Annotated in this window: 52 protein-coding genes (1 of these 52 cut by a window edge); 29 read left to right on the top strand and 23 right to left on the bottom strand. The window is 61.3% G+C overall.

All coding sequences use genetic code 11. From position 1 onward, the window contains the following. Positions 1-124, top strand: partial view of an RluA family pseudouridine synthase gene (locus VWZ81_RS09675; RefSeq protein WP_416542604.1) — the 3' portion only. The gene continues 530 nt to the left of window position 1, outside the view; the window shows 124 of its 654 coding nt (coding positions 531-654); the start codon falls outside the window, past its left edge; the stop codon is at positions 122-124. Positions 125-136: 12 nt separating this feature from the next. On the opposite strand, the gene VWZ81_RS09670 is transcribed toward VWZ81_RS09675, so the two are convergent. Both VWZ81_RS09670 and VWZ81_RS09665 read right to left on the bottom strand, forming a co-directional pair. Further along, on the bottom strand, positions 137-994 hold the full coding sequence (locus VWZ81_RS09670; protein ID WP_416542603.1) for an alpha-1,2-fucosyltransferase: 858 nt from the start codon (positions 992-994) through the stop codon (positions 137-139). A gap of 71 nt (positions 995-1,065) precedes the next feature. Continuing rightward, positions 1,066-1,569 (bottom strand): VOC family protein, encoded by a 504-nt coding sequence (locus VWZ81_RS09665; RefSeq protein WP_416542602.1) that lies wholly within the window; start codon positions 1,567-1,569, stop codon positions 1,066-1,068. Positions 1,570-1,928: 359 nt separating this feature from the next. Here VWZ81_RS09665 and VWZ81_RS09660 point away from each other — a divergent pair, with 359 nt between their 5' ends. Further along, positions 1,929-2,387, top strand: a complete 459-nt coding sequence (locus VWZ81_RS09660; protein ID WP_416534485.1) for a glyoxalase superfamily protein — start codon at positions 1,929-1,931, stop codon at positions 2,385-2,387. 123 nt (positions 2,388-2,510) lie between these two features. On the opposite strand, the gene VWZ81_RS09655 is transcribed toward VWZ81_RS09660, so the two are convergent. Continuing rightward, positions 2,511-3,950 (bottom strand): aldehyde dehydrogenase family protein, encoded by a 1,440-nt coding sequence (locus VWZ81_RS09655; RefSeq protein ID WP_416542601.1) that lies wholly within the window; start codon positions 3,948-3,950, stop codon positions 2,511-2,513. A gap of 320 nt (positions 3,951-4,270) precedes the next feature. Between VWZ81_RS09655 and VWZ81_RS09650 the strand changes: the two genes are divergently transcribed. After that, positions 4,271-4,921 (top strand): peroxiredoxin, encoded by a 651-nt coding sequence (locus VWZ81_RS09650; protein ID WP_340546903.1) that lies wholly within the window; start codon positions 4,271-4,273, stop codon positions 4,919-4,921. Positions 4,922-5,010: 89 nt separating this feature from the next. Here the strand turns inward: VWZ81_RS09650 and VWZ81_RS09645 are convergent, their stop codons facing one another. Together VWZ81_RS09645 and pnp are read right to left on the bottom strand one after the other, a co-directional pair. Next, entirely contained in the window at positions 5,011-5,727 is a 717-nt protein-coding gene (locus tag VWZ81_RS09645; protein WP_416542600.1) for a glycosyltransferase family 25 protein, read from the bottom strand. 122 nt (positions 5,728-5,849) lie between these two features. Then, positions 5,850-7,988: a polyribonucleotide nucleotidyltransferase gene (pnp, locus tag VWZ81_RS09640; protein ID WP_340546901.1), complete on the bottom strand. Its 2,139-nt coding sequence runs from the start codon at positions 7,986-7,988 to the stop codon at positions 5,850-5,852. A 353-nt stretch (positions 7,989-8,341) separates the two neighbouring features. Between pnp and VWZ81_RS09635 the strand changes: the two genes are divergently transcribed. After that, positions 8,342-9,958, top strand: coding sequence for a class I SAM-dependent methyltransferase (locus tag VWZ81_RS09635; protein WP_416542599.1), 1,617 nt, complete (start codon positions 8,342-8,344; stop codon positions 9,956-9,958). A gap of 98 nt (positions 9,959-10,056) precedes the next feature. Here VWZ81_RS09635 and rpsO read toward each other — a convergent pair whose 3' ends face one another. From rpsO to rbfA, 6 genes are all read right to left on the bottom strand, one after another. Next, positions 10,057-10,326, bottom strand: a complete 270-nt coding sequence (rpsO, locus tag VWZ81_RS09630) for a 30S ribosomal protein S15 (RefSeq protein WP_340546899.1) — start codon at positions 10,324-10,326, stop codon at positions 10,057-10,059. Between the two features lie 213 nt (positions 10,327-10,539). Then, positions 10,540-11,580: a calcium-binding protein gene (locus tag VWZ81_RS09625; RefSeq protein WP_416542598.1), complete on the bottom strand. Its 1,041-nt coding sequence runs from the start codon at positions 11,578-11,580 to the stop codon at positions 10,540-10,542. A 109-nt stretch (positions 11,581-11,689) separates the two neighbouring features. After that, positions 11,690-12,208, bottom strand: coding sequence for a DUF1643 domain-containing protein (locus VWZ81_RS09620; protein ID WP_416542756.1), 519 nt, complete (start codon positions 12,206-12,208; stop codon positions 11,690-11,692). 43 nt (positions 12,209-12,251) lie between these two features. Next, positions 12,252-13,157: a tRNA pseudouridine(55) synthase TruB gene (gene truB, locus VWZ81_RS09615; protein ID WP_416537645.1), complete on the bottom strand. Its 906-nt coding sequence runs from the start codon at positions 13,155-13,157 to the stop codon at positions 12,252-12,254. Positions 13,158-13,286: 129 nt separating this feature from the next. Beyond that, the gene (locus tag VWZ81_RS09610) at positions 13,287-14,030 is read right to left on the bottom strand and encodes a phosphodiester glycosidase family protein (protein WP_416542755.1); all 744 of its coding nucleotides are present in this window, start codon (positions 14,028-14,030) and stop codon (positions 13,287-13,289) included. An 11-nt stretch (positions 14,031-14,041) separates the two neighbouring features. Beyond that, complete coding sequence (rbfA, locus tag VWZ81_RS09605) at positions 14,042-14,437, bottom strand: 30S ribosome-binding factor RbfA (RefSeq protein WP_340546895.1); 396 nt, start codon at positions 14,435-14,437, stop codon at positions 14,042-14,044. 113 nt (positions 14,438-14,550) lie between these two features. On the opposite strand from rbfA, the gene dapB reads away from it, so the two are divergent. Next, positions 14,551-15,372: a 4-hydroxy-tetrahydrodipicolinate reductase gene (gene dapB, locus VWZ81_RS09600; protein ID WP_416542597.1), complete on the top strand. Its 822-nt coding sequence runs from the start codon at positions 14,551-14,553 to the stop codon at positions 15,370-15,372. A gap of 60 nt (positions 15,373-15,432) precedes the next feature. Here the strand turns inward: dapB and VWZ81_RS09595 are convergent, their stop codons facing one another. Next, positions 15,433-15,639, bottom strand: a complete 207-nt coding sequence (locus VWZ81_RS09595; RefSeq protein ID WP_416542596.1) for a DUF1674 domain-containing protein — start codon at positions 15,637-15,639, stop codon at positions 15,433-15,435. A gap of 91 nt (positions 15,640-15,730) precedes the next feature. On the opposite strand from VWZ81_RS09595, the gene VWZ81_RS09590 reads away from it, so the two are divergent. From VWZ81_RS09590 to VWZ81_RS09560, 7 genes are all read left to right on the top strand, one after another. Next, on the top strand, positions 15,731-16,993 hold the full coding sequence (locus VWZ81_RS09590) for an RsmB/NOP family class I SAM-dependent RNA methyltransferase (RefSeq protein ID WP_416537642.1): 1,263 nt from the start codon (positions 15,731-15,733) through the stop codon (positions 16,991-16,993). A 126-nt stretch (positions 16,994-17,119) separates the two neighbouring features. Continuing rightward, entirely contained in the window at positions 17,120-18,862 is a 1,743-nt protein-coding gene (locus VWZ81_RS09585) for a heparinase II/III family protein (protein WP_416542595.1), read from the top strand. Between the two features lie 22 nt (positions 18,863-18,884). Then, the gene (gene purH / locus VWZ81_RS09580) at positions 18,885-20,474 is read left to right on the top strand and encodes a bifunctional phosphoribosylaminoimidazolecarboxamide formyltransferase/IMP cyclohydrolase (RefSeq protein ID WP_416537640.1); all 1,590 of its coding nucleotides are present in this window, start codon (positions 18,885-18,887) and stop codon (positions 20,472-20,474) included. A gap of 71 nt (positions 20,475-20,545) precedes the next feature. Continuing rightward, positions 20,546-21,028, top strand: a complete 483-nt coding sequence (gene lspA / locus VWZ81_RS09575) for a signal peptidase II (RefSeq protein WP_416542594.1) — start codon at positions 20,546-20,548, stop codon at positions 21,026-21,028. A gap of 53 nt (positions 21,029-21,081) precedes the next feature. After that, the gene (locus VWZ81_RS09570) at positions 21,082-21,597 is read left to right on the top strand and encodes a DUF3035 domain-containing protein (RefSeq protein ID WP_416537638.1); all 516 of its coding nucleotides are present in this window, start codon (positions 21,082-21,084) and stop codon (positions 21,595-21,597) included. Positions 21,598-21,890: 293 nt separating this feature from the next. Continuing rightward, entirely contained in the window at positions 21,891-23,315 is a 1,425-nt protein-coding gene (locus VWZ81_RS09565; protein ID WP_416534492.1) for a M16 family metallopeptidase, read from the top strand. After that, positions 23,312-24,631: a M16 family metallopeptidase gene (locus VWZ81_RS09560; RefSeq protein ID WP_416542593.1), complete on the top strand. Its 1,320-nt coding sequence runs from the start codon at positions 23,312-23,314 to the stop codon at positions 24,629-24,631. The genes VWZ81_RS09565 and VWZ81_RS09560 overlap by 4 nt, the downstream gene beginning before the upstream one ends. A 106-nt stretch (positions 24,632-24,737) precedes the next feature. On the opposite strand, the gene VWZ81_RS09555 is transcribed toward VWZ81_RS09560, so the two are convergent. Together VWZ81_RS09555 and deoC are read right to left on the bottom strand one after the other, a co-directional pair. After that, entirely contained in the window at positions 24,738-27,074 is a 2,337-nt protein-coding gene (locus tag VWZ81_RS09555; RefSeq protein ID WP_416534494.1) for an aldehyde dehydrogenase family protein, read from the bottom strand. A gap of 86 nt (positions 27,075-27,160) precedes the next feature. Then, positions 27,161-28,150: a deoxyribose-phosphate aldolase gene (gene deoC / locus VWZ81_RS09550; protein ID WP_416542592.1), complete on the bottom strand. Its 990-nt coding sequence runs from the start codon at positions 28,148-28,150 to the stop codon at positions 27,161-27,163. Positions 28,151-28,431: 281 nt separating this feature from the next. Here deoC and VWZ81_RS09545 point away from each other — a divergent pair, with 281 nt between their 5' ends. From VWZ81_RS09545 to VWZ81_RS09510, 8 genes are all read left to right on the top strand, one after another. Next, complete coding sequence (locus tag VWZ81_RS09545; protein ID WP_416534508.1) at positions 28,432-29,385, top strand: metal ABC transporter solute-binding protein, Zn/Mn family; 954 nt, start codon at positions 28,432-28,434, stop codon at positions 29,383-29,385. A gap of 14 nt (positions 29,386-29,399) precedes the next feature. Beyond that, the gene (locus VWZ81_RS09540; RefSeq protein WP_416542591.1) at positions 29,400-30,248 is read left to right on the top strand and encodes a metal ABC transporter ATP-binding protein; all 849 of its coding nucleotides are present in this window, start codon (positions 29,400-29,402) and stop codon (positions 30,246-30,248) included. Continuing rightward, positions 30,248-31,453 (top strand): metal ABC transporter permease, encoded by a 1,206-nt coding sequence (locus VWZ81_RS09535; RefSeq protein ID WP_340546881.1) that lies wholly within the window; start codon positions 30,248-30,250, stop codon positions 31,451-31,453. Before VWZ81_RS09540 ends, VWZ81_RS09535 begins: the two co-directional genes overlap by 1 nt. Further along, complete coding sequence (locus tag VWZ81_RS09530; protein WP_340546880.1) at positions 31,450-32,379, top strand: metal ABC transporter permease; 930 nt, start codon at positions 31,450-31,452, stop codon at positions 32,377-32,379. Before VWZ81_RS09535 ends, VWZ81_RS09530 begins: the two co-directional genes overlap by 4 nt. A gap of 78 nt (positions 32,380-32,457) precedes the next feature. Further along, positions 32,458-34,407, top strand: a complete 1,950-nt coding sequence (gene mutL, locus VWZ81_RS09525) for a DNA mismatch repair endonuclease MutL (protein ID WP_416542590.1) — start codon at positions 32,458-32,460, stop codon at positions 34,405-34,407. Further along, the gene (locus VWZ81_RS09520) at positions 34,407-35,636 is read left to right on the top strand and encodes a DNA recombination protein RmuC (RefSeq protein ID WP_416542589.1); all 1,230 of its coding nucleotides are present in this window, start codon (positions 34,407-34,409) and stop codon (positions 35,634-35,636) included. Before mutL ends, VWZ81_RS09520 begins: the two co-directional genes overlap by 1 nt. Beyond that, a complete protein-coding gene (locus VWZ81_RS09515) occupies positions 35,636-36,937 on the top strand; it encodes an adenylate/guanylate cyclase domain-containing protein (RefSeq protein ID WP_416537633.1) in 1,302 nt (433 codons plus the stop codon). Before VWZ81_RS09520 ends, VWZ81_RS09515 begins: the two co-directional genes overlap by 1 nt. A 129-nt stretch (positions 36,938-37,066) precedes the next feature. Beyond that, positions 37,067-37,390, top strand: a complete 324-nt coding sequence (locus tag VWZ81_RS09510; protein WP_340546876.1) for a DUF3775 domain-containing protein — start codon at positions 37,067-37,069, stop codon at positions 37,388-37,390. A 159-nt stretch (positions 37,391-37,549) separates the two neighbouring features. Here the strand turns inward: VWZ81_RS09510 and VWZ81_RS09505 are convergent, their stop codons facing one another. The 7 genes from VWZ81_RS09505 to VWZ81_RS09475 form a co-directional block, all read right to left on the bottom strand. Beyond that, the gene (locus tag VWZ81_RS09505) at positions 37,550-38,692 is read right to left on the bottom strand and encodes a saccharopine dehydrogenase family protein (protein ID WP_416542586.1); all 1,143 of its coding nucleotides are present in this window, start codon (positions 38,690-38,692) and stop codon (positions 37,550-37,552) included. Positions 38,693-38,724: 32 nt separating this feature from the next. Further along, positions 38,725-39,777: a saccharopine dehydrogenase gene (locus tag VWZ81_RS09500; RefSeq protein WP_416542585.1), complete on the bottom strand. Its 1,053-nt coding sequence runs from the start codon at positions 39,775-39,777 to the stop codon at positions 38,725-38,727. Positions 39,778-39,787: 10 nt separating this feature from the next. Further along, the gene (locus tag VWZ81_RS09495; RefSeq protein WP_416542587.1) at positions 39,788-40,402 is read right to left on the bottom strand and encodes a glutathione S-transferase family protein; all 615 of its coding nucleotides are present in this window, start codon (positions 40,400-40,402) and stop codon (positions 39,788-39,790) included. Positions 40,403-40,450: 48 nt separating this feature from the next. Continuing rightward, positions 40,451-41,101 (bottom strand): histidine phosphatase family protein, encoded by a 651-nt coding sequence (locus VWZ81_RS09490; protein WP_416542584.1) that lies wholly within the window; start codon positions 41,099-41,101, stop codon positions 40,451-40,453. Positions 41,102-41,414: 313 nt separating this feature from the next. Further along, on the bottom strand, positions 41,415-41,642 hold the full coding sequence (locus tag VWZ81_RS09485; RefSeq protein WP_340546872.1) for a WGR domain-containing protein: 228 nt from the start codon (positions 41,640-41,642) through the stop codon (positions 41,415-41,417). 101 nt (positions 41,643-41,743) lie between these two features. Further along, positions 41,744-42,448, bottom strand: coding sequence for a response regulator transcription factor (locus tag VWZ81_RS09480; RefSeq protein ID WP_340546871.1), 705 nt, complete (start codon positions 42,446-42,448; stop codon positions 41,744-41,746). Continuing rightward, positions 42,445-44,346 carry a PAS-domain containing protein gene (locus tag VWZ81_RS09475; RefSeq protein WP_340546870.1) on the bottom strand — a complete coding sequence of 634 codons (1,902 nt, stop codon included), beginning with the start codon at positions 44,344-44,346 and terminating at the stop codon, positions 42,445-42,447. Before VWZ81_RS09475 ends, VWZ81_RS09480 begins: the two co-directional genes overlap by 4 nt. Before the next feature lie 270 nt (positions 44,347-44,616). Between VWZ81_RS09475 and VWZ81_RS09470 the strand changes: the two genes are divergently transcribed. The 3 genes from VWZ81_RS09470 to VWZ81_RS09460 all read left to right on the top strand — a co-directional run bounded on the left by VWZ81_RS09470 (position 44,617) and on the right by VWZ81_RS09460 (position 48,528). Next, positions 44,617-46,560, top strand: a complete 1,944-nt coding sequence (locus tag VWZ81_RS09470; protein ID WP_340547245.1) for an AMP-binding protein — start codon at positions 44,617-44,619, stop codon at positions 46,558-46,560. Positions 46,561-46,657: 97 nt separating this feature from the next. After that, entirely contained in the window at positions 46,658-47,467 is an 810-nt protein-coding gene (locus VWZ81_RS09465; RefSeq protein ID WP_340547244.1) for an ABC transporter ATP-binding protein, read from the top strand. A gap of 74 nt (positions 47,468-47,541) precedes the next feature. After that, positions 47,542-48,528, top strand: coding sequence for a branched-chain amino acid ABC transporter permease (locus VWZ81_RS09460; protein ID WP_416536730.1), 987 nt, complete (start codon positions 47,542-47,544; stop codon positions 48,526-48,528). 57 nt (positions 48,529-48,585) lie between these two features. On the opposite strand, the gene VWZ81_RS09455 is transcribed toward VWZ81_RS09460, so the two are convergent. Further along, positions 48,586-48,930: an SHOCT domain-containing protein gene (locus VWZ81_RS09455; protein ID WP_340546868.1), complete on the bottom strand. Its 345-nt coding sequence runs from the start codon at positions 48,928-48,930 to the stop codon at positions 48,586-48,588. Positions 48,931-49,032: 102 nt separating this feature from the next. Here VWZ81_RS09455 and VWZ81_RS09450 point away from each other — a divergent pair, with 102 nt between their 5' ends. From VWZ81_RS09450 to VWZ81_RS09425, 6 genes are all read left to right on the top strand, one after another. Continuing rightward, a complete protein-coding gene (locus tag VWZ81_RS09450; protein WP_416542583.1) occupies positions 49,033-49,290 on the top strand; it encodes a hypothetical protein in 258 nt (85 codons plus the stop codon). Positions 49,291-49,293: 3 nt separating this feature from the next. Continuing rightward, on the top strand, positions 49,294-50,370 hold the full coding sequence (locus VWZ81_RS09445) for a branched-chain amino acid ABC transporter permease (protein ID WP_340546866.1): 1,077 nt from the start codon (positions 49,294-49,296) through the stop codon (positions 50,368-50,370). Between the two features lie 90 nt (positions 50,371-50,460). Then, a complete protein-coding gene (locus VWZ81_RS09440) occupies positions 50,461-51,744 on the top strand; it encodes an ABC transporter substrate-binding protein (protein WP_340546865.1) in 1,284 nt (427 codons plus the stop codon). Between the two features lie 157 nt (positions 51,745-51,901). Further along, a complete protein-coding gene (locus VWZ81_RS09435; protein ID WP_416542582.1) occupies positions 51,902-52,738 on the top strand; it encodes an ABC transporter ATP-binding protein in 837 nt (278 codons plus the stop codon). Positions 52,739-52,752: 14 nt separating this feature from the next. Beyond that, positions 52,753-53,970 (top strand): phenylacetate--CoA ligase family protein, encoded by a 1,218-nt coding sequence (locus VWZ81_RS09430; RefSeq protein ID WP_340546864.1) that lies wholly within the window; start codon positions 52,753-52,755, stop codon positions 53,968-53,970. A gap of 198 nt (positions 53,971-54,168) precedes the next feature. Further along, positions 54,169-55,929 carry an iron ABC transporter permease gene (locus VWZ81_RS09425; RefSeq protein ID WP_340546863.1) on the top strand — a complete coding sequence of 587 codons (1,761 nt, stop codon included), beginning with the start codon at positions 54,169-54,171 and terminating at the stop codon, positions 55,927-55,929. Between the two features lie 31 nt (positions 55,930-55,960). On the opposite strand, the gene VWZ81_RS09420 is transcribed toward VWZ81_RS09425, so the two are convergent. Next, positions 55,961-56,827: a CobW family GTP-binding protein gene (locus VWZ81_RS09420; protein WP_416542581.1), complete on the bottom strand. Its 867-nt coding sequence runs from the start codon at positions 56,825-56,827 to the stop codon at positions 55,961-55,963. Positions 56,828-56,863 lie beyond the last annotated feature (36 nt).

Genomic DNA, 56,863 nt, shown 5'->3' with positions numbered 1-56,863 from the left:
TCCGCTTTACGCTCAGGGGGCTGCACTGGATCATCCACGCATGATGCTGCACGCAGAAGAGCTGCGTATCAAACATCCCGACAGCGGCGAATCGATGAAGTTCCGCGTCAAGGCACCGTTCTGATCGCAGCAGTTGCTAGACGCTGATCCGCAGCCAGTCCGGTGGCAGGATATCGGGGTTGTTCAGCTTGGGGTCGCCGAACCATTTTGCCGGTCCCGCAACCCGGCGCTTCGCGTTCTGGTTCAACCAGGCGGCCCACCAGGAGAAGGAGCTGTTGCCGATGATGTTATGCCTGCACAGGCTCATCAGGCGCATGTCCTCGTAGTCGGTTTCCGCGCCATTGAAATCCACCACCACCTTGTCACAGGGGAGGGGGAGGTTGTCCTTGGCCCACTGCGGATCGTCCGAAAATACATAGACCGTTGGCTGTCCCTCCAGCCCGTCCAGCACCTGTTGCAGCGCGGCTTCGTAATAAGACTGATCGCAAAGCACATGCGCCGCGAGCGTCAGATAATCGCCCCGCCGAACATGCAGCGAGATCGCGTTGCTCTCACTGATCCTGGCCGCCATCTCGGCGTTCTGCTGATTTGAGAAGTCAGGAAAGGTGAAGTCGCGCCTGATCCGTTCGGCGCACCCATTGAAATAGTGCTCGCTCTGCCAATAGCCGTGCAGATAGCTGTCGTCGCCCCAGTGTTCGAAATCTGGATTGTAGCCAAGGCCAGCTTCTCGTCGGAGTTTCGGTCCTGCACCCAGCCCCTGCCCGAGGCTGCGCCATACCGCATAGCGCAGTGGTTCGGTCTGGCGCAGCGGAGGCAATTTGTCCGGCGCCGCCAAATCAAGGTCGAAGACACGTGTCAGGACACCTTCGCCGCGCAGCTCCGCGCCACGGCTGTCCAGCGCCAGCGAGACCCCAAGCCGATCCGCCAGCGCGCGCCCGGCGGCATATTGGAACATCTGGTTGCCCAGTCGGCCGTGCAGGCGGGTGATAATCATCGTCGGTCCCTCGAAGAGCTACAGGGGCGTTCATATGCGTGAAGCAGTGTCGTGACCAGTCCCGCCCTCGCTCATCCGCCGTATCGCGCCTGCCAGTCACCAAGGGCTGCGATGCCGAAATCGGGATCCGGCTGATCCGGCATTGGTGCGAGGATCTCGATTGAATGCCCGTCAGGATCCTTGAAGTAGATCGAGAGCGCCGGCATCCAGCCCAGCACCACCGGCTCATCGGTTGGGCTGCCGTGAAAATCGAGCGGTATGATTCCCGCATCCGTCAACCGGTCACAGATGCCATCCATCGCCGCTACGGTACTGCGAAACGCCATGTGCAGCCGCAGTCCCATCGGTGCGGATCCACCGGCCCAGAGCCCCAGCATTCCCTGAGACTGACCGCCCACCCAGTAGAATGCGACCTGTCGTTCCGGCAGATGGTGGGCCAGCTGCAAACCCATGGTCCCTCCGTAGAATGTCATCGCACGGTCTAGGTCTTTAACCGTCAGATGCGTCTCATAGATTCCGGTCAGTTCCGTTTCGATATGTGTTTTGCCGGTAGCGTTATCCTGTACATGGATCATCTTAAGGCTCCGCTGAATGGTCAGGTAGCGACAGCCTGCAATCTCAAGTCAGGTTTAGATCAAGCGAAAAATCACAGCCGCGTGGCTTCGCCAGACGGATATCTGATGTCATCTGCTGATGGGGCCGGGGCGTGACAATCAGGTCAGCACCTGTTGTGCAGGCTGGCTTGGGTCTTGACCTCGGCCGATTGAACGGCCTAAGGCTGACGTAAGGGTCGGGGCCCTGCCGCTCGCGGTTGAGAAGACCATGGTGAACCCCCGCGCTGAAACTCCTGTCTTTCGCCCATCCATGTGATGCGCCAATGGCAATGCGGGCCCCATTTATCCGGCGCATCTTGTTGATTGGACAAGAGGCAAGAATGACAAATAGCCAGACAGATCTCCCGCCCATTGGGAGCCTCAAGCAGCAGGCCCGCAATCTGCGCGCTCAGTTGCAGGCACGTAACCACACACTCTCGCATAGCGCCGCGCTTGAGATGGTGGCCCGGCAATATGGCTACAAGGATTGGAACACGATCAGCGCCAAGGCTGACAGGCCACGCCCGGATGTTGCGCAGCAGGCGTTGCAGATCGGGCAGATCCTGAGGGGCAGCTACCTTGGCCAGGCCTTCACAGCCGAGCTGCGAGGGTTGCAGGTGTTTGCTGGCGGCGCCCGACGACGCGTTACCCTGCATCTGGAACAACCGGTCGATGTAGTGAAATTCGACAGTTTCTCAGCGCTGCGCCAGCGGATCACCGGAACCATCGGCTGGGATGGCCGCTCAGCTGAGTGTACCTCCGACGGCCTGCCCCAACTGGTGCTTGAACTGCCCAATTAGAGCCTGTTTTGCGCCGACATGAGGCGCTAGCAAAGCCCTGGTCCCAGCAAAGCCCTGATGCAGGAAAGCAAGGAGCCGCCCTCTGGGGGCGGCTCCTGTTGTTCTGGACCCTGAAAAATAGGCCTATTCTGCGGCCCAGCCGCCGACGGCTTTGACTTCCAGGAAGTCCTCGATGCCCCAGCTGCCGCCTTCGCGGCCGTTGCCAGATTGCTTCATCCCGCCAAAGGGAGATCCGGCGGAGCGGGATTTGCCGTTCATCTCGATCATGCCGGCGCGCAGTTTGCGAGCCATGCGATTGGCACGGGCCGCATCCTGTGTCTGCACATAGTTGGTCAGCCCGTAGGGGGTATCGTTGGCGATTTCGATCGCTTCTTCTTCGGTCTCGAAGGGGATAATCGACAGCACCGGGCCAAAGATCTCTTCGCGGGCGATGGTCATCTGGTTGTTCACATCGGCAAAGACGGTGGGCTTGACATAAAAACCCTGGTTCAGCCCATCAGGACGGCCGGTTCCACCTGCGACAAGGCGGGCGCCTTCGTCGATACCTTTCTGGATCAGATCCTGGATCTTAGTCCATTGCAGTTCGTTCACAACCGGCCCGATGTGGCGGCCTTCGCTGGAGGCGGGGCCAACCTCCACCTTGCTGGCAACAGCAGCAGCTTCTTCGACAGCTTTGTCATAGATGCTTTTCTGAACCAGCATCCGGCTTGGGGCGTTACAGCTCTGGCCGGTGTTGTTCATCATATGCAGGACACCGCGCTTGACGGCCTTGTCATCGGCATCTTCAAAGATGACGTTGGCGCCTTTGCCACCCAGCTCCAGATGAACTTTTTTCAGCGTGTCGGCTGCGGCCTTGGAAATCGCCGTGCCTGCGCGGGTCGACCCGGTAAAGGACACCATATCCACGTCCGGGTGGCTGGACAGCTGAGTGCCGACACCGGCGCCGTCGCCATTGACCAGATTGAATACGCCCGCAGGGAAACCGGCCGCATCCATCATTTCGGCAAAGATCATTGCATTGAGCGGGCTCTGCTCGGAGGGTTTCAGAACCATGGTGCACCCGGCAATGGCCGCCGCGCCAACTTTCAGTGTGACCTGATTCATCGGCCAGTTCCACGGCGTGATCAGCGCAGCGACACCAACCGCCTCGTGGATGATACGATCATTCGGGGCATGGTCGCCCAGCGGCGCTTCGAAGGAGAACGCCTTGGCCGCCTTGATGAAGTTGCGCAGATGCCAGCTGCCAGCGCCTGCCTGCTGGGTGCGGGCCATATCAATTGGCGCACCCATTTCGATGCTCATTGCCTGCGCCAGATCTTCAGTGCGGCTCTCATAGATCTCGATCAGCTTTTCGACCAGCGCGATGCGCTCTTCTACCGGAGTGGCCATCCAGCCCGGCAGTGCCGCCTTTGCAGCCGCGACGGCAGCTTCTGTATCCGCCGCACTGCCAAGCGAGATGACCGCGCAAGGCGCTTCGGTCGATGGGTCGATCACTTCGAAATCATTCGGGGCAGCCGGGGCGACCCATTGGCCGTCGATGTAAAAATCACGTTTCTCGATCATCTGTCGATCTCCCGATTGTCAGGGTGTGACGGGGCGGTGCCCGCGATTGGCGGACACTCTGTCACTGGCGTTTCGGATGAGCAAGGGGGGGATTTCATAATTTGATCAAATTTTGCAGCGGAATAATTTTCGCCACTTTGACCCTATATGGAACGGCGGTATGATGCCCGGCACCAATCCGTGCAGATGTTCCGATAGGGGCAGATTGACGCGTGGGGCGATCTTTTCGTCTGCCTGTCTCCCATCAAGGGTTTAACCTGCGCGCCGAGTGGTTAGGTTACTCACCAGATAGCATTCATTTGACAGCAGAGGAGAGACCCATGGGTTTGCGTATCAATGATGTGGTTCCGGATTTCACCGCAGAAACCGATCAGGGCACCGTCTCGTTTCATGATTGGATCGGCGACAGCTGGGCGATCCTGTTTTCCCACCCCAAGGATTTTACACCGGTTTGCACCACAGAGTTTTCTGCCGTGGCGCAGCTGGCTGATGAATGGGCTGCACGCAACACGAAGGTGATCGGTGTGTCCGTGGATGGTGTCGAAGACCACAAGAAATGGAAAGGCGACATCGAAAGCTACGGCAAAGCTGCGGCAGGCTTTCCGATCATCGCGGATGAAGGTCTGGCTGTCTCCAAGGCTTTCGACATGCTGCCGGCAGAGGCCTATCTGCCTGATGGCCGCACACCCGCAGATAGCGCCACGGTGCGGTCGGTCTTCATCATCGGACCTGACAAGCAGCTGAAGCTGTCGATGACCTACCCGATGACCGTCGGGCGCAATTTTGCGGAGATTCTGCGCGCGCTGGATGGCCTTCAGATGTCCGGCAAAGGTGTAGCAACTCCGGCAAACTGGGTTCCGGGCGAAGATGTCATCATCCCCCCCAGCGTCTCGAACGAGGATGCGAAGGCTAAATTTGGCGAGTTCGAAACGATCTTCCCCTATCTGCGCAAGACCAAAGCGCCAGAGTGATCTGTAGGAAGGCGTAGCGGGGCACGTAAGCGGCCCTGCTGACATGTCGTCATGAACAGGGGCCGTCTGGCCCCTTTTCTATTGCGGGTCTAACCGGGCTTTTGCGATCGCAAGGCGACCTGTGTCCGGTAGAGCGCGCGTTTCAGCTCCCGCGCAAGCTTGCCACCTGCTGGACGGGATTGGATGGTTGATCCGCCCAGGGCCTCGGTCAGCTCAGATGCGCCGTTTGGCCATATGGTATGTACTGGCTGGCGGTGAACCCAGTGCATCTGAAGGAAGGTGTCAACCGGCCGGTCCAGCGTCTCGCTTGCTTCCAGCAATCGGGCGGCGGCGGTCTTGCCCACCACCTGTGCCACGGTTTGCAGTCCGATGCGCCTTGGCAGAAACATGCGGGCCGCGCCTGTTTGCCCCACGACCTGCCGCACTGTCTCGCGCTGTTTGGCAGGCAGGCGGATGAAGTGATCCTTGTCGGCATGGTTGTCGACAAGCGCCATCGCGTCGCGCCAGAGCTTGGGGTCAAACGCCAGATCGTCCTCAACGATCAGTCCGAAATCATCCATGCCTTCCGCGATTTTCTGCCAGCATTTGCGATGGGATAGAAAACATCCGACTTCGCCTGCCCGCAGCGCGAAGGGGTAATGTGGCCGGTGCAGATCCCCATCGCAGAGAGGCACAAGCCCCGCCTGAAGCGCCGCCCGGCCGTTGACCGCCTCGACCACTTCCGGCTGCGGCAGCTGCGCCATCAGACGCGCCACATTGGGCGCGCGTTTCTGATCGTCGGCCATATGAATGATGTAGGATCTCATGGTCCCAGAGGTAGCGATCTTGACCGGTGGTGAAAAGAGGCGAGCAGGAACCAGCTGCCACTGAAACAAAGAAACCCCGCCATCTCTGGCGGGGTTCCGGGTGCTTGGAAAGGGAAGGCAGATTACTCTGCGTCTTCTTTCTTCTCGGCTTTGATTTCTTCGCCGGTTTCCTGATCCACGATTTTCATGGACAGGCGGACCTTGCCGCGATCATCAAAGCCCAGCAGCTTTACTTTCACTTCCTGGCCTTCCTTCAGAACGTCCGAAGGGTGGTTCAGGCGGCGGTTTTCGATCTGGGACACATGCACCAGGCCGTCACGCTTGCCGAAGAAGTTCACGAAGGCGCCGAAATCGACGATCTTCACAACCTTACCGGTGTAGATGGCGCCTTCTTCCGGCTCTGCCACGATCGAGTGGATCATGTCATAGGCCTTCTGGATCGCGGTGCCGTCGGCCGATGCGATCTTGATTACGCCGTCGTCGTTGATGTCGACTTTCGCGCCGGAGGTTTCCACGATTTCGCGGATGACCTTACCGCCGGAGCCGATCACTTCACGGATCTTGTCGGTCGGAATCTGCATGGTCTCAATGCGGGGCGCATGGACGGAGAACGCGTTGGTTTCCGACAGTGCCTTGGCCATTTCGCCGAGGATGTGCAGACGGCCGTCTTTGGCCTGATCCAGTGCTTTTTCCATGATCTCAGGCGTGATGCCTGCAACCTTGATGTCCATCTGCAGCGAGGTGATACCGTTCGCAGTACCGGCCACCTTGAAATCCATGTCGCCCAGGTGGTCTTCGTCGCCCAGAATGTCCGACAGGATCGCGTAGGAGCCGTCGTCTTCCAGGATCAGACCCATCGCGACACCGGCAACCGGTGCCTTCAGCGGCACGCCGGCGTCCATCATGGACAGCGAACCACCACAGACCGACGCCATCGAGGAGGAGCCGTTCGATTCGGTGATCTCGGACACCACGCGGATGGTGTAGGGGAAATCGGTCGGAGCAGGCAGAACAGCCTGCAGCGCGCGCCATGCCAGTTTGCCGTGGCCGATTTCGCGGCGACCGGGCGAGCCGACACGACCAACTTCACCCACCGAATAGGGAGGGAAGTTATAGTGCAGCAGGAAGTTGGATTTGAAGTTGCCGTGCAGCGCGTCAATGAACTGCTCATCGTCGCCGGTGCCGAGGGTGGTCACGGCCAGGGCCTGGGTTTCACCACGGGTGAACAGGGCCGAACCATGGGTCCGCGGCAGCAGGCCGGTTTCCGATTCGATCGCGCGCACATCGGTGGTCGAGCGACCGTCGATCCGCTTGCCGGTTTTTACGACGTCGCCGCGCAGAATGGCTGCTTCCAGCTTCTTCATGGCGGAGCCGAGGTTGGCGTCTTCCAGCTGTTCTTCGGTCAGCGATGCCTTGATCGCCTCACGCGCGGCGGCAACAGCGGCGGTGCGCTCCTGCTTGTCGGTGATTGCAAATGCAGCGCGCATCTGCTCTTCGCCTGCGGCTTTCACTGCGGCGAACAGCTCCGAATAGTCAGCAGGCTGGAAATCGAACGGCTCTTTGGCCGCGTCTTCCGCCAAGGAGATGATCAGGTCGATCACCGGCTGGATCTGTTCGTGGGCGAATTTCACCGCACCCAGCATCTCTGCTTCGGTCAGTTCGTAGGCTTCGGATTCAACCATCATCACAGCGTCTTTGGTGCCGGCGACAACCAGGTCCAGACGCTGATCAGGGTTCAGGCGCAGATCCTGCATGTCGTCAACGGTCGGGTTCAGGACGTACTCGCCGCCCTCAAAGCCAACGCGCGCAGCCGCAATCGGACCCATGAAGGGTGCGCCGGACAGGGTCAGCGCTGCGGAGGCCGCGATCATCGCAACCATGTCGGGATCGTTGACCAGATCGTGGCTCAGCACGGTGCACATCACCAGGACTTCATTTTTGAAGCCGGGGACGAACAGCGGGCGGATCGGACGGTCGATCAGACGCGCGGTCAGGGTTTCTTTTTCGGTCGGGCGTGCTTCACGCTTGAAAAATCCGCCGGGGACCTTGCCCGCAGCGTAGTATTTTTCCTGATAGTGAACCGTCAGGGGGAAGAAGTCCTGACCCGGCTTCTGCTGGCGGGCAAAAGTGACGTTTGCCATGACCGAGGTTTCGCCTAGGGTGGCAATCACTGTGCCATCGGCCTGACGGGCAACCTTGCCGGTCTCCAGTGTGAGCGTCTCTTCGCCCCACTGCATTGATTTCTTTGTAACGTTAAACATTCAGCTTATCCTAGCTGGGAGCACTCCCGGGCGTATCCCGGGTCTCCCGTTTGATGTGGCGGCCCCATTGCCGCCGACCCCTCTCTATCTTTCTTTCGACTGCCGGGGTCTTGGCAGCACGTCTCAGATAGGCCGCCCTTACAGGATTTTTCCACAGATTGAAAGAGCAAGCGCCAGGAGCCGTCGCAGCCTGTGCCCCGTTTGTCGGCATCGTTCGTGTCGGTCCTCCGCTATCTGGGCGTGGTTGGTGAATTGCGGCCTGCGTTAACCGGATCCTCAGCGTTTTTATGGAAAATTTGCGCAATCCAGAAGGGTAAGACGACGTCGACCCCAACACTTAGAACAGGTGCTGAATGAACGATTGGACTTCCGGCTATGTCGCCGAACTCGACTATACGCACGACTTTTTTCACGAGATGACGCCCTCCCGCCTTGCCTTCAGCGCCGTGTCTCGGGGACATCGGCATGGGCTGGACAGCGATGAACTGACCTATTGTGAGCTGGGCTGTGGTCAGGGCTTCACAGCCAATCTTCTGGCCGCAGCCAATCCGCATGTCGATGTCCACGCGATGGACTTCAATCCGGCCCATATCGCCGGTGCCAATCGCCTGGCCGCAGAAGCAGGACTGGCAAACGTCCACTTCTACGAAAGATCCTTTGAGGATTTTGAAGAAGAGGCGGAGCTGCCAAATACCTTTGACGTCATTGCGCTTCACGGTGTCTACAGCTGGATTTCGCGAGAGAACCAACAACGGATCACCGGATTCATCTCCCGTCGTCTGAAACCCGGTGGGTTGGTCTATATCAGTTACAACACGCAGCCGGGCTGGGCGCCATCTATGCCGCTGCGCAGGATTCTGACCGATCGCGCCGCGCAGGGCAGCGGTCCGTTGGAGCAACGTATAGAAGACGCATTGAATTTTGCCGAGCGGTTGAAACAGGTCGGAGCCGAATTTTTTGTCTCAAACCCCGGCCAGTTGAGACGGCTGAGTGAAATGAAAACCATGCCGCGAAACTATCTGGCGCATGAGTTTTTCAACAAGGACTGGACGCCATTCCACTTTGCCGATGTGGCGGAGGATATGGCGCAGGCCAAACTTGAGTTTCTCGGTGCTGCGAACCCGCTGGATCATGTCGATGACATCTGCTTGAGCAGTCCGCAACGTGCGCTGCTGGCGGAGGAAAGCAATACAAACAGGCGCGAGGGGCTGCGTGATGTTCTGCTGAATGAACAGTTCCGGGCCGATATCTTTTCGCGTGGGCATGTGCCGCATACGGAACGCGGCAGCGTTGGCGCATGGTTTCAGACTGGCTTTGCCCTCGCACGTCACTATGGATCCGGCCCGTTGAAGATCAGCTGGCGCAATGGGGATGTTGCGCTTGAGGCCGGTCAGTATGAACCTGTCCTGAGAGCTTTGGCCGAGGGGCATAAAACAGTTCGGGCCCTGCTGGAGCAGGGCGTGTTTGCCGATATGACCTGGGGCGAGATCACGCGGCTGCTGACGATCCTGACGGGGGCGGGTCATATCGTTCCCTGTCTGCCTTCAGAAGGCTATGCGGATCGCGCGGCGCAGTGCCAAGCATTTAACCTTGCAGTGTGCAAAAATGCTGAAGACAGCGAAAGACTGGGCTTCCTGGCCTCTCCTGTCACCGGTGGGGGGGTCGCGGTGGATCGCATGGAACAGCTGTTCCTCCTGGGCCAAAGCGAAGGGCAAACGGCGCCCAATGACTGGGCCGAATTTGCGTGGCAGATCCTTGGGCCGCAGGGGCAGCGGTTGGAGCAGGACGGGCGCGTTCTGACCCAGCCTGAGGAAAACCTGGCGGTCTTGCGCGCCCGGGCTCATGCCTTTGCCGCGCGCCGACTGGGCATTCTTACCGGGCTTGGCGTGAGCTTGATTGCCGCCGATCCGTTACGGTCTGACGCCGTTGCGCCAAAGGCTGCGCTATCAGGACGCAGCACGGCGGCCTAGTGACCGGGCAATTGTATAATCGGCCTGTGTCTCAAACACGAAAAACGCCCGCTTCCGATAGGAGCGGGCGTTGAATTTCAACCGTCTGGTCGTCGCTATTAGCGACGGATGCCCAGGCGTTTGATGAGGTCCTGATAGCGGGCCACGTCTTTGCCTTTGGTGTAGTCCAGCAGCTTACGGCGCTGAGCAACCATCTTCAGAAGGCCACGACGACCGTGGTTGTCCTTCTTGTGGGTTTTGAAGTGCTCGGTCAGGGTGTTGATGCGCGAGGTCAGGATTGCAACCTGGACTTCCGGGGAACCGGTGTCGCCTTCTTTGGTTGCGAATTCTTTCATCAGGCGGGCTTTTTCTTCAGCAGTGATCGACATCGGGGTCTCCTTTGAAGGTTTGTGTGAATGGCGCAGGCCGGGATGTCGTCCAGCACAGGCCCATGGAGGCGTCTCAGGCTCGGCCGCCTTCCGAAGAAAGCGGCATAACCATTGAACAGGTCGCGCCTATACGCAGATTCTCGGGAAATAGCAAAAGGTTTCGGTCGGGTGTGGGCCGGGGATGGGCGTCGGGCCTAAATGAACTGGACCTGATCAGCCGAGTGTCAGCCCGCTGCTGGCGCTGTTGGTGGCCAATACGCCAAACCGGAGCGCGGCATCCTGATCGACGACCAGAATGTCCGATGCCGACAATTGTTCTGGCCCGGTGACGCGCAGCGCCTCGATCCCGTCGATGGTCACGATATGCTCACCCGGTGCATCCGGGTTGTTGGTGACTTCCACGGTGGGCGCCTCCGGGCCGAATTGATCCCAGATCACAACCAGTTGATCCTCATCGACGTTGAAATCCGACATATCGATGGCGGCAGTGGGATCAGCCTCGTTACCGTCGCCGACTGCGCTCGCGTGGAACTCACCTGCTGCAAAAATGAGGTGGTCGGCCCCATCCCCCGTCGAAACGATATCACCGGCGCCCGCCAAAATCGTGTCATCCCCGTCGCCACCGTTGAGATAATCCGTGGTCATGCCATCGTCGCTGCCGATCAGGCGATCATTGCCGGTGCCACCAAACAGCGTATCCTTGCCCAGGCCACCAGTCAGGTGATCGTCGCCATCGTTGCCATGTAGCGCGTCTCGCCCGTCCGCCCCGGTCAGCGTGTCATTGCCCTGGCCGCCATGGGCCACGTCATCGCCATCACCACCATCGAGCTGGTCATGACCGAAATGGCCAAACAGCGTGTCGTTGCCGCTGTCTCCGCTCAGACTGTCGTCCCCGCCCTCTCCGTGCAACAGATCGTCACCGTGATGCGCCTCAAGCGTGTCGTCACCCTCACCACCGTAAAGGCTGTCGTCGCCCTCACCGCCCTGGACGGTGTCATCTCCATCGCGGCCGTTCAGCTGATCGTTGCCGCCCAGCCCCTGCAGGTCGTCATCCTGATCGCTGCCGCCGAGCTGGTCGCTGTCCTCTGTGCCGGCCTTCACGAAATCATCAAGTGAAACCATATCGGTTGCTGTGTCATCGGTCGCCCCGTCATTGTCTGCAGACCCTGTCTCAGAGGCGTCTGGATCATCGCCGCCCTCGTCAATCAACAAGATACCACCGACGGCGGCGACTCCCAAAATTGCAGCCAGCATCAACATTCCGGCGACCCCTCATGACAACACGCGGAACACCCGCATTATCAAAGTTGCACACGTATTGGTTGAACATCAAAGCAATTCAGAAGCGATGGTTAGCGAGGCCTTACCCGGTCAAGGGCAGCCAGCGTTCCGGCTGCTGGGTATAGCGGATGTAAAGCGGGTGCTTTGGGTGGCCGGCCTTGCTCAATCCCAGGTGAAACAGCGGTTTACCGGTTTCGGCGAGAGCACCAGCAACCCTGACCCCTTGCTGGCGAAACGCGCCATGGGTGCCCCAGGCGCAGATAACCCGATCCGCCCAGCCTGCGCCGTCCAGGATCATCGCCAGATTGTCAGGACCGACCGGGTCCGCCGCCCGTTTCATGTCACGCGGATCGGTGGCCCGAATGGCAAAGATATTGGTTGCGCGGAACCCGCCATACCCAAGGGCGCGCGCCCGCCGCTCGCAGCGTTCTATAGTGGGGTCATTCTGCACTTCCGTCGCGGTTGACGGGTTGAGCATGACAAACATCACACGCGGTCCCGCCGGGTCCCAGACACGGCTGAGACTATAGCGGTAGTGCTCACAGTCGGAATAGACCGCGCTGGAGGGGGCATCGCCCTTGGTGTGGCTGCGGTGGATCATGCGGCTTGTGGTGGCGGGCGTCCGGGCCTGTGTCAACCGTGGTTCAGCGTACGAACACACGGCTGGGGTGAAGCTCGCCGGATTTGTAATGACCAACTGCGACCGCAAGCCCATCCAGCGAGGCCCAAGCCTCTTCCCCGTATTCCACATCAGAGGCAAGCACCATTCCGGGATTGCCATTGCGCAGTTTCGCCGCGCCTTCGGGAGTGCAGGTCAGCTGCGGCAGATCCGCGAGACCTTCCTCCAGCGGGCGCAGAAACCCATCCAGATCCGGGGATTTGGCCATCTCATCCAGAGTTTCCAGGCTGATGCCATCCTCGGCATCAAACGGCCCGGACCAGATACGGCGCAGACATTTCACATGGCCATGGCATCCAAGTGCCGCGCCCAGATCCCGCGCGATCGACCGGACATAGCCGCCCTTGCCACAGGTCATCTCAAGCACGACATGGTCCGCATCCGGCCGGTCCACCAGGATCAGCTCCTCCACCCAGAGCGGGCGAGCTGCGAGCTCGATATCCTCGCCGTCGCGGGCGAGTTTGTAGGCGCGCTGGCCGTCCACCTTCACGGCTGAGAACTTCGGCGGCACCTGCATGATATCACCTAGGAATTGCGGCAGGGCCGCAATGATATCTTCGTCGCTCGGGCGGGTGTCGCTGCTGGCGATTACCTCGCCTTCGGCATCATCGGTATTGGTCGCCTGACCAAGCCGCACGGTAAAGGTATATGCCTTAAGTGCGTCGGTGATATAGGGCACGGTCTTGGTCGCTTCACCTAGGGCCACCGCCAGGACGCCGGTCGCCTCGGGATCGAGCGTGCCGGCATGGCCCGCCTTCTTGGCGTCAAAGGCCCAGCGGACCTTGTTCACAACCGCAGTGGACGTCAGCCCCGCAGGCTTGTCGACCACCAGCCAGCCGGAAATATCGCGCCCTTTGCGTTTGCGTCCCATGTCATACCCCAATGTCATCGTCGGTGAGAGAGGCGCGCGGGGTAGCCCAGCTGTCAGGGCCTGTCAATCGCGCGCAGCTCCGAAATCCACCCGCGTGGGGCCCGGTTTGCGTCGGCGCCCTGTACGGTCTCAGTTCGTGGTCGCATCCGGCTGCGTCCTGTCGGCCACGACGCCAACCACCGGCCCCATCATGAAGCCGGCATCACTCCGGTTGATCTGGGGCGCGTGCAGCCGTGAAATATTGCCGTCGAAATACAGCGCGCTCGGCAGGCCCAGGTGATCTCGGAACAGGCTGCCGAACTGGTGAAAGGTGACAGCGTTACGCGAAATCGCAAAAACCACCCGCTGCCCGTCGGCACTGGTCCCGACCCCATTGCGAATGAAATATGAGGTCGAGTCCGGTAGAAACCGCGGATGCAGCGCACCTTCAATCACCAGCATCGGGCCCGATTGCGTGGCATAGCGGCATTGCGGGCCGGTTTTGGCAAAGGTCAGCGTTTCGATCACATCCGTGCGGGTTTCGCCGATGCACAGCACGCCATTTGGCAGCAGGCCAAAATTTCCGGGGCCGGGCGTGGTGACCAGCCGCATCTCTTCGGCATCGCCGTCCTGATACAATCCAACCGGCGAGCGATCGCGGTGGTACATGCCTGCATTGGTGGCAAAGGGCAGCGTCTGCCCCTTGGCCTCCAGCTCGCTTTCGATTGTTGAGAAATGCCCGTAGATCTCGCCTGCATCATTCTTCAGAAACAGGCGTAGTTCGTCTTTCGTCACATCGACGTCGCAGATCGTGTAGCGGTTGCCGTCATAGGCGATGTCGCGGCAGTCCACTGCCGCAGCAGGCGCTGCCAAAAAGGCCAGCGCCACACCCATCGCCCAGCGAATCACTCGCCCGTGTCGCGGCGCACCGCGTCCTGCGACAGCATCCTGCGGGTGTCATCCATCCGGTCAAAGGTGTCGTCCAGCTGAAACCGCAGTTCCGGCGTGAACTTCAGCGCCAGCTTCTTGCCGATGATCCGGCGCAGTTCACCCTTGTTGCGGGCCATCAGCTTGAGCGTTTCCTCCTGCCCCTTGCCGCCCAGTGGCAGCACATAGGCGGTCGCAATACGAAGATCGGGTGAGGTGCGGACCTCGCCGACGGTGATCGACAGCCGGTTCAGTTCGGGATCATGCAGGTCGCCGCGCGCAAAAATCTCGGACAGGGCGCGGCGAATCAATTCGCCGACGCGGAGCTGACGTTGTGAGGGCCCGGTGCCCTCGTGGAGTTTGTTCTTAGCCATATATCCGATTTATGCCGAAAGCAGGGCTTTGCCAAGCGCAGCACAAGCGGTTAGGACAAAACCTGCACGAAACCGATCATCCGCGATCCAGCGCACAGACGAGGACCCCTGACATGGCAGATAGCAGCACGGATACACCCGGCATCGTGATCACCGGTGCCTCTGGTCGGATGGGCCAGATGCTGATCCGCACCATCATGGAGCACCCTGGCGCGCGTCTCGTTGGCGCGGTTGAGCGTGAGGGGCATGACTGGATCGGCCAGGACGTGGGCCTTGCCATGGGCGGGGCCGAGATCGGCGTCACGGTGACGGATGATGCGCTCGCAGCTTTTGCCAGGGCGCAGGCGGTGATTGATTTCACCAGCCCCGAGGCGACGATTGCCTTTGCCGAACTGGCGGCGCAGGCCCGAGCGGTCCATGTTATTGGCACCACCGGTATGAGCGATGCGCAGATTGCGCAGCTGGAACCGGCCTCGCGTCACTCGGTGCAGATGCGCGCCGGCAATATGAGCCTCGGTGTAAACCTGCTGGTACAGCTCACCAAGAAAGTCGCAGCCGCGCTCGACGAGGATTTCGATATCGAAGTGATCGAAGCCCACCATCACCATAAGGTCGACGCGCCATCGGGTACGGCCCTTATGCTGGGGGAGGCCGCCGCCGAGGGGCGCGGTGTGACGCTGGCGGATGTGACCGACAGCGGGCGCGACGGCATCACCGGCGCGCGCAAGCGCGGTGACATCGGCTTCAGCGCCATTCGGGGCGGCGATATCGTTGGCGAACACGACGTGCTGTTTGCCGGTCAGGGAGAGCGCATTGTTCTGCGCCATCTGGCAACCGATCGCGCGATCTTCGCCCGCGGCGCCATCAAAGCTGCGCTTTGGGGGCAGGACAAGGAGCCGGGCCAATATAACATGCTCGACGTTCTGGGTCTCTGAGCTTCAGCGCCGTCAGGGCGGATAACCCTAGAAACAGGCCCGACCTCGGTCTGTCAGGCGTTAGAAATCGATGGCGATGCCCTTCTTTTCCCAGTCGCCGTAGCGCGCGGGATCGGGGCCGTCCCGACCGCCAAGTTCAACCGGGCGCTTGGCGGCTTCGGCCTCAGCAGCTTTGCGCCGCTCCGCAGCCTCGGCCAGCGCGCGCTGCGCGGCGGGGGCCAGCGGCTGGGCTGCTACTTGGGTCTTGGATTTATTAGCGTCACTCATGCCGGCTTCCCTTGTTGTCGTTCTATGATATACGCCCGCGTCCGGCGTCGACAACCCATCGCGCCGCTGCCCCTATTGTCAGGAGACCCGCATGTCCAATGCAAGCCAAGCCCGCCGCCGTGCCATTCACCTGCTGGATCAGGTGCTGGGAGAGGGTAGGCTGTTGTCGGAATGCTACGCAGCGGGTGCGCTGGATAAACTGCCGGCAGAGGAACGCGCGCGCAGCCAGCGCCTGGCAACAGATACGTTGCGCAATCTCGAACGTGCCGACCGCATCCTGCAGAAACACTTGAAAAAATCGACACCGCTCACCGTGCACAACGCGCTGCGCATTGGCACGGTTGAGTTATGCCAGGGCGGGGCGGCGCATGGGGTGGTGAATGATATGGTGGGGATCATTTCTGGCCATCGTCGCCACGGAAAACTGAAGGGGCTGGTCAACGCGGTCTTGCGCAAGGTGGCAGAGCAGGGGCCGGCTGAATGGGCCAAGCTGCGGGTGCCACGCCTGCCGAAATGGCTGCGCAGCCCGCTGTCGCAGGCCTGGGGTGCTCCCGCGATGCTTGCGATCGAGGCTGCGCATCTGGCGGGCGCGCCGCTGGATCTGACCGCCAAACCGGGCGCCGACCTGTCTGCGCTGGACGCCACGAGGCTGCCGACAGGATCCTATCGCATCCACGGGTCCGTGCAGGTTTCTGGTCTGCCAGGGTTCGAGGGGGGCGACTGGTGGGTTCAGGATGCCGCCGCAGCGTTGCCCGCGCAGCTGCTGGCCGCCCAGCCCGGCGAATCGGTGCTTGATCTCTGCGCGGCGCCGGGTGGCAAGACCATGCAGATAGCCGCAGCTGGCGCCACGGTGACCGCCGTCGACCAATCCGCAGGCCGCATGGCACGGCTTTCGGAAAATCTCGCCCGTACCGGGCTGACCGCTACGGTGGTTGTCGGCGATGCCTTGGAGCAGACCGGTGCATATGATGCGGTATTGCTGGATGCACCTTGTTCGGCCACCGGTACGATCCGCCGCCATCCCGATCTGCCCCATGCCAAGGACGGCAGCGGCTTTGGCGCGCTGATTGAGTTGCAGGCACAGATGCTTGCCCATGCCTGGAGCCTCGTGAAACCCGGTGGACGGTTGATCTATTGCACCTGTTCGCTCCTGCCGGATGAGGGCGAATGCCAAGTAGAGGATGCCTTGGAAATGTTTCCCGACATGTCGGTTGGCACTCGACTGCAACAGCTGGACGGGATCGTCGCTGACTGGATCACCGAAGAAGGCGGCTTGCGCCTGCGCCCGGATTACTGGCCCGAGTTGGGCGGCATGGATGGGTTTTACATGGCGGAGCTGCGCAAGGCCGACTGAGACCGGCAACCCCTTGCCGATACTGCCCTGAGGTATCTGCCGCATTATCGGTGACTTGCCCGGTAACCGCCGCTATGCTCGGCGCAAAACGCCCCGGAAAATTTCTCTGGCGTGAGGCAAGAGAGCATGTCCCGATACGATAGAATGGCGCGGCGCGGCACCCGCCTTTTGAACCGCTATTACGCAAGGCGCGCCCGTCGGCAGCCCGGTGCCACGGCCTTTGTGTCGCAGCCTGAGCCGCGCACCATTGGCAGTTATGCCCGTGGGCGTCAGCTGGTGGCGGGCAATCTTCTGTTTGCAGGCTATCTCGTCGAATCGCCCACGACCGGTCTTTGGGATGTTGTGGCACCTGACCTCGCCTTTGATGCGGAACGCCACGGGTTTGCCTGGCTGGATGATCTGGCCGCTGTCGGTGATTTTCGCGCCCGCGAAAAAGCGCAGCTCTGGGTCTGGGGCTGGATCGAGGCTCACGGCAATGGCACCGGACCGGGCTGGTCGCCGGATCTGACCGGCCGCCGCGTGATCCGCTGGATCAATCATGCACTGTTTCTGCTGGCTGCGCGTGATGCAAAGCAATCCGAGGCATTCTTTGGCGCCCTGTCCCGCCAGACGTGGTTCCTGTCGCGGCGCTGGCAGGGGGCCTCACCCGGATTGCCACGTTTTGAGGCGTTGACCGGGCTGATCTATGCCGGTCTGGCACTCAAGGGGCACGAAGATCAGGTCGATCCGGCCCTGAAAGCCCTCGCCGAGGAATGCGCCAGCCAGATCGACGATCAGGGCGGGCTGCCGACCCGTAACCCGGAGGAACTGCTGGAAGTCTTCACCCTGCTCACCTGGGCTGCCGCGGCGCTGCAGGATGTCGGACGCGGGGTTCCACCAGCACAGGTCGCAGCAATTGAACGGATTGCACCGACCCTGCGTACTTTGCGCCACGCCGATGGCGGACTGGCGCGCTTTCACGGCGGCGGGCGCGGGCTTGAGGGACGGCTCGATCATGCGCTGGCAGCGAGCCATGTCACCAAGCGCCATGCCGACGGGCTTGCAATGGGCTATGCCCGGCTCTCCGGGCGGCGCACCTCTGTCATCATTGACGCCTCTGTGCCGCCCAAGGGGCGCGCCTCATGGAACGGTCATGCCTCCACGCTGGCATTCGAACTGACATCAGGCCGCCGCCCGCTGATCGTGAACTGCGGCTCTGGCGAAACCTTTGGCGTAGAGTGGCGCCGTGCCGGGCGTGCCACGCCGTCGCATTCGACGCTGTGCATCGAGGGCCACTCAAGCGCCCGTCTCTCCGCTCCGGAACGGGGGAGTGGACATGAGCTGATGACAGAAGCCCCGGATAACGTGCCGCTTGATGTATCGGATTTGGAAGATGGCTATCGGTTCCAGGGTGGGCACAACGGATATGAGCGTCATTTCGGCCTGACCCACGCGCGCACGTTGGAGCTCGCCATGGATGGCCGTGGCCTTGCGGGCGAGGACATGTTGCTGGCGCTGGACACGACGAACAAAAGACGCTTTGACAAGGCGATGGATGCCCATTCCCTGAGCGGCATCGGCTTTGAGATCCGCCTGCATCTGCACCCCGACGTGGACGCAGCCCTTGACTTGGGGGGCGCAGCAGTATCCATGGCGCTCAAGAGCGGGGAGATCTGGGTGTTCCGTCATGATGGGACCTGCGAATTGAAGCTGGAGCCCAGCGTGTACCTGGAAAAAACCCGCTTGAAGCCGCGTGCGGCAAAACAGATCGTTCTCTCCGGGCGGGCAATGAATTATGCCACGCGCATCCGGTGGACGCTCAGTAAGGCGCAGGAGACTGCCGTTGCCGTGCGAGACCTGAACCGGGACGACCCCGCGTTAACCGACTGAGCCTGAAAAGGACCGCCCTGCCATGACCGACCTTCACCCCGTACGCCGTGCGCTGCTTTCCGTATCCGACAAGACCGGGTTGATCGACCTGGGTAAGGCCCTGGCGGCACGTGGCGTTGAGCTGCTCTCAACCGGCGGGACGGCCAAGGCGCTGCGCGAGGCAGGCCTGACCGTGAAAGACGTGTCCGAGATCACCGGTTTTCCTGAGATGATGGATGGTCGGGTGAAGACGCTGCACCCGATGGTGCATGGCGGTCTGCTGGCGCTGCGGGACAACGACACGCATGTGGCTGCGATGGAGGAACATGGCATCGGTGCCATCGACCTTCTGGTGGTGAACCTCTATCCATTTGAGGAAACCGTGGCCAAGGGCGGCGACTACGACAGCTGCATCGAGAACATCGACATCGGCGGTCCGGCAATGATCCGCGCCGCCTCCAAGAACCACCTGTTCGTGAATGTTGTGGTGGATGTCGAAGATTACGAGCCACTGCTGGCAGAGCTGGACAAAAACGACGGCCAGACCTCCTATGGCTTCCGTCAGTGGCTTGCACAGAACGCCTATGCTCGCACAGCCGCATATGATGCGGCGGTGTCGAACTGGATGGCAGGCGCGCTGAAGCTTGAGGCACCCCGCCGCCGCGCCGTTGCAGGGCAATTGGCCCAGACCCTGCGCTATGGTGAGAACCCTCATCAACAGGCGGCGTTTTACCTGGATGGCTCCGCCCGCGCAGGTGTCGCCACCGCACAGCAGGTGCAGGGCAAGGAACTGTCCTATAACAACATCAATGACACCGATGCCGCCTTTGAGCTGGTCAGCGAGTTTGCCCCCGCTGATGGCCCCGCCGTGGCTATCATCAAACACGCCAACCCCTGTGGAGTGGCCCGTGGCGCAACACTGAAAGAGGCCTATCAGAAAGCCTTCGACTGTGACCGGACCTCGGCCTTTGGCGGTATTGTCGCGCTGAACCAGCCGCTGGACGGCGAAACCGCTCAAGAGATCGTCCAGATCTTCACCGAAGTCGTCATCGCCCCCGGTGCCTCGGAAGAGGCAAAGGCGATTTTCGCCGCCAAGAAAAACCTGCGTCTGCTGCTGACCGATGGTCTGCCCAACCCGCAGGATACAGGTCTGACCACCCGTCAGGTCTCCGGCGGTATGCTGGTGCAGGACAAGGACGTCGGCCACCGCGCCATGGACGACCTGAAGGTGGTCACTGAAAAGGCCCCGACTGAAGAACAGATGCAGGATCTGCTCTTTGCCTGGAAGGTGGCGAAACATGTGAAATCCAACGCCATCGTCTATGTCAAATCCGGCCAGACTGTTGGTGTTGGTGCAGGTCAGATGAGCCGTCTGGACAGTGCCACCATCGCAGGCGTCAAGGCGCAGCGCATGGCTGACGCGCTGGAATTGCCCGAAAGCCTCGCCAAAGGATCAGCGGTGGCGTCTGATGCGTTCTTCCCCTTTGCCGACGGCCTGCTGGAAGCGGCAGCGAATGGCGCGACCTGCGTTATCCAGCCCGGTGGTTCCATGCGAGATGACGAGGTGATCAAGGCCGCCAATGACGCCGGTCTGGCGATGGTCTTCACCGGCATGCGCCATTTTCGCCACTAGACACGGTTAACGCCGATCGGACCAGTTTGGTCCGGTCGGCCATCCGAAACCCAGTCAAGAGGAGCCGCGCTATGCGAGCCAAAGTTATGATCTGGGCAGCGGTATTGGCGTTGCTTGCGGATCAGATCAGTAAATATCTGGTGGTTCGGGTCATGGATGTGGCCAATCGCGGCGGCATTGACGTGCTGCCGCCGCTGCTGCGGTTCCGCTATGGTGAAAATACGGGCATCAACTTCGGCCTGTTCGGCGGCGGCACTGACACCACACGCTGGATCCTGATCGGGCTGTCTCTGGTGATCTGCCTGGTGCTGGTGATCTGGATCTCGCGCCTGCCTGCCAATGCCCGCGTCATGCAACTGTCCGCCGGGCTGGTCATCGGCGGCGCGCTGGGCAATGTCGTCGATCGGCTACTCTATGGCTATGTGCTCGATTTCCTCAATATGTCCTGCTGCGGCATCGACAATCCCTTTGTCTTCAATGTGGCGGACATCTTTATCTTTGCGGGAGCGGCCGGCTTGATCCTATTTGACGGGCTGCAGAAAAACCCTGCGTGACCTCGCTGGGTAAATACGATAAAAGCGGCTCAAACAGGCAGGAGTAACGGGTCATGCGGATCCCTTTTGGTGTGATTGTTCTGATGGGCGCGCTGGCCGTATCTGCCTGCGGGCAAAAAGGGCTGCGCGATCTGCGCCCCTCCGGAACCGGCCCGGATGAATTTATGGTCCTGCCTGCCAAACCGCTGGAAGAACCGGCCAGCTACAAGACGCTGCCGCAGCCGACGCCGGGCGCGGCCAACCTTACCGACCGCAACCCGAAGGGCGAAGCCGTCGCCGTGCTCGGTGGAAATGCCGCAGCGCTGGTTCCCGGTGATGGTGTCCCCGCCAGCGATGGCGCCTTGGTCACTGCCGCTAGCCGCTATGGCGTCGATCCCGACGTGCGTGCGGATCTCGCCGCGCGCGATGCAAAGAAGCGCAAGCGTGAAAACCGCACGGCAAGGTTCAAGCTGTTCCCTGTTGACCGCTACCAGGACGCCTACAAACGCGAGGCGATTGCGCCGGATGTGGTCAGCGAACGATTCCGCCGTGCCGGATTCGAGACCCCGTCGGCCCCGCCGGCAGAGTAACGCCGAGTCGGCAGTTTTCGGGGTTATGTGGCGATCACAAAAACGCCATTTCCCTTGCACATGCCCCCCTAGAGCGTAGTTTGATGCCAGCGATGTTGGTCCGTTTTATGGATCAATGCCAATGATATGTCGTCGGATCGGACCTGCTGCTTTGCACGCCCCCACACGGACAGGGTGGCGTATAGCATTGCCCATCGCGGGCAGGTGGCCCTGTCTGACCGGCTGCATTTGTCTATTTTGACGCTACCGGTCTACCCATTGCCGCTGGCGTACCGCAAAAAAGGAGATCACCAATGATCCCCCCTATGAAACCCGTGATCCGCCGGATCATCAGGGCCAGCGCGCTTGTTGCAGCCCTTGTGGCCATGGATTTGGCGACTCTGAGGTCCGGCAACTTTGTTCAGACGGCGCAGGCACAGGGCGCCGATGCGCCGAACGATGCAAGCGACATGGTCACAAGCTTTGTGCTGGACAATGGCATGCAGGTGGTCGTGATCGAGGATCATCGCGCGCCCGTTGTTCAGCATATGGTCTGGTACCGCGCCGGTTCCGCCGACGAACCTGTGGGCCAATCCGGCGTGGCGCATTTCCTCGAACACCTGCTGTTCAAGGCCACCGATACGATGGAGGCCGGAGAGCTGTCAGCCACGGTTGCGGCCAATGGCGGGCGGGACAATGCTTTCACCAGCTATGACTATACCGCCTATTTCCAGCGTGTCGCAGCGGATCGCCTGGGGCTGATGATGCAGATGGAAAGCGACCGCATGGTCAATATCCGCCTGACCGAACAGGATATCGAAACCGAACGCGAAGTCATTCTGGAGGAACGCAACCAGCGCACCGACAGCGAGCCGCGCGCGTTGTTTCGTGAGCAGTTGAATGCGGCGCAGTATCTCAACCATCGCTACGGGCAGCCGATCATTGGCTGGCGCCATGAGATGGAAGAGCTGGACATGGCAGATGCGCTGTCCTTTTACGGGACATACTACGCCCCCAATAATGCGATTCTGGTGGTCTCCGGTGATGTCGATCCCGCAGAGGTGCGTCGCCTTGCCGAGGAGAGCTATGGCAAGATCCCGGCCAACCCGGAGCTGCCCGAACGGCTCCGCAGCAAGGAGCCTCCGCAGACCGCTGCCCGCCGCATTATCTTCAAGGATCCGCGTGTGGCGCAGCCCTTTGTCCAGCGCTCCTATCTGGCGCCTGAACGTGACAGTGGTGCGCAGGAACGCGCAGCGGCGCTATATCTTCTGGCCGAACTATTGGGCGGCGGCAGCACGTCGTATCTGACCAATGCGCTACAGTTCGACCAGCAGGTGGCAGTCTATACCGGGGTTTTCTATTCCGATGTCTCGTTGGACGACACCACCTTCGACTTTCTGATCGTGCCGGGGGCGGACATCAGCCTTGAGGATGCCGAGGCCGCGCTTGATGCGACCTTTGCCCGGTTCCTCGAAGAGGGCGTCGATGAGGCACAGCTGGAGCGGATCAAATTGCAACTGCGTGCCGCCGAAGTTTATGCCCGCGACAATGTCGACGGGATCGCAAACCGCTATGGCCGGGCGCTGGCCTCGGGACTGACGGTTGAGGATGTGCAGGCCTGGCCCCGCATCCTGCAATCCATCACGGCGGATGAAATCATCGCAGTTGCCCGCGAAGTGCTGCGACCGGAGGTCTCGGTGACCGGCTGGATGATGCGAGATGAAGAGGTAAGCCAATGAAGGCGATAAAGCTCATCACGGCGGCAATGGCCGTCTGTTTCCTCGCCCTGCCTGTCTGGGCAGAGGTGAAAATCAAGGAAGTCACCTCTCCCGGTGGCATCACCGCGTGGCTGGTCGAGGATCACAGCATCCCCTTTACCGCGCTGGAACTGCGGTTTCGCGGTGGCACATCGCTCGACAAACCGGGAAAGCGTGGCGCGACCTATCTGATGGCCGGCCTGTTGGAAGAGGGCGCCGGACCCTTGCCTGCCCAGGACTACGCCCGCGCGCTGGAAAGCCTGGCGGCGGGGTTCTCCTATGATGCAGACAAGGATACCGTGTCCATTTCGGCGCAATTCCTGAGCGAGAACCGCAATCAGGCGATTGATCTGCTGCGTCAGACCATCCACGAGCCGCGCTTTGATCAGGATGCACTGGACCGGGTGCGTGCGCAGGTCCTCGCCGGACTGCGTTCCGATGCGAAAGATCCCAATGACATTGCCGGGCGGGTGTTCTCGCAGATGGCTTTTGGCGATCATCCCTACGGCACCGAAGGAAACGGGACCATCGAGAGCGTGACCGCCCTCACCCGACAGGACATGTTTGATGCGCATGAAGCGGTCTTTGCCCGCGACCGGCTCTACGTCGGGGCGGTGGGGGATATCACCGAGGCGGAATTGGGAGCGCTTCTCGATACTTTGCTGGCGGATCTGCCAGCGGAAGGCGCGCCAATTCCGGGACCGGCAGATGTCACCATCGAAGGGGGTGTGACCGTTGTTGACTACGACACGCCCCAATCGGTGGCGCTGTTTGGTCATATCGGCATCAAACGCGACGACCCGCGGTATTTTGCGGCCTATCTGCTGAACCAGATCCTCGGTGGGGGATCTTTTGACAGCCGCCTGATGTCGGAGGTGCGCGAGAAACGCGGCCTCACCTACGGTGTCTACAGCTACCTGGTTCCGCGTGATCTTGGTGCTGTCTACATGGGCTCCGTCGCCTCGGCCAATGGCAAGATCGCCGAGACGGTTGAGGTGATCCAGACCGAATGGGCGAAGCTGGCAGCCGAGGGTGTAACGGAGAAGGAACTGGCGGATGCAAAGACCTATCTGACCGGGGCCTACCCACTGCGCTTTGATGGCAATAGCCGGATCGCGTCCATTCTGGCGGGGATGCAGATGGATGACCTGCCCATTGATTACGTCGCCACCCGCAATGACAAGGTGAATGCAGTGACATTGGACGAGATCAACAAGGTGGCAGCGGAGATCCTGCTGCCGGATCAGCTGCACTTCATCGTGGTGGGTCGTCCTGAAGGTCTGCAATCCACCAACTGAGCTGGGCTTGCGGGATATCAAACGGAAAAAAGGGCGCTACCAGAAATGGTAGCGCCCTTTTTGCAGGATATGACGGGTGCAGCCCCTTTGGGCTGCACCCATCGGCTTATTCGCCGTAGGGGATCCAGATGTTCTTTACCTCGGTTGCGGCTTCGAGGAAGCGGCGGCTGTGGTCCGACGTCCAGTCCAGCGCCATGCCATTGTTGACCCATGTACGCTTGAGATTACCGGCGGAGGCAGCTTCGATCGCGGCGGAGAGGTCAGAGGAGGAGAAGCTCCAGACAGCATCTACATTGAGATGGGCGGCCAGCGGTTCGGCCAGTTCGGCGTGACGGCCGGTCAGGATATTGACGACGCCACCGGGCAGATCGGATGTGTCGAGCACCTGATAGAAGTCGGTCGCCGCCAGCGGGTAGGCCTCGGATGCGGCCAGGACCACGCGGTTGCCCATGGCAATGGCGGGTGCCAGCACCGAGATCAGGCCCAGCAAGGGGGCCTCATCCGCGCAGAGTGCGCCGATCACCCCAACAGGTTCCTTCATCGCCAGGGCCACACCGCGGATTGGCACACCATGGGCCTGCCCGTCGTATTTGTCGGCCCAGGCAGCGGCGGTGAACAGGCGCTGGATCGAGGTTTCGACCTCCTGCGCGCCTTGGGACTTGCCGGTCATCCGGTCGATCCGATCGGCAAATTCGCCAGCCCGCGCAGATAGGTTTTCGCCGATGTAGTAAAGGATCTGCGCGCGCAGATGGCCCGTCGTCTTGGCCCAGCCATTGGCCCCGGCTGCGGCTTCCACGGCGTTGCGAACGTCCTTGCGGTTGCCGAGGCCAACGTGGCCCAGCAGCGCGCCGGATTTGCCATGGATGGCTTTGGAATAGCCGCCATCCGGGCGCGCCTGCTTGCCACCGATATAGAGTTTTGCGGTGCGGTCCACGGCATCAACCGGTGCACCTTCACCGTCAAAACCCTTGATCTGGTCAAGAGCTTTGACCTTGCCCTTTGGCTTGGTGTAGGCGCCAAGCCCTTCCCAGCCGCCTTCACGGCCAAAGCCGCTTTCACGGGTGCCGCCAAATCCTGCGGCCGCATCAAAGAGATTGGTGGCATTGACCCAGACCACGCCGGCAACCAGTTTGGGGGCGATGTCCAGCGCGAGATTGACGTTTTCAGTCCAGAGCGTCGCCGCCAGACCGTAGCGGGTGTTATTCGCCAGTTCTACAGCCTCGGATGGGGTGCGGAAGGTGGTCGATACCAGAACCGGACCAAAGATCTCCTCCTGCATCAGCGTGTCGGAGGGCGCCAGACCTTCGATGAGGGTGGGCGGGTAGAAACACCCGCGCTCCGGCACATCGATCTGCGCCTGATACATGCGGCCGGCCGAATTGGCGGCAACCATCTCGCTGATGGTGGTCAGCTGCACCGGGTCGACAATGGCGCCGATGTCGATGCTCTTGTCCAGCGGATTGCCGATGCGCAACTTGTCCATCCGTGCGCGTAGTTTCCTGTGGAAACGGTCGGCGACGCCTTCCTGAACAAGAAGTCGCGAGCCGGCGCAGCAGACCTGTCCCTGATTGAACCAGATTGCATCAACGAGACCTTCAATGGCGGAGTCGATATCGGCGTCGTCAAAGACGATGTAGGGAGATTTGCCGCCCAGCTCCAGCGTCAGTGCCTTGCCGCTGCCTGCGGTGGCTTCGCGAATGCGGCGGCCGACGGCGGTGGACCCGGTAAAGGCGATCTTGTCGACTTCGGCCCCGACGATCATCTCCCCCACGGCGCCATCGCCTGTCACGATGTTCACAACACCCTTGGGCAGGCCCGCCTGACGGCAGATATCAGCAAACAGCAGGGCGGTAAGCGAGGTGTATTCCGCAGGTTTCAGCACCACAGTATTGCCCATGGCCAGGGCCGGCGCGACCTTCCACGCCAGCATCAGCAGCGGAAAGTTCCAAGGGATGATCTGCCCACAGACACCCAGCGCCTCACGGTCGGGCAGTTCGCTTTCCATCAGCTGGGCCATGCCTGCGTGATAGTAGAAATGGCGCTGCGCCAGCGGCACATCAATGTCGCGGCTTTCGCGGATTGGCTTGCCGTTATCCAGCGTTTCCAGAACCGCAAACAGGCGCGCGTGTTTTTGCATCAGTCGCGCGATGGCATAGAGATAGCGTGCGCGGCCGGCGCCGCCGAGGGCAGCCCATTTGCCCTGCGCCTTGCGCGCCGCGGCAACAGCGCTGTCGACATCCGACTGGCTGGCCTGGGTCAATGTGGCCAGAACCTCGCCGGTTGCCGGATTCTTGCTGTCGAACCCGTCGCCGGGTGCGGTGAAATCGCCGTCGATGAAATGGCCGAACCGGGCGCCCTGATCCACCAGCCAGGCCAGCGCCTCAGCTGCACTTTCGGGGGCGGGGCCATAGGTCATTGTGTCGAAAATCTCTTTGATAGTCATGTGTCGAGCCTTGTGTCTGTCGCTGCTTGCCCGGATCCGGAAGCGGGCCGGAGGCCCTTCAGGCATCCGGGGGTGGCATCTGAAGGTTAGGCCAGCGCGTGGCGGTAGCCGGCGGAATAGGCGCCGGTGACATGGTGTTCGAGCTGCCGTTCGATATCGCCCAGCAGGCTGGACGCGCCAAAGCGGAACAGATCCGGCTGCAGCCAGCGGTCGCCCAGCTCGTCCTTGATTAGCGACAGATATACCAGCGCATCCTTGGCCTTTGAGATCCCACCAGCGGGTTTGTAGCCAACGCGGTAGCCGGTGCGCTCGTGATAGTCGCGGATGGCGCGGATCATGACCAGGCTGACCGGCAGCGTGGCGTTGACGCTTTCCTTGCCGGTCGAGGTCTTGATGAAATCAGCACCCGCCATCATGCAGATCAGCGAGGCACGCGCAACGTTACGCAATGTGCCCAGCTCTCCGGTGGCGAGGATGGCCTTTACATGGGCGTCGCCACAGGCCTCGCGGAAGGCTTTCACCTCATCATAGAGAGCCTGCCAATTGCCGGACAGCACGTGACGACGGGAGATCACGATATCAATCTCCTTGGCCCCGGCCTTCACACTTTCTTCGATCTCGGCGAGGCGCAGGTGAAACGGCGACAGGCCGCCGGGGAAACCCGTAGACACGGCGGCCACCGGAATACCCGTGCCCTCCAGCGCGTCGACAGCGGTTTCGATCATGTCGTGGTAGACGCAGACCGCGCCGGTGGTGATCGGCTCCATGCCGAGCGCGGTCATCAGGTCGCTGCGCACAGGCTGGCGCGCCTTGGCGCAAAGCCGTTGCACACGCCCCACGGTGTCATCACCGGAGAGTGTGGTCAGGTCAATCAGCGTGATCGCCTTCAGCAGCCAGGCCGCCTGATAGTCTTTCTTGACGCTGCGCCGACCTGGCAGCGTGGCACAGCGACGTTCGATGGCGGAGGTGTTTGCCTCAACCCCAAGCGCCCAGTCCAGATCCAGCTCCATGCCGGGGTTACGCGGTTCGCCCACCTGCGGCAGCTGCGCGGTGTGCTCTGCAATTTGGCTTTCCATGCCGGGAATCCTCATTCGAGTTCGGTGCGAAAATCGCACGACCACCCAAGCTTGGCAAGCAAGGGCAGGGTTGTCTGGGGTAAAATTTTGACTGTTTGGACAAAAATTATCTATTCTTGCGAACCATTCTCATTTCTTTTTGCGAATAAGTCGCATTTTCATTGACAGGACATCGCTGAGCGCTCTTATTGATGTCAGATGACAATCAGAGGATCAGCTCCATGCGTTCGAAGCTCAGCACATCAATGAAGATCGTCCACAAGCTGGTGCTGGCTGCTATGATGGCCTTTGTCGGGCTCGTTGCCGCGACGTTCGGCAGCTCAGACGGCGCTGCTGCGCGGGCGGATGCCCCGCTGAAAGTGGTGGCAACAACCGGCATGATCGCCGATGCCGCCCGCCAGGTTGGCGGTGATGCAGTCGAGGTGCGCGCCCTGATGGGACCGGGGGTAGACCCGCACGCCTATCGGCAGACACGGTCCGATATCGTGGCGATGACCCGTGCAGATCTGGTGCTGTGGCACGGTCTCTATCTTGAGGCACAGATGGAAGAGTTCTTCCACGATCTGGCGCGCAAACGCACGGTGGTTGCCGTCGCCGACGGTCTGGACAAGGACAAGCTGCGCGGCCATGACGCCTATGCAGATAAATATGACCCCCATGTCTGGATGACCCCGGCCCTGTGGAAGGACATGGTCGCAGAGGTTCAGGCGGCGCTGAGTGATGCGCGTCCGGATCAGGCCGATCTTTTTGCAGCCAATGCAGCGGCGCATCTGGCAGAGCTGGATCAGCTCATCGCCTACGGCAACGACATCCTGGCCCAGGTGCCGGTCGAAAATCGGGTGCTGGTCACGGCGCATGATGCCTTTGGGTATTTTGGCCGTGACTTCGGGTTTGAGGTGCTGGGCATTCAAGGCATCTCCACCCAATCCGAAGCCGGCCTCAATCGCATTGGCGCGCTGGTCGATATGCTGGTGGCGCGTCAGATCTCTGCCGTCTTTGTCGAAAGCTCGGTTTCGGATCGTTCGATGCGTGCCCTGATCGAAGGGGCAGCGGCGCAAGGCCATGAGGTTCGCATCGGCGGAGAGCTGTTCTCCGACGCGATGGGCGCCGATGGCAGCTATGAGGGCACCTATGTCGGGATGCTGGATCATAATATGACCACTATCGCGGCTGCTCTTGGCGCCAAGGTTCCACCTAAGGGCATGTCCGGTCGCCTGTCCGGTGCCGGATTTTGAAGGGAACCGATGAGATGAGCGTGGAACTGGCCCGCGACAATGGCGCGCCCACTGCCGCTGAGGGAATCACCCACAGCCTTGACAGGTCGCCGCTGGCCATCAGGGGGCTGACCGTAACCTACGGCGAGAAGCCAGCCGTTTTCTCTGTCGATATGACAGTGGAGCCGGGACGGATGACGGCCATCATCGGCCCGAATGGAGCTGGTAAATCGACCTTGCTGAAGGCCGCGCTTGGCATCGTGCCGCCGGTTTCAGGGCGGGTGCAGGTCTTTGGCAAGCCGCTGGACAGCCAACGGGCCCGCATTGCCTATGTCCCGCAACGGGCCAGCGTCGACTGGGATTTCCCGACACGGGTGATTGACGTTGTAATGATGGGGCTCTACCGCGAGCTGGGCCTGCTGGGCCGCATCACCGGACGCCATCGCACCGAGGCGCAGGCCTGTCTGGACCGTGTCGGGATGGGCGATTTCGCCACCCGCCAGATTGGCCAGTTGTCCGGGGGTCAGCAGCAACGGGTCTTTCTGGCGCGCGCGCTGGCTCAGGGAGCAGATCTTTATCTGCTGGACGAACCCTTTGCCGGTGTCGATGCCGCGACCGAGAAGGCCATTATCGCGGTGCTGAAACAGCTGCGCGCAGATGGCAGGACAGTGGTTGTGGTGCATCACGATCTTGTCACCGTCGGCGAGTATTTCGACAATGTCTTCCTGATCAACACACGCAAAGTCGCAGAGGGTCCGGTTGCACAGGCCTTTACCGCCGAAACCCTGCAAAGCGCCTATGGCGGGCGGTTGGCCACTGCGCAGGTTGACCAGCTGGCCGTGGCACCCGGATCTATTCTCCCACAGAGCGGCGGGCCATTCTGATGCTTTGGGACGCCCTGCTGCTGCAAATGGGCTATAATGCGACGCTGGTCGCAATTGGCGCCACATTGCTTGGCATCGCCGCCGGCATCACCGGAACCTTCCTTTTCCTGCGCAAACGGGCGCTGGTCAGCGATGCCATCAGCCATGCCACCTTGCCCGGTGTCGGGCTTGCCTTTCTGGTAATGGTCGCGCTTGGCGGCGATGGTCGCAATCTGGCCGGTCTGCTCCTTGGGTCGGCGCTCTCGGCGATGGCCGGGCTGTGGTGCCTCAACTGGCTGACCCGCCGTACCCGTCTGGCCGAGGACGCCGCGATTGGCGCCGTGCTCTCCGTGTTCTTCGGGTTCGGCATCGTGATCCTGACGGTGATCCAGACGCTGGGGGTGGGCCGTCAGGCCGGGCTGGAGGGGTTCCTGCTGGGCTCTACGGCAGGCATGTTGTGGAACGATGCGCTGGTGATTGCGGGAGGTGGCGCGGCCACGCTGCTGTTGATTCTGCTGCTGCGGCGCCCGATGACACTGGTGGCCTTTGACCCTGAGTACGCCGCGTCACAGGGTGTCTCCGTCTCCCGTATCGACATGATGATGATGGGGCTGGTGATGGCTGTCACCGTTGTCGGGCTGAAAATCGTCGGCCTGATCCTGATCGTGGCGCTGCTGATCATCCCGGCCGTCACCGCCCGGTTCTGGACCGAGCGGTCCGATCTGGTGGTGCTGCTGGCTGGTGGTGCCGGCGGGCTGTCAGCCTATCTTGGTGCGGCGGTATCTGCATCGGCGCCGAACCTGCCCACCGGGCCTATCATCGTCCTGATGAGCTTTGGCCTCTTTGCCCTGTCGCTTCTGCTGGCTCCCAATCGCGGGGTGCTGGCGGCTGTGCTGCGCCATCGGCGGTTTCAGCGCCGGGTCCATCTGCGCCAGGGGCTGCTGGCATTGGCGCAGGATCAGGTGATCTATGAGCCGCTGACCCTGCGATTGCTGCGCCAGCGTGGCCTCTTACGCGCCGATGGGGTGCCCACGGAACAGGGCCGCGCCCGCGCCGCCAAGGCGCTGCGAGACGAACATCGCTGGGCGCTGGTGCGCAGCGACCAGACACATGAGGCGGCAGCGGCGCTATATGATGGGCTGCGCGAGATAGAGACGGTTCTGACTGCCGACCAGATTTCCGACATTGACCGCCGCATGGGCGGCCCCCGTGAGGTTCTGCCATGAGCGGCGCTGAATTTGTCCCGTTGTCCCTGACACCTCTGCTGATCGGTGTCTTTGCCGCCGTCGCCTGTGCGCTGCCGGGGAATTTCCTGCTGCTGCGTCGGCAGGCGCTGATTGGCGATGCAATCAGCCATGTTGTTCTACCGGGTATCGTTGTTGCTTTCCTCCTGACCGGGGTGATCGCAGCGGGTCCGATGATGCTGGGGGCCGCTGGAGCCGCCATCGTCGCCGTGGTTGTGATCGAACTGATCCGCCGCCTTGGCCGGATCGAGCCGGGGGCCGCCATGGGCGTGGTCTTCACCACCATGTTCGCAGGCGGGGTCTTGCTGCTGGAGCAGACCGATACATCGGCGGTTCATCTGGATGTGGAACACGCGCTCTACGGCAATCTCGAAAGCCTGATCTGGCTTGATGCCACCGGCTGGGAATCGCTGCTGGATCCGGTGGCGCTCAGCTATTTGCCGACCGAGCTGTTGCGCATGGGGCTGACCTTGATCGGGGTCACCGTCTTTATCGCTCTGTTCTGGCGCCCTCTTAAGATTGCGACCTTTGATGAGGGGTTTGCCCGCACGCTGGGTATCCGCACCGATCTGTTGGGGCTGGGGTTGGTGATCACTGCTGCAATCGCCGCCGTTGCGGCCTTTGATGCGGTGGGGTCGATCATCGTGATCGCGATGTTCATCTGCCCGCCGGCCGCGGCGCGGATGATGTCGAATCAACTGGAGGGTCAGCTGGGGTGGAGCGTCGGGTTTGCTGTGGTTTCAGCGGTTGTCGGCTATGTCCTGGCGGGCTATGGTCCGCTCTGGCTTGGCGCTGCGGACGCCGTAAGCGCCGCCGGGATGATCGCAACGGTTTCGGGTCTGTTGCTGGCGATTGCGGCACGGTTCGGCCCGTGCCGTCACCGGGCCGGGGCGCCAGCAGGGGTCTGATCAACAGGCTGCTGACTGCGCCCGACAGGACGGATTGCGGCTGGAAGAATCGCGCGGCGGCATGCTAAATATTGCGGCATGGCATATGCAGACCCCCAAATCAGCGACAGTTTACAACCGATCATCCGGCAGCTTGATGACAGTGCCATCAACCGCATCGCTGCGGGAGAAGTGGTCGAACGCCCTGCTTCGGCGGTCAAGGAACTGGTGGAAAACGCCATTGATGCGGGGGCCTCTCGGATCACCATCGACATCGCGGATGGTGGCAAGACGCTGATCCGGGTGACCGATGATGGCTGCGGCATGGCACCCGCAGATCTGCCGCTGGCGCTGTCGAGACATGCCACCTCCAAGATCGACGGCTCTGACCTGCTGAACATCCATACCTTCGGCTTTCGCGGTGAGGCGCTGCCATCGCTCGGCGCTGTCGGACGGTTGAGCATTACCAGCCGCGCCAAGGGACACGAGGCCGCGAGGATTCGCGTCGCCGGTGGCCAGATGGAGCCGGTGAAACCTGCTGCCCTGCGCGCAGGCACCGTGGTTGAGCTGCGGGATCTGTTCTACGCCACGCCCGCCCGGCTGAAGTTCATGCGCAGCGACCGCGCCGAGACCCAGGCCATTGGCGACGTCATCAAGCGGCTGGCGATGGCGGAACCATCGGTTGGCTTTACCTTGCGTGATGTCTCCGGCGGCGGTGAGGGGCGTGTGACCTTTCGCGCGGACCCGCTGTCGGGTGATCTTTTCGATGCGCTGCACGGGCGGCTCACGACGGTTCTGGGGCGCGAATTTGCGGAAAACGCGCTCAAGATTGATGCCACCCGAGAGGGGGTCCGGCTTTTTGGCTATGCGGCCTTGCCGACCTATTCGCGGGGCGCCGCGGTGGCGCAGTTCCTCTTTGTGAACACCCGACCGGTTAAGGACAAGATGCTGACCGGTGCCCTCAGGGCGGCTTATTTCGATTTTCTCAGCCGCGACCGCCACCCGGCAGCGGCGCTGTTTCTGGACTGCGATCCGGCGCTGGTTGATGTGAACGTCCACCCCGCGAAGTCCGAGGTCCGGTTTCGCGATCCCGGTGTGGCGCGGGGTCTGATCGTCTCAGCGCTGCGCCATGCGCTGGCGGAGGCCGGTCATCGGGCCTCGTCCACGGTTGCGGGCGCGACCCTGGGCGCGATGCGCCCAGAAGCCACCTCGTCAGATCCGGTCGGCGCTGGCGGCCCGCGGATCTACCAGATGGATCGGCCGTCAATGGGCGCGCGCAGCCTTTCTTATGCAGCCCAGCAACCAGAGAGCTTCGCACCTGCTCCCGCTCATCCGGCGCAATCGGTGTCGCCCGGCTTTGCTGAGCTGGCCAGCGCCTATAGCGGCCGTGTGACAGAGGCGCCCAAAGGTGCGATGGCCCCGGGTCAGCCGTCGGACAGACCCGAAACCTCCGCGCCCGGGGCCGAGCATCTGCCGCTTGGTGCCGCACGCGGGCAGGTGCATGAGAACTACATCATTGCCCAGACTGCCGACGGTATGGTGATCGTCGATCAGCACGCCGCCCATGAACGGCTGGTCTACGAGAAGCTGAAACGCCAGATGGCCGAGACCGGCGTCGCTGCGCAGGCCCTGCTGATCCCCGAGATCGTCGAGCTCAGCGAGGGGGATTGTGCCCGTATCCTGGCGGTGGCCGATGATCTGGGCCGCTTTGGTCTGGGCATCGAAGCCTTTGGTGGCGGCGCCATCGCTGTGCGTGAAACCCCGGCCATACTCGGCACTGTCAATGCCACAGCGATGGTGCGCGATATCCTTGATGAGCTGGATGATCAGGGCGAAAGCCAGCTGGTTCAGGCCAAGATTGAAGCCATCCTCAGCCGGGTTGCCTGCCATGGGTCCATCCGCTCGGGCCGCTGGATGCGCGGCGAGGAAATGAACGCCCTGCTGCGCGAAATGGAAGCAACGCCGCATTCCGGACAGTGCAACCACGGGCGTCCCACCTATGTCGAGCTGAAACTGGCCGATATCGAACGTCTGTTCGGGCGGAGCTGATGGAGTCGGTCCTGCTCTTTCTGGAGCGCGCAGAGCCGCAGATGCTGGTGCTTCTGGGGATTGGTGGTCTGATGATGGTGGGGCTCGTCATGCTGCTGCGCAGCCATGCACGCGCTGCCGCGAGCATGGACCCGATCGCACAGCAGATGGCTCATCTGGGACAAAGCGTTCAGCAGTTGCGCGGCGGGCTACAGCATGTCTCCGACGCGCAGGCCAACGCGCAGATGCAGATGATCCAGACCGTTGAGACCCGGCTCGGCGCTGTGCAGCAGCAGGTCAACGACCGTCTCTCCGACAACGCGCTGCGGCAGGCCCGCGCGCTGGCCGAGATGCAGGAGCGCTTGCAGGAGAGCCTGCACGGGTCGACCAAACGCACCGTCACCTCGCTCACTCAATTGCAGGAGCGGCTGGCGGTGATTGACAAGGCGCAGGACAATATCACGAAGCTGTCGGGTGATGTCCTGGGGCTTCAGGACATACTGGCAAACAAGCAGACGCGCGGCGCTTTTGGTGAAATCCAGCTGAATGATATCGTCTCCAAGGCGCTGTCCTCTGACAGCTATGCCTTTCAGCACACGCTGAGCAACGGCAAGCGCGCCGATTGCCTGATCCATCTGCCCAATCCCCCCGGTCCGATCGTGATCGACAGCAAATTTCCGCTGGAACCCTATGAGGCGCTGCGCAACGCCGAGACACCGGAGCAGCGCGCCAGCGCCGCGCGCCAGCTGAAGGCGGCATTGCGGGGCCATATCCGGGCGATTTCAGAGAAATACATACTGGAGGGCGAAACGGCGGATGGCGCGCTGATGTTCCTGCCCTCCGAGGCTGTTTATGCCGAACTCCATGCCAATTTTTCCGACATTGTGCGTGAGGGCTTCTCCGCCAAGGTCTGGATCGTTTCGCCAACCACCTGCATGGCCACGCTGAACACGATGCGCGCCATTCTCAAGGATGCGCGGATGCGCGAACAGGCCGGCGCGATCCGCAGCGAGCTGGGACTTCTGCATAAGGATGTCGAACGTCTGGGCGACCGGGTGGGTAATCTGGACCGCCATTTCGGCATGGCGGCAAAGGACATCGCGGAGATCAAGATCAGCGCTGACAAGGCCGGACGCCGGGCGCAGCGGCTGGACAACTTCGACTTTGAAGAAATTGCCCCGACATCAGCTGGCATCGGTCAGCCCCCCGATCCGGTGAATGTCGTTCCGCTGGGGCGTTCCGATAGCTGATGCAACAGACCACCATCGCTCCCCTGCTGAACACGGCCTCAATCGCGGCAGAGCGGCTGGTGTCGGTTCTGCGGATCGCGGTGACGCTGGGCCTGTTTGCCGTATTCGTGGTGACGATGTCGGGGGTGGACTTCAGCTCTCTGGCGCCCTTCCTGCATCGTCAGCTGCTGTTTGCGCTATTGACGATGTTTGCCTATCTGACCCTCGGTATCGTTACCTTTGCTGCGACGACATTCGGGTGGTTCCGGCCCTGGATGTCCTGGATTAGCGTGACGGCGGACTGTGCCTTTCTGCTCTTCAATGTCTGGTTCAGCCTTGAGAACAGCAACTACCCCGGAGGCGTGGCGCTGCTGCTGCCGCCGGCCTGGCTGGTTCCGCTGGTGCTGGCCTACGGTGTCATGCGGATGGACCCGCGCCTGCAGCTGTATACGACGGTTCTGCTGACCGGTGGGCTGGGGATCCTGATCTTCTGGCCGGTGACCCGGCTGGATGTGGGGCAGATGGGCAGTCTGTACAGCGTGCTGGACAGCCCGGCAAACGTGATGAAGCTGACAATGATCCTGCTGGCCGGATTGGTCATGGTTGTGGCGGCTGCGCGGATGCGGCGATTGTTTTACCGGGAGCTGACGGCGGCCGAGGCGCGCGCCAACCTGACCCGCTATCTGCCGGCGCAGGTGGCCGATCAGCTCGCGGATGGCGGGCTTTCGGCGCTGCAACAGGGCCAGCGCCAGCCGATGGCCGTGATGTTTGTCGATATTCGCGGCTTTACCCGCTGGTCGGAATCACGTGATCCGCAGGAGGTCGGAGATTTCATCACCGCATTCCGCAATGAGGTGGAATTCAGCGCCACCCGGCATGGCGGAATGATCGACAAATATATGGGCGATGCGGCAATGCTGCTGTTTGATGATGCGCCTGTGGCGCGCGGCGGCGCAAATGGCGCCGCCCGGGCTCTGGCCTGTGCGGCGACGCTGAGCGAGGCCATTCACCGCTGGTCGGACCGGCGCGTCGCTGCGGGCGAGCCGCCGGTGGACATTGGCATCGGCGTTCACGCAGGTGAGGTGTTTTCTGGTGTTGTCGGCAATGCGGCGCGGCTGGAATATTCGGTCTTTGGAGATGCGGTCAACACCGCCTCCCGCCTCGAGCAGCACAGCAAGACCGTTCCGCAGACCATCATTGCCTCAGCTGTTACGTTTGAGATCGCAGGTATCGCCCCCGCGCGCCAGCGTTGGGTTGCCCTGGCGCCGGTGACGTTGCGCGGGCGCAGCAGGCTGATCGAGATCTACGCCAAAGACAGCTGATCCGTCGCGCGCCGGCCTCCCCGGGGGCGCGGTCTGGCGGCTTCTGCGGTTCTTGCCCCAGATCAAGGACAGCCACGCGGCAATGGGGTCTGATCCTCATGAACAGCGCGGACAATGGAGGACGAGCCCATGCTGGAGATCAGTGCCCGAAAGGTGGCGCAAGTGGCCATGATGGCGCGCGAGCTATCGCGCGCCGAGGGGGAGCTCAGGGCGTTTATCGACCGCATGGGCGAGGATGAGCAGGCCGAGCTGGTTGCGATCATGTGGATTGGCCGAGGCAGTTTCGACGCCGACGATCTGGAGGAGGCCATCGCAACCGCTCAGCAGGAGGCGACCACGCCGACTGCGGATTACCTGATCGGGACACCACATCTGGCGGATAATCTGGAATCCGGCTTGGACGCGCTGGGGATTGATGTGCAGAGCGTTGAAGAGGATGTCATCGGGCGCTGAGCGTTCCGCTGAAGGGTTGCGATGGCAGATCGGTATGGCAGGGGGCGCCGAGGTGCGGCGCCCGCATGGCCTGTCGCGCCGGGGCTCTGCCCCGGACCCCGGGATATTTGGGGCCAGAAGATGGCTATCTTCCGCGCAGTCGGCAGCCGGGGCGTGGGTTCAAGACGTGCTGTCGACCACCTCGAGATGCTGGGCCAGCGCACCGATCTTACCCATCCACTGATCCACCAGATCGGCGTCGCTGGGCGCGGCGCTGACGCCGGGAGCGATTTTGCCGTTGATGGCAGCCTCGATGGCGAAGGACACCGGGTAGGAGACCAGCCGCGCCATCGCCGTGCCGCGTTCGTCACCCCAGGCATCCATCACATAGGTCTTGTGCCAGACTTCGGCACCGTCTTTTTCGGCTTTCAGCCCGACGCAAAGCACCACGCGGTCTGGCTCACCGTCGTCATAGGCATTCTCTGCCCAGAATTGATCCGACATTTCCTTGAGCCGGGCATCGCCTTCGGGGCCCGATAGTGTCTCGACCTCCTTGAAGACATCCGCCCAGGCATCGGCCCAGCCGTTGAGGCGCAGGGTGCCGCGAACGAATTCTTTTACCTTCCAGTCCGCGCCGAATTCATACTGCGCCATGAAAGGGAGCGAGTCGCGGTTCGGATAGACTTCGAAGCTTTCGGATGCGGGCAGCGGTGCCTCGTAGGAGGAGATCGCATCCCAGGGGCGGGCGACGTCCAGCGCCTTGAAATCGCGGATCGACTTCGACGGGGAGCGCAGCGCCTTCAGCACGCCGAGCGGCGACCAGCTGAATTTGTAGCGGAACGGGTTCGGTGTCTTGGGGATGCCGCCGCAGTAGGAGATAAAGCTGATCTCATTGTCCGCATCGAAGGCCTTGGAGGCCTTATAGTCGGCAACCAGCGCATGGGCCATCAGGTGGTCGATGCCAGGGTCGAGGCCAACCTCGTTGATCAGGCAGACAGCGGCGTCCTTTGCCCGCTGGTCCAGCGCGCGCATTTCCGGGGCGATGTAAGAGGACGACACGAAATGGGCGCCATGCTCAATCGCCAGCTCAGCCAGCGGCACATGCCAGTCACCGGGCAGCATCGAGACAATCACATCCTTGGGGCTGAGCATCTGGCCCAGATTGGCAAGGCTGAAGGCATGGATATTGGTTGTCAGATCGCCGATTGCCTCGCGCGCCTTATCGGGAGTGCGGTTCCAGACCGCGACGTCATGGCCCGCCTCAAGCAGGCGGCGCAGGCCAGGGATTGCGGACAGGCCGGTGCCGCACCAATGGATTGTCATTGTCAGTCTCCGTTGTTTGGTTCCGGCGATGGTCAGCCCGGAAGATGGTCCTTGAAGGTGGTTTCCGCCCGGCCCCAGACGCCACTGGCAAGATCGGTAAGGGTCAGCAGGGAGGGCAGCAGCTGGGCTGCATAGTCTTCGGAGCTTTCGACCGGCAGCATCGAAGGCAGGTTATCAATCGCCATGACGTCCAGTACGGGATCCTGGGCGACCCGCAGGGCAGGGGCCTCCCATGTGGTGGCGCGGTCATAGACCGGAACCGGGTTGTAGTCGCTATCGGGATCGCAGGCGACATCGCCGATGGCGGTCAGCCGACGATCAGCCGTCAGCGCCTCTTGCGGGACGAAGACAGGCGTGCCGGGGCGTGCGAAGATGCAGTTGAGAAAGAGATCATGGGCCAGAATTTCGGGGAAAGGGCCGCCGCTGGCGGTTTCTGCCATATCCCATTTGGTGACCGAGACACCCATCGCCTCGCAGAGATCGGCGGCCCCGGTGCCGACCCGGCCCAGGGCGCCAATGACGATGGCCGAGGGGCGGTCGGTTTTCAGACCATCCAGCTCTGCGCTCAGCTCGGCAAGCAGCGCGTCCTTGCCCTCGTAGACGCCAACCGGGCCGCAGAGCTCACCGCGCTGCTGCGCGGCCCAGGTTTTCAGCGTGACGGCCGCACCGGCATAGCCGGCCCAATAGCCGAAGGCCGCAACCCGGCGGCCACTTTCATCGACCAGATATTCCAGATCGTAGAGCGTGCCGCCGCCGGCCTGGAACCGTTCAAGAAGCGCTTTGCCGGAGTGCTGCCCCTTGTAGGCATGTCCGAACATGATGTGGCGGTGCGGCAGCGGAGTGCCATCTTCGGGCAGTTCTTTCAGGCCGAAGATGATGGCGTCGCGGGGGGCGTCGGGCCAGCTGTTCTCTGCCGCGATCTCGCAGCCGGCGTCAATGTAGCCCTGCAACGGGATGGCGCGGACCGTGCTTTCCTCGACCGTGACCTTCAGCCCGGCGTCGATGAGCGCTCTGGCACCTTCGGGCGTCAGGCCAACCCGTTCTTCATTCGGGCGCTGTTCGGCCCGTACCCATAGATGTGTCATGTCTTGTCCTTTACAGCATGCCCTTGGCGGTCACCGCGTGCACCGAGTCACGCTGTTCCATAGCCGCCATGAAGGTCTGAATTTTTGGGTAGTTGGCGAGGGTCACGCCGTCGCCCTCCAGCCAGGTGCAGATCACATAGAGATAGCAATCCGCCAGGCTAATGGTGTTGCCCAGCACGTAAGGGCCGCGCAGTCCGAACTGGCTGATATAGTCGCAGGAGGCGGCCATGGTCTGTGGCACCTTGGCCTGCATGTCCTTGAAGCTGGAAGTCTTGCTGGCCCAGCGGCTTCCGCGCAGTTTATGGGCGTGGTTCACATGCATGGTGGAGGCGAGATAGAACATCACCTCACGCATGCGGGCCAGCAGGACCGCCTCGCAGGGGCGCAGAGCGGCATCGGGGGCCATATCGGCCACATATTCCAGCAAGGCGCCGGTTTCCGTCAGGATGCCGCCATCCACCACCAGCGCCGGGACACGGCCCTTGGGGTTGATCTGGGCATAGGCGGTGCCAAGCTGTTCCTTGGCTGCGAAGTCAATACGGATCGGCTCGTAGTCCAGTCCGGACTCTTCCAGAGCGATAGCGACGGCCACCGAAATCGTCCTGGGTGCATAATAGAGCTGCATCATCCTGTCCCTCCCTCAGATAGTGCGGTCCCCGGTCGGATGTCGGGCCTACAGATGGGTCTGTGCGTAATGCCGGTCCGGGGCTTCCAGATGGGGCACCGCGTTGAACAGCACCGGGCTCAGCTGACCGCCGATCGCGTGCAGCCGGTGCATCGAACTGTTCATGATCGCGAGCGCCATGCGCGCCATTCCGGTGGTATCCAGCCCCATCGCCTGCCGCATGGCCATCGCGATCAGCCCGCCGGATGTAACCACCAGGGCCGGCCCGTCGCCTGCAGAGATCTCGGCCAAGGCGGAGCGAGTGCGGGTTTCAAAGTCTCGCCAGCTTTCTGGCGGGTTGGTGATCTCATCCGCAGCCCAGGCGGAGAAAACCTTGGGCATGTGCTCGATGAACCCTTCCCGTTCGGTCGGGATCTTCAGCCCGTGCTGGGCCTGCATCGCCTCGGCCAGATTGAAGTATTCCATTTCGTTCAGTCGCGGATCCTGCATCACGTTTTCAAGCCCCATGGCAGTCGCGGTTTGCAGATGGCGGGTCAGCGTGCCGCAATAGACGCGGGTGTAATGCGCGCGCGTCTCGCTCAGATGCGCGCCAAGCCAGCGTGCCTGCTGATGGCCCAGATCGCTCAACCGGTCATAGCTCGCTTCGTCGCGGGCGCTGGTGTTGGCCTGTCCGTGGCGGATCAGCGTGATATGCGTCATGGCGTGTTCCTTTGCGTCCGGGCAAGTCTTAAGCAAGCTTTTCAACGGTGGAAAGGGCCAGTTGTCGATTTCGGATCCAATCCAGTCGGGCGGCACGGTGACAGGTAAATTTGGTCCGGTTCGGACCAAATGTTTCGCGTGCGAAACAAACGAACAAGAGCTTAACGAAGAACTACACAAAAGACCTTGTTTTACGGCTGTTGCGCAATGGGCGCGCGGGGGATTGGGCCGCCGTAAACCGGCGCGCTGTACGGTGGGTGAAAGGGGATCTTGAGCTGATGGGCGACGGCGGTATGCGATGGCTTATCGCCGATCAGGCGCGGTCATAGCCCCGTTTCAGCATCCGTTTGCGGTGCTGATCCGCCGCGATCGAGGCTTCGCGCAGGTTGCCGTAGATATTGATGGCGCTCTGCCCGCTGCCGCCGGCCACCCCCCATTCCCTAAGAACGGAGACTTCAGCGAAGAGGTTCATCGCAAGTTCGATCCGGTAGAAGCGCGGGACCCGCGCCGGGTGTTGGCGATAGAGCAGACAGGTAGCCATACCCGAATCATATCGCCGTCGATTCGCTGCGTCCAGTCCGAGCTTTGGCCGGAGTATTCCCAGAGCTTTGGCGGCTGGATTTCGAGCCGGCGGCGGCGTGGTCAGAGCCAGCTGACATCGCCGAGGAAGATATAGCCGGCGCCGTAGATCGTCTTGATCAGGCGCGGGTTCTTCGGGTCTTCGCGCAGCTTGGTGCGCAATCGCGAGATGCGCACATCCATGGCCCGATCAAAGCTTTCGCCAGCACCACCGCCGAGGCTTTCTTGCATCTGGGCGCGGGAAATCAGCCGTTTCGGGCTTTCCAGGAACAGCCGCAGCACCTCGCCCTCGGCATGTGAAAACGGGGTCTCTGCGCCGCTGTCATCTTCAAGGATGTAGCGATCGAAATGCGCGGTCCAGCCGGAAAACGAGGCGCTGTTTCCCGTGGTTGCCGCAGTGCGGGGGCCCCCGCGCAGCCGGGCGCGGATGCGCGCCACCACCTCGGCCGGGTCAAAGGGTTTGGTGATGTAATCATCTGCCCCGAGCTCCAGCCCGGTAACACGGTCCTGTACCTGTGCGCGTCCAGAAATGATGATCACGGCCGCCCCCTGTTCCAGCGCGAGGCGATGCACCAGCGCCAGCCCATCGGTATCGGGCAGCGAGAGATCGACAAGGCAGACATCGGGAGTCACCCGATTGAGAGAGGCCTCAAATTCGCGGGCGCGGGCAAAGCTCTGGGTGCGAAATCCGGCTTCCTCCAGCGTGTCGGTCAGGATGCGGCGGATCTCCGGCTCGTCGTCAAGAATGGTGATCAGGGGTCGGCTCATGCGGCGGGTTCCGATTTGATCAGCGCTGAAAGCTGATGAGTGGTAAAGGGTTTCTGCAACACCGGGCAACGTTTCAGCGCCATGCGGAACAGAGGATCGCTGGTCGGCAGGGACGTCATCAGAATGCAGGGCAGGCGAGAGCCCTGCAAGCGGTCGACCAGGTCGATCCCGGTGGCGCTGCCCTGCAGCTTGATATCCGACAGGACCAGAGAGATGCCATCGATATCTGCGGTCAGCGCGCAGGCTTCGTCCACGCTTGTGGCCTCAACCACGGCATAGCCAAGATCAATCAGCATATCGCGGAAGTTGGCGCGCAGCTCCTCGCTGTCCTCCACCAGCAGCGCCAGCCCGCCGGCGGCATCCGGTGCCAGCCGATAGGGAATGCGCAGGGTCACGCTGGCACCGGAAACGGTATTGCCGATCCGCATGTCCCCACCGGTGGATTTGGCCATATCGTAGACCATCGGCAGGCCCAGACCTGATCCTTCGCCGCCCTTGGTGGTGAAGAAAGGGTTCAATGCCTTCTCCAGCGCGGTTTTGGAAAAGCCCGGTCCGGTGTCGGTAACGCTGAGTTCAAGCCAGGTTTGCCCGACGACGTGGGCGCTGACAGTGATCTGACCCTGACTGCCGCAGGCGTCACGTGCGTTCAGAATAAGGTTCAAAAGGGCATCCTGCAGTTTGCCCGGATCCAGCAGCAGCCGCACATCCGGCGTGTGATCCACGATGCTGAGGCCCATGCCCTGCGGCAGCGAAGGCGTCGCCAGCACCTTCAGCTCTTGCAAAAGGCCGTGCAGATCGGTGGCGCGTGGACGCAGGCTGCGGTGTCCGGTCATCTCGGCAATACGGTTGAGGAGGCGCCCGCCACGGCGGGCAGCGGAGAGCGTGGCCTGAACCAGATCGGCCGCCTCCGGGGTCAGATCGGATTTCGCCAGTTTGCCCTGCATCCCGAGGATGATGGTCAGGAGGTTCGAGAAATCATGCGCCAGCCCGCTGGTCATCTGAGCGGCCATTTCGCGGCGGCGGGCCTGTTGCAGGGCGACACGGGTCTGGGTTTCCTCGGTCACATCCATCGACAGGATAAAGACGCCGCCGGTGTCATCGGGGGTGAAGGCCACCCGGATCCGGCGGCTGTCATGGCTTTCAGTGAACTCGAACACCGGGCTTTCGCCCTGGTAGGCCGCCATCAGATGCGGTGCAATCTTGTCATAGGCGGCCGCGCCGAGCGCCTCTGCGATATGCGTGCCGAGGATTTCGGACGGACGGCTGGGAAACACCGAACTGAGGCGCCGGTTGGTATAGGTGTAATAGCCCTCGGCGTCGACATGGGCGATATGGGCGGGCATCATCTCGGTGGTCAGGCGGGTGCGCGCTTCCATTTCCGTGAGCTGACGCTTCGCCTCTTCCAGTGCGGTGATCGTCGCGGCCAGTTTGCGGTTGGTGGCTGACAGCTCTTCGGTATGGGCGATCAGCTGATCGGACATTTCCTCGGACCGGGCCCGCAACAGCTGTTCAATTCGCTTGGTCCGGGTGATGTCGGTGTAGACCGTGACCCAGCCCCCCTGAGGCAGAGGTGCCCCTTCGATAGAGATCACCTGACCGTTGGCGCGTTCGCGTTCCAGATAATGGGGCACGAAATCCAGCGCCTGATCAACGCGCTGCTGCACGAACCCCTCGATATCATCGACCGGTCCATATTCACCGCTGGTGGCAATATGCCGGATCGTCTCGTCAAAGCGTGCACCCGGGGTGATCAGCGCATCGGGCAGGTCGAACATCTCCTGAAAACGCTGATTGCACACCACCAGGCGCAGCTCGCTGTCATAGATCGACATCGCCTGGGCAATCAGGTTGAGCCCGGCGGTGGTCATTGTTGCGCGGTGTTTCTCGGATCGGTTCATGCTGTCTCCCCGCCGCATGGCTAGCATCCCGACGGGCCTGCGCAAAGAGCTTAGCCTGCGACAGGGGGCCCCGGTGGGACGATCTGCGTTCGCTGGGCGAACGGCTGTTACAATTCGTAAGATTTGGGAAAACTTCAGGAAAAAGTTGACGCAATAGCATGAGGCCGTCCCTAATCGGGATCAGAATCGCGGTTAGCGATCAGTCCGGCCGCATGGGTCGGAAAGGGGAGGAGAAAGAACGTGGCTCAGACGCAGTCGGGTGCCGCAGGGATGATGTCCCTGCCGGCGCTGCTTGAACGCAATGCGGCGCAGTTTGGCGATCGCCAAGCCTATCGGGAAAAGGAATTCGGCATCTGGCAATGCTGGACCTGGTCCGAGACCCAGAAGGAGATCGAGGCGCTGGCGCTTGGGTTGATCAATCTGGGCGTCAACGAAGGCGACTTTATCGCCATCATCGGGCGCAACCGTCCGTATCTCTACTGGGCGATGGTTGCGGCACAATCCGTGGGCGCGGTGCCGGTGCCGCTCTATCAGGACGCGGTGGCGGAAGAGATGGCCTATGTACTGGGCCATTGCGGTGCGCGGTTTGTGATTGCGGGTGATCAGGAACAGGTCGATAAGGTCATCGAGGTTCAGGAAGAGCTGAGCAATCTGGAGCAGATCATCTATCTGGATCCGCGTGGTATGCGCAAATATGATCACCATGCGCTGCATCAATATTCCCACGTTCAGGATCAGGGCCGCGCGGCACGCGACGAATGGGCCCCCGATCTGGAAGCCCGCAAGGCCAAGCTGACCTACGACAGCACCTGCGTCATGCTCTACACCTCCGGCACCACGGGCAAGCCGAAGGGTGTCGTCCTGTCCAACCGCAACGTGATCGAAAGCGCCAAGAACTCGGCGGAGTTCGACCGGCTGACGGCGGGAGAGAACATCCTGTCCTATCTGCCGATGGCATGGGTCGGGGATTTCATCTTCTCGATCGGGCAGGCCTATTGGTGCGGCTTCTGCGTGAACTGTCCCGAAAGCGCCGAAACGATGATGACCGACCTTCGCGAGATCGGTCCGACCTATTTCTTTGCGCCGCCACGTGTCTTTGAAGGCCAGCTGACCAGCGTGATGATCCGTATGGAAGACGCGAGCACGCTGAAGCGCAAGATGTTCCACCACTTCCTGGCACATGCAAAAAAGGTGGGCGGCGACATTCTCGACGGGCGTCCGGTAGGCCTGATGGACCGGCTGAAGTACAAGCTGGGCGATCTGCTGGTCTACGGTCCGTTGAAGGATACGCTGGGCTATGGCCGTATTCGCGTCGGCTACACTGCGGGCGAGGCAATCGGGCCGGAAATCTTTGATTTCTACCGCAGTCTGGGCATCAACCTCAAACAGCTCTACGGCCAGACAGAGGCGACGGTGTTCATCACCGTGCAGCCTGATGGCGAGGTGCGCGCAGATACGGTGGGGGTTCCGGCCCCGGATGTGGAGATCAGGATCGCCGAGAATGGCGAGATTTTCTATCGGTCGCCCGGCACCTTTGTTGAATATTATAACAACCCGGAATCCACGGCCTCGACCAAGGATGCCGAGGGTTGGGTGGCCACTGGTGATGCGGGTTTCTTTGAAGAGGGCAGCGGCCATCTGCGCATTATCGACCGTGCCAAGGATGTCGGAAAAATGGCGGATGGCGCGATGTTTGCGCCCAAATACGTCGAGAACAAGCTGAAGTTCTATCCGGATATTCTGGAGGTCGTGCTGTTCGGCAATGGCAGGGACCGCTGTGTTGCCTTCATCAATATCGATCTGACGGCAGTCGGCAACTGGGCAGAACGGAACAATATCGCCTATGCGTCCTATCAGGAGCTGGCGGGGCATCCGAAAGTTCTGCAATCCATCAAAGAGCATGTTGAAAAGGTCAATGAGTCCGTGGCTCAGGACCGGATGCTGTCCGGCTGCCAGGTGCATCGCTTTGTTGTGCTGCACAAGGAACTGGACGCAGATGACGGCGAAATGACCCGGACGCGGAAGGTCCGCCGTGTGGTGGTCGAAGACAAATATGCCGACATCATCGCGGCTCTTTACGATGGCTCGTCACAGATTTCGACACGCACCGAGGTGACTTACGAAGATGGCCGCAAGGGCGCGATCAGTGCCACGCTGGATATCATTGATGCCAAGGTCGTACCGGTGGCCCCACAAGCGGTGGCTGCCCAATGAAACGGATTATGACAGGCGCTGCGTCGATGCGGTCGGCGGCGGCGCGGAGCCACAGCACATCAACCAACAAGGCGAAAGGCGTGGTGTCGTGAAGGATATGGAAGACGGCTATATCACCGAGGACGGGCGCAAGATCGGCGGCGTGGTGATGGAGATGAAGAACATCACCCTTCGCTTTGGCGGCGTGGTGGCGATCAAGGATATCTCGTTTGATATTCGCGAAGGCGAGATCCGGGCCATCATCGGCCCCAACGGTGCGGGCAAATCCTCGATGCTGAACGTGATCTCGGGCTTTTATGTCCCACAGGAAGGCGAAGTTCTGTTTCGCGGCAAACCCCGCCCGCAGATGCGCCCCTACGAGGTGGCCCGTCAGGGCATCGCCCGGACATTCCAGAATATCGCGCTGTTTGACGGGATGAGCGTGCTGGACAACGTGATGACCGGGCGGCTCAACTTTATGAAGACCAATCTGCTTCAGCAGGCGATCTGGCGTGGCAAGGCGGAGGCCGAGGAGACTGAAAACCGGGCGGCGGTTGAGCGGATCATCGACTTTCTTGAGATCCAGCACATCCGCAAAACGCCTGTGGCACGGCTGCCTTATGGTCTGAAAAAGCGGGTTGAGCTGGCGCGGGCGCTGGCGGCGGAGCCAAAGCTGCTGCTGCTGGATGAACCGATGGCGGGGATGAACGTCGAGGAAAAAGAGGACATGTCCCGCTTTATCCTGGATGTGAACGACGAGTTTGGCACCACCATCGCGCTGATCGAACACGACATGGGCGTGGTTATGGATCTGTCCGACCGGGTTGTCGTGATGGATTACGGTAAGAAGATCGGCGACGGCACGCCCGAGGAAGTGCGCAACAATCAGGATGTGATCGACGCCTATCTGGGGGTCAGCCATGACTGATGAGCGATTGGGTGGAAAAATTTTCGAAAATTTTTGGCAAGTTTCTTTGAGGAAACTTGCAGGAGGAGAGCGGGATGCCTGAACAACTCGTCTTTGCGATGGAGGTCACGCTGAATGGCCTGATGGCTGGAGTGCTCTATGCGCTGGTCGCGCTGGGGTTTGTCCTGATCTACAAGGCCTCGGGGATCTTCAACTACGCCCAGGGCGTGATGGCATTGTTTGCCGCGATGACTCTGGTTGGGATCATGAACGGGCAGGTTCCGTTCTCCCATGTGATCAACGCGATCTTTGGCGGGCATGTCACCCATTTTGGCTGGACCGTGCCGTCCTTTGTGGCGATCGTCATGACGGTTGGGGTGATGGTTCTCCTGGCCTGGATGGTCCAGCAATTCGTGATGCGCCATCTGGTTGGCCAGGAACCGATCATCCTCTTTATGGCCACCATTGGACTTGCCTATTTCCTCGAAGGGGTGGCGGATCTGATGTGGGGCTCGGAGATCAAGACGCTGGACGTCGGTCTGCCGCAGGGCATCAACCTGTGGATCGACGAGACCACCTATCAGATCTTTGATTATGGTTTCTTCATCGACAATCTCGACATCGTTGCGACCATCATCGCGGCACTGCTGGTGGCGGGGCTGGTGGCCTTTGCGCAATATACCAAACAGGGGCGCGCCATGCGGGCGGTGGCCGACGACCATCAGGCGGCGCTGTCGGTTGGCATTTCGCTGAACTTTATCTGGGTACTGGTCTGGTCTGTCGCGGGGTTTGTCGCGCTGGTCGCCGGGATCATGTGGGGCACGAAGTCCGGCGTGCAGTTCTCGCTGTCGCTCATCGCTCTGAAGGCCCTGCCGGTATTGATGCTGGGCGGTTTCACCTCGATCCCCGGCGCAATTGTTGGCGGGCTGATCATTGGCGTAGGCGAAAAACTGTTCGAATTCATGGTCGGCCCGATGGTCGGGGGCGCGACGGAAAACTGGTTTGCCTATGTTCTGGCGCTGCTGTTCCTGGTGTTCCGCCCGCAAGGTCTGTTCGGGGAGAAGATCATTGAACGGGTCTGATGCGCCTTGGCATGGCGTGCGGCCCCGATCTTTCGGGACCGCGTCGCGGTGGCTCCGTCAGCCTTCCAGACGTCGGAAGGCCGCGATGACGATGGCTGCAAACACGGTGACAACCAGCGTGAAGGCTATCGTCAGATCGCCGATCAGCTGTCCGACAAGCACCGTCATGGCCGCCGCCGCGCAGAGCGCAAGCAGCAGCATGCCCCAGGCACCCGGCGCAACATCGCCTGAAGGTCGCGCTGCGGTCCGGGCCACTGGTTGGCGGCTGGCCTGCGGCAGCACCGTTGCCTCCTCGACCGTGTTCAACAGCCGGGTCTTGGCCTTTGTGAACTCCTCGGGAGATATCTCTCCCCTGTCCCGCGCAGCCTCTAGCTGCCGGATTTCCTGCAAGATTGCACTCATCGTTCCCACTCACTTTTCCCACGATGAAGGTGGCAGAAAGATTTGGACGAAATGTGGCGAAAGCCAGAAATCCGAAGAAATGGTTAACGCCGGAGGCGGCCGATGACGAAGCTGATCGCCATCATCAATGTCATTGCCTGGGCCGGGTTCTGGGCCTTTGGATATCTGGCGCTGACCGCCGAAGGGTTTTCCGAAGCACAGATGGTCACAGCATCGCTGTTGGCGGCGGCGGGGCTGATTACCGGGGTTCTTGCCTATCTGCGACTGGCCCGTGCTGCCGAGTTAAGCGGTTACGCCAGCAAGACAAATCAACTCGACGCGAGTCTTAGAAACCGCGCGCAGCAAGAAGGGAGCATCTGAGTCATGTTCTATCGTGAAGCCGGAGATTTCAAAACCTCCTACCAAGATGACAGCCAGACCTTCCCGATCAAATTCGACCGGATCCGTTATTATGTGGTGCTGGCACTGGCGTTTCTGGTGGTTCCTTTTGTGATAAATGACTATTGGGCCAACGCCATTCTGCTGCCGTTTCTGATCTATTCGATCGCGGCGATCGGCCTCAATATCCTGGTGGGATATTGTGGTCAGGTGTCGCTGGGCACCGGTGGTTTCATGGCGGTGGGGGCCTATGCCTGCTACAAGCTGATGACCGCCTTTCCAGAGGTGAGCATGTTCATTCATGTGTTGCTGGCGGGCGGGATCACTTCGCTGGTCTGCATCGCCTTTGGCCTGCCGTCGCTGCGCATCAAGGGGTTCTATCTGGCGGTGGCGACACTGGCGGCGCAGTTCTTTCTGGTGTGGCTCTTCAACCGGGTGCCTTGGTTCTACAACTACTCGGCCTCCGGCCAGATCAGCGCGCCTGAGCGGGATGTGTTCGGCATCCTCATCACCGGCCCCAATGCTCCGGCCTGGGCCACCTATATGTTCAGCCTGATTTTCCTGGCGTTTTGCGCACTGGTGGCCCGCAACCTGACCCGTGGCACGATTGGGCGCAGCTGGATGGCGATCCGTGACATGGACATCGCCGCCGAGATCATCGGAGTGAACCCGCTGAAGGCCAAGCTGTCGGCCTTTGGTGTGTCGGGCTTCTTTATCGGTGTCTCCGGCGCGCTGTTCTTTTCCGTCTATCTTGGTGCGGTTGAAGTCGGCGAGGCCTTTGGCATCAACAAGTCGTTCCTGGTGTTGTTCATGGTGATCATCGGCGGTCTGGGGTCGATTTTCGGCTCCTTTGCCGGGGCGGCGTTCCTGGTGCTGCTGCCGGTGGTTCTGAAGGTTGTCGGCGTTGATGTGCTGGGCTGGCCCACCGATATCGTCGCCCATATTCAGCTGGTGATTGTTGGTGCGTTGATCGTGATCTTCCTGATCGCCGAACCGCATGGCATCGCCCAGCTGTGGCGCGTTGCCAAAGAAAAACTGAGACTCTGGCCGTTCCCGCACTAAGCGGGGTCAGCCAGGCAAGACCGCGGGGAAACAACAAGATCAAACCCCGTTTCGACCCACATCGGACAATTCAAGGGAGGATGAGACCCGATGAAAATGAAACTGACGACTCTGGCGCTGGGCGCCATGATGGCCGCTGGCCCTGCGATGGCAGACCTGGTGTTCCCGTCGCTGAGCTATCGCACCGGCCCCTATGCCGCCGGTGGCATCCCCTTTGCCGACGGCTATGCGGATTACTTTACCCTGGTCAACGAGCGTGACGGCGGCATCAATGGTGTGAAGGCCAAGGTCATCGAATGCGAGACCGGCTATAACACGGAAAAAGGTGTGGAATGCTATGAGGCGACCAAAGGCGAAGGCGCGCTGGTCTATCAGCCGCTGTCCACCGGCATCACCTATCAGCTGATCCCGAAAGTTACGGCGGACGGCATCCCGCTGCACACCATGGGCTATGGCCGGACATCGGCAGCCAATGGCGAAGTGTTCAGCAATGTCTTCAACTATCCTGCCAACTACTGGGATGGTGCGTCAGGGATCATCAACTATCTGCTTGAGGAAAACGGCGGTGATCTGAACGGCAAGAAAATCTCGCTGCTGTTCCATAACTCCGCCTACGGCAAAGAGCCGATCCGCACGCTGGAAGAGCTGTCCAAGAAGCACGGCTTCACCCTGTCGACCCTGCCGGTGGATCACCCCGGTCAGGAACAGAAGTCCCAGTGGCTGCAAATTCGCCGTGATCGCCCGGATTTCGTGATCATGTGGGGCTGGGGTGTCATGAACCAGGTTGCCATTCAGGAGGCCGCCAACATTCGCTATCCGATGGAGAATTTCATCGGTGTCTGGTGGTCCGGCGCCGAGCATGACGTGATGGCTGCGGGCGATAAGGCCAATGGATACAAGGCCGTGACTTTCCACGGTGTTGGTCGTGACTTCCCGGTGTTCGATGACATCCAGACGCATGTCGTTGACAAGGGGCTTGCGGCTGGTGCCGGCGATCAGATCGGTAACGTGCTCTATAACCGCGGCATGTATGCGGCGATGTTGGCCGTTGAAGCGGCCAAGACCGCACAGGAGATCCATGGCACCAATGACATCACTCCGGCGATGATGCGTGATGGCATGGAAGCTCTGGAGATGCCCGAGGCGCGGATGTCGGCGCTGGGTATGCCGTATTTCGGCCCGTCCTTTAACGTCTCCTGCGAGAACCACGGTGGCCCCGGCCTGGTTGGTATGACCCAGTGGGATGCCTCGAGCAAAACCTGGAACCTGATCAGTGACTTTGCTCCGAGCGATCGCGACGTGATCCAGCCTCTCATCGAGGAAGATTCCATGGCTTATGCCAAGGAAAACAACATTGAGGTGGGCTGCAAGTAACGCAGTTTGGTCTGCCCCCGGTTTTCGGTCGGGGGCGGACCTGGCGAACCGCGTCGCTGCTGGCGCGCATATCATCCGGTGCGGCGCGCAAGGGCCGCACCCACAGACAGACCCGGAACAGGGCGACCGGGTCAGGACCGCGTGAGGACAACAACAGATGCTGGATACAGCCAAAACCACCGATGTTCAGGCAGAGACCCTGCTTGAGGTCAACAACATCGAAGTGATCTACAACCACGTGATCCTCGTTTTGAAGGGCGTCAGCCTGAAGGTGCCCAAGGGCGGGATCACCGCGCTATTGGGTGGCAATGGCGCGGGCAAGACGACAACACTCAAGGCAGTGTCAAACCTGCTGCATTCGGAGCGGGGCGAGGTCACCAAAGGGTCGATCAGCTACCGCGGCGAGCGGATTCAGGACCGCGATCCTGCCGAACTGGTCAAGAAAGGCGTCATTCAGGTGATGGAGGGCCGTCACTGTTTTGAGCATCTGACCGTTGAGGAAAACCTGCTGACCGGCGCCTATACGCGCAGCGATGGCAATGCGAACATCCAGCGCGATCTTGAGATGGTCTACAGATATTTCCCGCGCCTGAAGGAACGCCGCCGCAGTCAGGCCGGCTATACCTCCGGCGGGGAGCAGCAGATGGTGGCCATGGGGCGCGCCCTGATGAGCCGCCCTGAGACGATCCTGCTGGACGAGCCGTCCATGGGGCTGGCACCTCAGCTGGTGGAGCAGATCTTTGAAATCGTGAAGTCGATCAATGAAAACGAAGGGGTGACCTTCCTTCTGGCTGAGCAGAACACCAATGTGGCGCTGCGGTATTCGCACTATGGTTACATCCTGGAGTCTGGCCGTGTGGTCATGGATGGCCCGGCGGCTGAGCTGCGCGAGAACCCGGATGTGAAGGAATTCTACCTCGGGATGTCCGACGAAGGACGCAAGAGTTTCCGGGATGTGCGGTCATACCGCCGCCGGAAGCGGTGGTTGAGCTGAGGTGGGGTGCTGACATGACATATTTTGACAGCCTTGAGACCCGCAGTGCAGACGCCCGTGCCGCTGATTTGGCGGAACAGCTGCCGCAACAGATTGCCCGTGCTATGGCCGCGCCGGGTTATGGTGAAAGCCTGCGTTCTGTAAATGCGGCGACAATCACCAGCCCGGAGGATCTGGCGGCCCTGCCTGTGCTGCGCAAATCGGATCTGAGCAAGGCGCAGGCCGCGCATCCGCCCTTTGGCGGGTTCACCGTGAAACCGGCCAGCGGATTTGCCCATATCTTCCAGTCGCCTGGTCCGATTTACGAACCGGGTGGTGTGGATCATGACTGGTGGCGCATGGGACGGTTCCTGCATGCGGCCGGGATCGGTGTTGGCGATGTGGTGCAGAACTGTTTCGGCTATCATCTGACACCTGCCGGGATGATCTTTGAGAACGGCGCGCGTGCGGTGGGTGCAGCTGTATTGCCTGCGGGCACCGGTCAGACGGAATTGCAGGTCACTGCGGCGCGTGACGTCGGGGCGACGGCCTATGCCGGGACGCCGGACTATCTGAAGGTGATCCTCGATAAGGCCGATGCCATGGGCGTCAAGCTGGGCTTTACCAAAGCGGCAGTGGGCGGTGGTGCGCTGTTCCCCTCCCTGCGTCAGGAATATGCCGATCGCGGGATTTCCTGTCTGCAGTCATATGCGACGGCGGATCTGGGCAATATCGCCTATGAAAGCGCGGCGATGGAGGGGATGATCGTCGATGAGCAGGTTATCGTCGAAATCGTCACCCCCGGCACCGGCACCCCGGTGGCCGCCGGAGACGTCGGCGAGGTTGTCGTCACCACGCTCAATCCCGACTATCCGCTCATTCGGTTTGCGACTGGCGATCTGAGTGCGGTTCTGCCGGGCGAATCTCCCTGTGGACGCACCAATATGCGGATCAAGGGCTGGATGGGCCGTGCGGACCAGACCACGAAGATTAAGGGCATGTTTGTACGCCCGGAACAGGTCGCCGCGCTGGTCGACAAACATGCCGAGATCGTAAAGGCACGCGTTATCGCCAGCCGAGATGGCGAGATGGATGCGATGACCGTTCAGATCGAGGCACAGGATGGGGACGAAACCGCCTTCTCGCGCTCGGTCGTGGAGGTGCTGAAGCTGAAAGGGCGCGTGGAAGTGGTCGCGCCCGGCGCCCTGCCCAAGGACGGTTTGGTGATCGAGGACCAGCGCAGCTACGACTGATCCCCTTTCCTGTGGGGACACCACCCGATCAGGGTATCTGCTGGCGCAACCGGGCTCCTCCCACCGGTTGCGCCAGTTTTTTGTGACATCAACAGCGATAGAGAGAGGCGCGGCGAATGGCTGCGCTTTGGCTTTGTCGCTGGTATTTCCGACGAAAATGATCGAAATAGAGGGCTGCACTGAGGTAGTCCCGTATCTATGCCAAAGATCACACCCATCTCCCCCACCTCCACAGAGGCCAAGCGCTCCGCCAGGGCGCCGATTTTCGATGGCGCAGCAACGGCCGGCGCCGTCCCGTCCGCGGATGCGCCTAACCGGACACGTGGGCGGCGGAAGAAACCGGGGGGGGCGCTGTTTGCGACGGTGGGCTGGGTTGTGGCCCTGTCCTGTCTGTTGCCAATGCTGGCGGTTGCGCTGGCCGCTCTGACCGGTGGCACCGATACGATCCGGCATCTTATGGAAACCGTCTTGCCGGGTTATGCCGGTACCACATTGGTTCTGGTCTTTCTGGTGGCGCTGGGAACCGGGCTGGTTGGGGTAGGAGCGGCCTGGCTGGTCACTATGACCCGGTTTCCGGGCGTGCGCGTGATGGAGGTGGTTCTGATCCTGCCATTGGCCTTCCCGGCCTATGTGCTGGCCTATGCCTATACCTTTGTTCTGGATCATCCCGGCATCGTGCAGACCACCTTGCGGCAGATGACAGGCTGGGGACCACGCGACTATTGGTTCCCGGAGATCCGCTCTGTGGGAGGGGCGGCGGTGATGCTGGTGCTGGTGCTTTACCCCTATGTCTACCTGCTGGCTCGGGCGGCTTTTCTGCAACAAAGCGCGGGTGCGTTTCTGGCGGCGCGCGCACTTGGCAATACCTCGCTACAGGCCTTCTGGCGGGTCAGCCTGCCCATGGCGCGCCCCGCGATTGCGTCCGGTGTTCTGCTGGCGGTGATGGAAACCATCGCTGATTTCGGCACGGTGAGCTATTTTGGCGTGCAGACCTTTGCGACAGGGATTTATACCAGCTGGTTTTCGCTGGCCGACCGGGCGGGTGCGGCGCAGCTGGCGCTCTGTCTTCTGGGATTTGCGCTGACGCTGGCAGTAGCGGAGCGCGCAACGCGAGGTCGTGCGCGCTATCATCATGCGGGCAAGCATCAGGCCAAGATGCCGCCAGTGGAGCTGCATGGGGCGAAGGCGGCCCTGGCCTTTGGGCTGTGCGTCCTGCCTGTCCTTCTCGGGTTCCTGCTGCCAGTGGTGATCCTGGCGCAGATGGGGCTTGAGTCGGAGCAGAACCTGCTGAGCAAACGGTATCTGGGCTTCCTGCAGAATTCAGTGACGCTGGCGACGACGGCGGCTGTCCTTACCGTGATGGCGGCGGTCTGCCTCGGCTTCTACCAACGGCTGCGTCCGGGTCGGCCGTCTGCTCTTGCCGGTTACGTCTCAAGGCTCGGCTATGCGGTGCCGGGCGGGGTGATCGCGGTTGGGCTGATGGTGCCGTTTGCAGCCTTTGATAACGCTTTGGATGCCTGGATGCGGGCGAATTTCGAGATCAGGACCGGACTGCTGATTACCGGCTCGATCTGGCTGCTGGTGGCGGCCTATATGGTGCGCTTTCTGGCGGCGGCATTGGGTGCCTATGAGGGAGGGCAGGCCACCGTTCATGCCAATATGGATGCGGCTGCCCGCTCGCTGGGGCAAAGCCCGCTGGGTATGTTGCGCCGGGTTCACCTGCCTATCCTGACGCCCAGCCTGATGACGGCTTTGCTGATTGTCTTTGTCGATGTGATGAAAGAGCTGCCAGCGACGTTGATTATGCGTCCTTTCAACTATGACACACTGGCAGTGCAGGCCTACCGGCTGGCCTCGGATGAGCGGCTGGAAGGCGCGGCAGTGCCATCGCTGGTCATCATGCTGGTCGGGTTGTTGCCGGTGATCCTGATTTGCAGGCAAGTGGGCCGACGCAGCTAGGCTATCAATGCTGGCGGCGTGGCGCAGGCCTTTAGCTCTGCCACCAAGCCTCGATTTCCTCACGGGAAATCCGGGCCGCCGGGCCAAGGGCAACCAGAACGGTTTCCTCGGCATCGCAGCGCTTGGCCGAGACCTGCCGACCAACCACATGCAGCTCATAGCCGCCGCCATTGGTGAGGATAAATCCCTTCATCCGATAGATCCCGCTTGGCCGGTTTGCCAGCTTGTCACCCAGGCGGCACCGATCCATCGGCTCGGCGCTGCGGTGGTGCCAGGTCGCATAGGCGTGGTGGGCGGATTTTGCAGTTGCCCTGCCAATCGGCAGCGGGACCACGTCAAACAGCAGGTCGGCAATCGGGGCGTCTTCGAGAATCGTCGGCGTGCGGGCCCCCAGCTCGTCCAGCCGGGTCATAACAGCGTCAGAAGGGGCGTCGCATTTGCTGATCAGCACCAGGTCCGCGGCACGGATCTGCTGACTGGTCTGCTCGCGCAGCAGATCGTCGTTCAGCAGATCGCAGAGGTTTTCGCCATCGGCGACGGTGATGATGCCGCCATAGGACAGCTGGCTCTCGTTCACCACGGTGTTGGCAATGGCGACCGGATCGGAGAGGCCGCTGGCCTCGATCACGATATGATCCGGGCGGCTGCCCTCGGCCAGAATACGATGCAGCGCGGCGGTCAGATCTTCGCCCAGGGTGCAGCAGACACAGCCGTTGCTCAATGCGATGGTCTGTGAGGTTCCGTCCTGCAACAGGCTTTCATCAATGTTGATGCGCCCAAAATCATTGACCAGAACGGTCAGACGCAACCCATGATCATCGCTCAGCAGACGGTTGATCAACGTGGTTTTTCCAGCGCCGAGATAGCCGCTGATGATGGTGACCGGAATACGTGTCATTGGTATTCACCCGATGGAGTATTGTGGTCACGCATG

The organism is Phaeobacter sp. JH20_34 (assembly GCF_048056095.1).
Classification (GTDB): Bacteria; Pseudomonadota; Alphaproteobacteria; order Rhodobacterales; family Rhodobacteraceae; genus Phaeobacter; species Phaeobacter bryozoorum.
This window is presented reverse-complemented; position numbering and strand designations above follow the sequence as displayed.

Bases quoted from the DNA above. Each gene is read 5' to 3' on its own strand.
- VWZ81_RS09670 (WP_416542603.1), bottom strand. From the start codon at position 994: ATGATTATCACCCGCCTGCACGGCCGACTGGGCAACCAGATGTTCCAA.
- VWZ81_RS09665 (WP_416542602.1), bottom strand. From the start codon at position 1,569: ATGATCCATGTACAGGATAACGCTACCGGCAAAACACATATCGAAACG.
- VWZ81_RS09660 (WP_416534485.1), top strand. From the start codon at position 1,929: ATGACAAATAGCCAGACAGATCTCCCGCCCATTGGGAGCCTCAAGCAG.
- VWZ81_RS09655 (WP_416542601.1), bottom strand. From the start codon at position 3,950: ATGATCGAGAAACGTGATTTTTACATCGACGGCCAATGGGTCGCCCCG.
- VWZ81_RS09650 (WP_340546903.1), top strand. From the start codon at position 4,271: ATGGGTTTGCGTATCAATGATGTGGTTCCGGATTTCACCGCAGAAACC.
- VWZ81_RS09645 (WP_416542600.1), bottom strand. From the start codon at position 5,727: ATGAGATCCTACATCATTCATATGGCCGACGATCAGAAACGCGCGCCC.
- pnp (WP_340546901.1), bottom strand. From the start codon at position 7,988: ATGTTTAACGTTACAAAGAAATCAATGCAGTGGGGCGAAGAGACGCTC.
- VWZ81_RS09635 (WP_416542599.1), top strand. From the start codon at position 8,342: ATGAACGATTGGACTTCCGGCTATGTCGCCGAACTCGACTATACGCAC.
- rpsO (WP_340546899.1), bottom strand. From the start codon at position 10,326: ATGTCGATCACTGCTGAAGAAAAAGCCCGCCTGATGAAAGAATTCGCA.
- VWZ81_RS09625 (WP_416542598.1), bottom strand. From the start codon at position 11,580: ATGCTGGCTGCAATTTTGGGAGTCGCCGCCGTCGGTGGTATCTTGTTG.
- VWZ81_RS09620 (WP_416542756.1), bottom strand. From the start codon at position 12,208: ATGATCCACCGCAGCCACACCAAGGGCGATGCCCCCTCCAGCGCGGTC.
- truB (WP_416537645.1), bottom strand. From the start codon at position 13,157: ATGGGACGCAAACGCAAAGGGCGCGATATTTCCGGCTGGCTGGTGGTC.
- VWZ81_RS09610 (WP_416542755.1), bottom strand. From the start codon at position 14,030: ATGGGTGTGGCGCTGGCCTTTTTGGCAGCGCCTGCTGCGGCAGTGGAC.
- rbfA (WP_340546895.1), bottom strand. From the start codon at position 14,437: ATGGCTAAGAACAAACTCCACGAGGGCACCGGGCCCTCACAACGTCAG.
- dapB (WP_416542597.1), top strand. From the start codon at position 14,551: ATGGCAGATAGCAGCACGGATACACCCGGCATCGTGATCACCGGTGCC.
- VWZ81_RS09595 (WP_416542596.1), bottom strand. From the start codon at position 15,639: ATGAGTGACGCTAATAAATCCAAGACCCAAGTAGCAGCCCAGCCGCTG.
- VWZ81_RS09590 (WP_416537642.1), top strand. From the start codon at position 15,731: ATGTCCAATGCAAGCCAAGCCCGCCGCCGTGCCATTCACCTGCTGGAT.
- VWZ81_RS09585 (WP_416542595.1), top strand. From the start codon at position 17,120: ATGTCCCGATACGATAGAATGGCGCGGCGCGGCACCCGCCTTTTGAAC.
- purH (WP_416537640.1), top strand. From the start codon at position 18,885: ATGACCGACCTTCACCCCGTACGCCGTGCGCTGCTTTCCGTATCCGAC.
- lspA (WP_416542594.1), top strand. From the start codon at position 20,546: ATGCGAGCCAAAGTTATGATCTGGGCAGCGGTATTGGCGTTGCTTGCG.
- VWZ81_RS09570 (WP_416537638.1), top strand. From the start codon at position 21,082: ATGCGGATCCCTTTTGGTGTGATTGTTCTGATGGGCGCGCTGGCCGTA.
- VWZ81_RS09565 (WP_416534492.1), top strand. From the start codon at position 21,891: ATGATCCCCCCTATGAAACCCGTGATCCGCCGGATCATCAGGGCCAGC.
- VWZ81_RS09560 (WP_416542593.1), top strand. From the start codon at position 23,312: ATGAAGGCGATAAAGCTCATCACGGCGGCAATGGCCGTCTGTTTCCTC.
- VWZ81_RS09555 (WP_416534494.1), bottom strand. From the start codon at position 27,074: ATGACTATCAAAGAGATTTTCGACACAATGACCTATGGCCCCGCCCCC.
- deoC (WP_416542592.1), bottom strand. From the start codon at position 28,150: ATGGAAAGCCAAATTGCAGAGCACACCGCGCAGCTGCCGCAGGTGGGC.
- VWZ81_RS09545 (WP_416534508.1), top strand. From the start codon at position 28,432: ATGGCCTTTGTCGGGCTCGTTGCCGCGACGTTCGGCAGCTCAGACGGC.
- VWZ81_RS09540 (WP_416542591.1), top strand. From the start codon at position 29,400: ATGAGCGTGGAACTGGCCCGCGACAATGGCGCGCCCACTGCCGCTGAG.
- VWZ81_RS09535 (WP_340546881.1), top strand. From the start codon at position 30,248: ATGCTTTGGGACGCCCTGCTGCTGCAAATGGGCTATAATGCGACGCTG.
- VWZ81_RS09530 (WP_340546880.1), top strand. From the start codon at position 31,450: ATGAGCGGCGCTGAATTTGTCCCGTTGTCCCTGACACCTCTGCTGATC.
- mutL (WP_416542590.1), top strand. From the start codon at position 32,458: ATGGCATATGCAGACCCCCAAATCAGCGACAGTTTACAACCGATCATC.
- VWZ81_RS09520 (WP_416542589.1), top strand. From the start codon at position 34,407: ATGGAGTCGGTCCTGCTCTTTCTGGAGCGCGCAGAGCCGCAGATGCTG.
- VWZ81_RS09515 (WP_416537633.1), top strand. From the start codon at position 35,636: ATGCAACAGACCACCATCGCTCCCCTGCTGAACACGGCCTCAATCGCG.
- VWZ81_RS09510 (WP_340546876.1), top strand. From the start codon at position 37,067: ATGCTGGAGATCAGTGCCCGAAAGGTGGCGCAAGTGGCCATGATGGCG.
- VWZ81_RS09505 (WP_416542586.1), bottom strand. From the start codon at position 38,692: ATGACAATCCATTGGTGCGGCACCGGCCTGTCCGCAATCCCTGGCCTG.
- VWZ81_RS09500 (WP_416542585.1), bottom strand. From the start codon at position 39,777: ATGACACATCTATGGGTACGGGCCGAACAGCGCCCGAATGAAGAACGG.
- VWZ81_RS09495 (WP_416542587.1), bottom strand. From the start codon at position 40,402: ATGCAGCTCTATTATGCACCCAGGACGATTTCGGTGGCCGTCGCTATC.
- VWZ81_RS09490 (WP_416542584.1), bottom strand. From the start codon at position 41,101: ATGACGCATATCACGCTGATCCGCCACGGACAGGCCAACACCAGCGCC.
- VWZ81_RS09485 (WP_340546872.1), bottom strand. From the start codon at position 41,642: ATGGCTACCTGTCTGCTCTATCGCCAACACCCGGCGCGGGTCCCGCGC.
- VWZ81_RS09480 (WP_340546871.1), bottom strand. From the start codon at position 42,448: ATGAGCCGACCCCTGATCACCATTCTTGACGACGAGCCGGAGATCCGC.
- VWZ81_RS09475 (WP_340546870.1), bottom strand. From the start codon at position 44,346: ATGAACCGATCCGAGAAACACCGCGCAACAATGACCACCGCCGGGCTC.
- VWZ81_RS09470 (WP_340547245.1), top strand. From the start codon at position 44,617: ATGATGTCCCTGCCGGCGCTGCTTGAACGCAATGCGGCGCAGTTTGGC.
- VWZ81_RS09465 (WP_340547244.1), top strand. From the start codon at position 46,658: ATGGAAGACGGCTATATCACCGAGGACGGGCGCAAGATCGGCGGCGTG.
- VWZ81_RS09460 (WP_416536730.1), top strand. From the start codon at position 47,542: ATGCCTGAACAACTCGTCTTTGCGATGGAGGTCACGCTGAATGGCCTG.
- VWZ81_RS09455 (WP_340546868.1), bottom strand. From the start codon at position 48,930: ATGAGTGCAATCTTGCAGGAAATCCGGCAGCTAGAGGCTGCGCGGGAC.
- VWZ81_RS09450 (WP_416542583.1), top strand. From the start codon at position 49,033: ATGACGAAGCTGATCGCCATCATCAATGTCATTGCCTGGGCCGGGTTC.
- VWZ81_RS09445 (WP_340546866.1), top strand. From the start codon at position 49,294: ATGTTCTATCGTGAAGCCGGAGATTTCAAAACCTCCTACCAAGATGAC.
- VWZ81_RS09440 (WP_340546865.1), top strand. From the start codon at position 50,461: ATGAAAATGAAACTGACGACTCTGGCGCTGGGCGCCATGATGGCCGCT.
- VWZ81_RS09435 (WP_416542582.1), top strand. From the start codon at position 51,902: ATGCTGGATACAGCCAAAACCACCGATGTTCAGGCAGAGACCCTGCTT.
- VWZ81_RS09430 (WP_340546864.1), top strand. From the start codon at position 52,753: ATGACATATTTTGACAGCCTTGAGACCCGCAGTGCAGACGCCCGTGCC.
- VWZ81_RS09425 (WP_340546863.1), top strand. From the start codon at position 54,169: ATGCCAAAGATCACACCCATCTCCCCCACCTCCACAGAGGCCAAGCGC.
- VWZ81_RS09420 (WP_416542581.1), bottom strand. From the start codon at position 56,827: ATGACACGTATTCCGGTCACCATCATCAGCGGCTATCTCGGCGCTGGA.